This window comes from Paraburkholderia sp. BR13439 (assembly GCF_040948805.1).
Taxonomy (GTDB): domain Bacteria; phylum Pseudomonadota; class Gammaproteobacteria; order Burkholderiales; family Burkholderiaceae; genus Paraburkholderia; species Paraburkholderia youngii.
The window spans coordinates 1-56,799 of the sequence record NZ_JBFPKN010000031.1 but is presented as its reverse complement, the minus strand read 5'-3'; the positions used below and the strand labels follow the sequence as shown (position 1 = coordinate 56,799).

Genomic DNA, 56,799 nt, shown 5'->3' with positions numbered 1-56,799 from the left:
GCAACCGCTGGTATCGTGCGATGTCGCTGTCGTTCAAGGCACACAATGAAAGCCGCCTATCGTTGCACCATCGCCCAAATGCAAGCGCCTGTCGGGCAACCAGAAATGCATAACTCTCCGAATATTGTTGCTCGACCAGCCACTCGACGAATGCGACAAGGTGCTCAGATATCAGGCCTCCAACGGTGCAGACCATCGTCTTGGCGCTCACATAGGAATGCTCCACGGTCTTCTCCTTTCAGGCGGAAAGTGCCCGAAAAGAAGCATGCCAATGTTGAGCGCCCACGCCGCATCTTCATGAACAACGAGGACCTTCAATCCAAGCGGGACATAGTTCGGCGCGGGAGATAGTCGAGCTTCGCATGGCCGAGCAGCACCTGGATCACGCGGATGTCCACCTTCTGTTCGAGCAGGTGCGTCGCGAAACTGTGGCGCAGCGTGTGCATGGACACACGCTTGTCGATGTGCGCGGCCTCGGCGGCGGCATGAATGGCGCGGTTCAGTTGCCGCGTGCTCAGCTGATCGAGTGGATCGAGCCCAGGAAACAGCCACCCACCCTCGGGCATCCTGCCCTGCGCACGGGCCACACGCCACCACACACGCAGACGCTCGAGCAGCACCGGCGAGAGCATGGCGTAGCGGTCACGGCGGCCCTTGCCCTGCTCGATACGCAATGTCATGCGTTCGCTGTCGACGTCAGAGACCTTCAGCGCGACCACTTCGCTGGCGCGTAGCCCCGCGCCATACGCGACCGACAGCGCGGTCTGGTGCTTCAGGTTGCCGGCGGCCTCGATGAGCCGCCGCACTTCATCGGGGCTGAGCACGACGGGCAATACGCGGGGCACGCGTACCGGTTGCATCCTGACCATCAGCTCGGGCCGGTCGAGCGTGACGGTGAAGAAGAACTTCAGGCCGGTGATCGCGTGGTTCAGCGACACGGCCGATGTGCCGTGGTCGACCAGATGGAGCTGGTAGCGCCGCAGGTCCTCGACGGTGGCCGTGTCAGGTGAGCGCCCGAGAAACCGGGCGAACTCACGCACGATGTGCAGATAGATGTCCTGCGTCTTGGGGGCAAGCTGGCGCATGCGGATGTCGTCGATCATGCGCTGGCGCAGCGGACTGACGTTTGACTGCGAGGAGGTCATGATGGGGCTCCTGCTGGAGAACGAGGCGGATTGCCTCATTCGCCAACATACGGAACCGCGATGCCGGCCTCTCCATGACCACCGGCGTCTGACCGTAGCCCCTACCGCGCGAGCGGTTTAGTCCAACGGCCAGTTTCAGTCATTCAAGTTTGATTTGCGAACGTCGGCTTGCTGGCTAGCATGAGACACTGCTCGTGCATGACAGTCGGCAACTGTATTCAATGGAATAGCTTCGATAATGATCGGGTCGGCGCCGCGCACTGCAACCGTACGCGAGGCCATCAGCTTGTGCTCAACCAGCATCGCCTCGCTTTGAAAGAAGCGAGTCTCGAGATTTTTAGTCGCATCGGACATCATCCCAGCCCGGTCCCTGTACAAGTTGCGCCAGTTCGCTGCGCAGTAAAACTCCACTCCCGCATTCATATAGTTGGCACGAACCAGCCCATCGTCGCGAGAGTCGCTTCAAGCGTCAGTCCTCGTGCTTCGCGACGTCGGGCAGGACCGCGTTGCCGCGCGGATCTCTAACGGCGAGACCGCGATTTCTTGCGCTCAATGAGAGATGTCGTCGAGCGTGCGATTATTCGTGCGCGGACCGAAGAAGCCGATCGCGCCCATGATCACCACCATCGCACCGCCTATCAACCCGAATACGCCCTCAACACCAAAGTGCCGCAACGCGAAGGCGATCATGAACCCAGAAAACATTGCGGAGAGGCGCGACATCGAATAGACGAAGCCGACCGCCGTGGCACGGATGCGTGTTGGGAAAAGCTCGGTCTGGTAAGCGTGATAGCCGACCGAGAGCAGTGTGCCGCACAGGGTGATGAGCACCCCTAGCATCATCAGAATCGCGGGCGACGATTGTGTTGCGAACAGGCTGCCGAAGACGGCTATGCCGAGCGCGGAAAGCACGATCAGCGTCTTTCGTTCAATACGATCGGCGAATGTCATGGCGATCAAAGGCCCGAACGGATTCGACGCCGCGATGACGAACGAATACATCAGGCTATGCGTGACGGTCACGCCTTTGGAGACGAGCAGCGTGGGTACCCACGACGCGAAGCCGTAGAAGCCGATCGCCTGGAAAAGGTTGAAGACAAGCATTGTGATGGCGCGGCGGCGATACGGGGGCTGCCAGATCTCCCCGAAACGCGCCTTGCCGACGGTGACCGCGCGCTCGACGCGTTCCACTGGCGTGGGCAGCGCTTTCCCGTATTGCTCCATCACCTTTGCCTCGAGCGCGTGCGTCACGCTTTCCGCTTCTTCGAGACGGCCTTGCTGCGCGAGCCAGCGCGGGCTCTCCGGCACGCGGCGGCGGATCGCCCACACGACAAACGCGCCCAGCGAGCCGATGACTACCACCCAGCGCCATCCGTCGATGCCCCACGGTGTGCGCGGCACGAGCCACCATGCGAACAGTGCGACGGCAGGCACGGCGGCGTACTGCACAAGATGCACGAACGCGAAAGCGCGGCCGCGCAGATGCATCGGCACGAGTTCGCTGACGTATGTATCAATCGTCACCAACTCAACGCCCACGCCGATGCCCGCGATCAGACGCCACAGATTGATTGCGGACGCGCTGTCTTGCCAAGCCATCACAAAGGTCGCTACCGAATACCAAAGCAGCGAGACGGTGAAGGTCGTCTTGCGTCCGAAGCGGTCGGCAAGGCGTGACAAACAGAACGTGCCGATGAAAAGACCCGCGAACGATGCCGCGACGAACGCGCCAAGCCCCGAGAAGCCGAAGAACGACGCCGTCGTCGTCGAATACAGGCCGCTTTTGACGAGGCCCGGTCCGACATACGCGGTCAAGAATAGATCGTAGAACTCAAACCAGCCGCCGACAGCCAGCACGAAGACCAGCATCCATATCGAGCGCGTCGCGGGCAAGCGGTCGATACGCGCGTTGATTCGCTCTGCCTCCCCAACGATAGGTGAACCGGACGAGAGCTTTGTCCCATTAACGGGAAGACTGGCCATCTGCATATCTCCTGGCTGTTTTACTGAAGTTCTGTTAGATAGAACGTAGTTCTGTGTAACAGTATTCCTATGGTAGCCGTGCAGGTAGTGAAGGAGCGACTAGGGATAACCAGCGCCGACCCGTGCCTTGCATGCCGGGCAAGCGCATCTTTCAGCACGTACGGAGTGGGATCGGCTCAACAATGAATAACGACGCCTTTCAGCCAGCCGGGAAAGCTGGGCGCTGCGCGCTTTGGTCGCTGTAAGCGAGGATGTGATCGTTGCCGCAGCAAGGCGATTCGCGCTTTGCGCGGCATTCAGATGGCATGCCGGGGTTCACATGCCTAATGCAAAGGGCGCATGCTCAAAGGCCGCGTGCCTGGGTCAGGCATTTCCGTATCGACATCCGCTTTTTCCGATTTGGCAGCGTCTTCGTCGACGAATCTGGCGATGCTTGCATCGTATCTCGCACCAATGCCCCCCAAGTCGACCGTTGCTCGCTTCGCGCTGAGAAGCAATGCTTTGAGAGCAACGTTGATGGTGGCTGGGGCGTCGAATCTGCCTTTCGGCCCGGAGAGGGTCAGAGCGCCCAACAGCTGACCGGTTGAATCGAACACCGGCACTGATGCTGACGTTGTTTCGGGATCTCGTTCACCGTATGAGACCGCGCAGAATCGTTCCCGCACCTCATTCCAGCGCGGATCCGATGATTCACTGAATGCGAGCAGCACTTTGCCGGAGGCGCCTTTGTCGATCTCGAATTCCTCGCCAATCCGGATCGCTACTCTCACGCTTCTCGAGGGCTCCACGCGATACAGGACCAGGCGCTTGTCACCTTGCCGGACGTAAAAAGAGGCCGTCTCGCCCAGGTCGCGACTCAACTGCTGAAGGATGGGTTCCACAACGGGGCCGACTTGAAAAGACCGCTGGTAAAGCGTTGCGAGGCGAAGCGGTTGATGTCCGACAGCGTACTGACCGTCATTCAGCTTCCGTATAAATCCGCCGTGCTCCAAAGCACCGAGCAACCGCAAGACCGTGCTTTTATACAAGCCGGTGCGGCGCGATAGCTCGGTGAGCGTCAACCGGTCGTCGGTCTGGCCGAAAGCGTTGAGAATCGCGAAAGCCCGATCCAGAACGGCGACTCCACTGCTTGTGTCCGATGCGTCGAGCGACCGCTCTGCATTCCCGGGCCCACTGATAGTCATCTCTTCTCCTCCCTGGTTATGCCGTCACTCTAATGTTTCGCGTGACAGAACTCAAGTTCTGTTTTTCGCGATTTCGGGGTTTACCCGTCTTCACCAAGTCGCAAAGCGCACCTATAGTTCTATCCCATAGAACGCAGGTCTGCGTGTTAGAACCAAGGAGTCAGTCGTGAATACGCCCAATCCCAAGGTGTTGATCAGCGAGGTCGGTCCGCGTGACGGATTGCAGAGCATCAAAACTGTCATGCCCACGGCAGCGAAGCTGCGATGGATCTCGGCGCTCGCCGCTGCAGGCCTGAAGGAAATTGAAGTAGGCTCATTCGTGCCGGCGAAACTGCTGCCTCAGATGGCTGACATCCGCGAGGTCGTCGCGCATGCGCTCTCCCTTCCCGGTTTGCACGTCGCGGTTCTAGCGCCGAATCTTCGTGGCAGCCAGAGCGCTTTCGAAGCAGGCGTGCACAAGGTGACGCTGCCCGTTTCGGTGACCAACGAACATTCGCTGGCCAATATCCGCAAGACCAATGCGCAGATGATTGAAGAAGTGCGCAATATCGTCGCGCTTCGTGACGAGCGGTTTCCCGGCGTGCAGATCGAGGCCGGTGTTTCGGTCGCCTTCGGCTGCACGATCGCGGGCACTGTGACCGACGATCAGACCATGCGCATGTGCGTGGCAATGGCCGAATGCGGCGTCGATGAAATCGGCCTGTCCGATACGAGCGGCTACGCGAATCCGACCCAGGTTCGCCGGCTGTTCCGCCGTCTGCAAACGGAACTCGGCGCAAAGGCCGGCGGGGCCCACTTCCATAACACGCGCGGACAGGGGCTGGCCAACGTCGTTGCAGCGCTCGAAGTCGGCGTGACGACGATCGATTCCAGCCAGGCGGGTCTCGGCGGCTGCCCGTATGCACCGGGCGCGACCGGCAACATCGTGACAGAAGACCTCGCCTTCCTGCTCGAAGCCATGGGCTATGACACCGGTGTGGACATCGACAGGCTGATCGCCGCCCGTGCAATTCTCGCCGAGGCGCTGCCCGGCGAAGCGTTATACGGACACGTGCAGGACGCGGGGCTCCCAAAGGGATTCGCGTATGCAGACGGCCGCGCACCCAGCGCGCCGCAACCCCAAGGCTGCCTCACTGGAATAGCGCAATGAGCGAAGTACAAGCAAACCAGAATCTGCCGTATAGCGGCGTACGCGTCGTCGAGATGACGCACATGGTGATGGGGCCGACATGCGGCATGGTGCTGGCGGACCTGGGCGCGGAGGTGATCAAGGTCGAGCCTATTTCCGGCGACAGCACGCGCGCTTTGCGCGGCTCCGGTGCGGGCTTCTTCAGCACGTTCAACCGGAACAAGAAGAGCATCGCCGTGGACGTAAAAGATCCGCGTGGCGTGGAAATCGTTCACAAGCTCCTCGCTGGAGCGGACGTCTTCAGCGAGAACTTCAAGAGCGGCACGATGGACAAGCTCGGCCTCGGTTATGCCGCGCTGTCCAGGCTCAATCCGCGTCTCGTCTACGTGTCGCATAAAGGCTTTCTGCCTGGCCCATACGATCATCGCACCGCGCTCGACGAGGTCGTGCAGATGATGGGCGGCCTCGCTTACATGACGGGACCGGAAGGCAGGCCGCTGCGCGCCGGAACGAGTGTCAACGACATCATGGGTGGAATGTTCGGCGCGATAGGCGCGATGGCGGCGCTGGCTCAACGCGAACGCACGGGCCGGGGTCAGGAAGTGCAGAGCGCGCTGTTCGAGAACAATGTGTTCCTGGTGGCTCAACACATGATGCAGTACGCCGTGACCGGCAAAGCGGCGGCGCCGATGCCAAGCCGCATTTCAGCGTGGGCCGTCTACGACGTGTTCTCGGTCAAAAACGGCGAGCAGATCTTCCTGGCCGTTGTCTCCGATACGCAATGGGCGCTGTTCTGCGACGCTTTCGGGCTGGCGGAGCTCAAGGCGGACGAGCGTATCGCTTCCAACAATCAGCGCGTGCAGGCCCGCGATTGGTTGCTGCCGCTGCTTCGAAAGCAGATGGAAGCGTTCACCGCGGCCGAGATCAGCACGATTTTCGAGCGCTGCGGACTGCCCTATGCGCCGATTACCAAGCCGCAGGATCTGTTCGACGATCCGCACCTGCTCGCCACCGGCGGACTCGCCGAAGTGACGTTGCCGCCCGATGCAAGCGGCGCGGGACAGCCCATAGCGACGAGGACTGCGCTGCTGCCCTTGACCTTGGATGGTGAGCGCCTGCACCTGCGCGCGGCGCCCCCTTCGCTGGGTCAGGACACTCAAGCGCTTCTGTCGGGTCTCGGATACACACCGGAAGACCTCAGACAGTTGACCGAGGCTGGGGTAGTCAAGTGTCAGGACGCCCAGCCTGGCGATGCATCGAACCCGTCGGCGAACGAACTCGCCAGCGCCTGAAGCAGCGAAGCAGCGAAGCAAATAAAGAATCACTAAGCCGCGGAGGCCGGCAGGGCCTTTTGCGCGCCGTGATTCGACTGGAGACGAGACATGACATCCATTTCATCGGACATCACGACAGGCAGCGCGGTGGGTTCCACCCTCGAGCAGTCCGCAGTCAGGAAAGCAGCGTGGCGCTTCATTCCGCTCCTCGCGTTGGCGTACTTTTTCAACTATCTGGATCGCACGAGCGTCGGTTTCGCGGCGTTGACGATGAATCACGATCTGGGTTTGACCGCCACACAGTTCGGCTGGGGGGCGGGCATCATGTTCGCCGGGTACTGTCTGTTCGAGGTCCCGAGCAACCTCGCGCTGTACCGCTTCGGCGCGCGGCGCTGGCTCGCCCGCATCATGATCACCTGGGGCTTCTTCGCAGCGGCAACGGCATTGGCTGTCGGCCCCAAAAGCTTCTACGCGGTCCGGCTGCTGCTCGGCATCGGTGAGGCGGGCTTCTTTCCCGGTGTGATCTTTTTCCTCGCCGTCTGGTTTCCGGCTGGCTATCGCACTCGGGTGCTCGCGTGGTTCACCGTCTCCACGCCGTTGTCGTCGCTCGTCGGTGGTCCGCTCTCGGCGGCGCTGCTCCATATGGACGGCGTCCTGGGACTGGCGGGCTGGAGGTGGATGTTCATCGTTCAAGGATTGCCCGCATGCGTGCTCGGCTTTCTCGTACTGAAAATGTTGGCGGATAAGCCCGCCGATGCGAAGTGGTTGTCCAACGAGGAACGGCAAGCTCTGCAAGGCGCGTTTGATCGGGAAGGCTCGTCCCGTCAGAAGAAGAAAAATTTCGTGGCAGCGTTGAAGGACGCGCGGACCTACATTCTGGCGATGATTTCCTTTGGCTTTACGATGGGCTCTTACGGCATCGGCATCTGGCTGCCTCAGATGCTGCGGGCTCACGGGATGAGCGTAATGCAGACCGGCTGGATGTCGGCCGTGCCTTACTTCTTTGCCACCGTCGCGTTGCTCTGGTGGGCAAAGCGGGTCGATCGTCGCGGCGGCCCGATCGCAAATCTCGCCGCAGGCCTTTTGATTGGTGCGATTGCGCTGGGTGTCTCGACGTATTTCCATCAGCTGGTTCCGGCGATGACTGGCATCACGCTCGCGTTGATCGGCACGATTGCGGGCCGGACGATCTTTTACACGCTTCCTGCCCGGTTCCTTTCCGGACAGGCGGCTGCCGGTGGCCTGGCCTTTATCAACTCGATCGGTGCACTCGGCGGCTTTGCGGGACCGTACCTCGTGGGTTATCTGAAGGACAGTTTCGGTACGTTCGAGGCCGGCATGATTGGTCTGTCGATTGTGCTAGGCATCACGACATTGCTGACTTTGTCACTTTATGCATTCGATCGCGCAGAGCGCTGATAGCAATACCATCATCACCCGACGCCGCCGCTTGCTGAGCGCAATGGCAGTACCAATGATGCTGCCTGCTATCGCTCTACGTCAGGCGTTTGCAAACAGGAAAACATGCCGTGAGTACGACTAGCAACTACCTTCCCGTTCGGTCGGACTGGCTCGCCTCTGGCACCGAGGCTGCGCTTGAGCCCGACATGCCGATCATCGACGCCCATCACCACTTTTATGAACGTCCGGGATGGACCTATCTTGTCGACGAGTATCTCGAGGACGCGCGATCCGGTCACAACATCACCGCGTCGGTGTTCATGCAGGCGTTGACCCGGTATCGCCCGTCGGGTCCGGAGCCGATGCGACCGGTCGGAGAGATCGAGTATGTCGCGGGTGTCACGGCTCCTTTGCAGAGTGGCGAGCCGCAGGTTGCGAAAGGTATGGTCGGCTATGCGGATCTTCGCCGGGGGCCGGCGGTGCGCGATGTTCTCGAAGCGGAACTGGATGCTGGCGATGGTCGTTTCCGTGGCGTTCGGCATCTGGTTACCTGGGATGCTGACCAGACGCTGGTGAATCCGATTTCGGCAGCGCCGCGGGGACTGCTGCTCGATCGCGACTACCGGGCCGGGGTCGCGGAGCTCCGATCGCTGGGGCTGTCGTACGACGCATGGCTGTTCTTCCCGCAATTGCCGGAGTTGTTCGATCTGGCAAAGGTCCATCCTGATACGCCTTTCATCATCAACCATTGCGGCGGGGTAGTCCGCATCGCCAGTTACGCAAGCCACCGCGCTGAAGCGTTCGACGCCTGGTCGAGCTCAATGCGCGCACTCGCTCAGTTGCCGAATGTCTATGTGAAGGTGGGCGGACTCGGCATGCGTATCAATGGCTTCGAGTTTGAAAAGGGCGAGCGACCGCCGTCATCGGATGAATTGGCGCAAGCGTGGAAGCCATGGATGCATACGTGTATCGAAGCGTTCGGTGCGGACCGCTGCATGTACGAGAGCAATTTCCCGGTGGACAAGGGCTCCTATCCATTCAGTAATGGTTGGAACGCCTTCAAGAAGCTGACTGCACAAGCTAGCGCTGACGAGCGCGAGGCCTTGTTCCGGGGGACGGTGAGCAAGGTCTATCGCCTCACGGAAGTGCGTCGGAACGATCAGCGGGCCGGCTGTAAGCCTGTAATGACCGCTGTCGATCAGAAAGCTGCGTTTGGACAGGCTTGAACGTATGACAGAAACGGGTCGGCTGCTGTCCTCGGGAAACGCTCGCCCAAAAATAAAGCCCGGCGATGATCTGCCGGGCTGATTAAATGACTTGGTTCCCGGAAATCTCCGGGAAACTCAAACAGCCGTCACGACGGCGGTTGGGATCGCACGTGAGAGCAACGTGGTCACGGCGCCTGAGACGTTCCAACCGACGAACGTCCTTTCATGGGCTTCGTGTACCAGACGATCTAGACACAGCAGCTCCACGCCGTCGCGCTCGATGCGACCAAGCACACCGGCTACAACTGCTCGCCTCGTTCCTTCGCGCTTGAGCGTCACGACGCCGTCGCCGACCAGCACGCTTACCTGTGACTCCTTCATGCAGCCTCCTTCAGAATTGCTCGCATATCGCGTGCGGTATGGTCATGTACGCTTGCCAGATCCTCGACGAAGCGATCCAGAAGCGAGTCCATGTGCAGAAACGTCTCATCCTCGAGCTCGGGCGTCGCCCAGTCCAGTCCCGCCTGCATCGAATCGCGCTTGTGCGCAACCATCTGCGCCTGATACTCATCGATGCTGCCGGGCAGATGGAAATACTCCACCTTCAGCACGCCCTTGCGGTTCCAGCGCAGCGCGCGCCGCATCGCCTGATACTCGATGCGCCACGTCCACGACCGGTCGTAAAAGAGCACGTAGTCCGCGTTCGGCAGGTTGTAACCCGCACGACCGGAGGCCTTCGTCGACAGCAGCCCCGTTGCCCGACCGGTGATGAACCGCCGGTCCTTGTCGGCCACCCGCTTGCTGATCGGGATCTCGCCATGAAACAGAACCGTATCCACGCCATCGGATGACAGTTCCCTGGCGATCGCATTGAGTACGCCCGGATTTTCAGCAAACACGATCGCCTGCTGCCCCTTTGCGGCGATTTCCCGCATACGGGCAATGATCGCGCGCTGCTTGCTCGTCAGACCCGCGAGTCGTGCGACGCCCTCCATCCCGTACTGCGGATAGTTGGCGGCGAAATGCACGGCACGGATGCGCGCGAGAATCGTCACGAGGTTGCACGCTTTCTTGTCATCGCGCGAGCGTCGATACCAGTCCGCAAACTCGTCGGCCGCATCCAGATAGGTCGCGAGATGCTGCGCGTCCCAATCCATCGTGTGCGTGGTGACCACGGGCGGATCGATCCGGATGCAACGTGACACGTCGGGTTCGCAGACCAGCCTGCGCTTGACGTGCGGTGCAAGCATCGCGCGATACGCATGCAGGTTGCCGATCTTCGGCACTTCGCGCTTTGCCCCTTCCTGCAGGCTTTCCGCGAATTGCCACGTGACCCACTCCAGCACCACAAAGTCATCACGGAACCGGTCGACGCCGCGCATCGCGAACTCAACCGAGCTGATCCAGTTCGGCTCGATATAGCCTCGCCGATACCCATACGGCTGCGCTGCCGTCCCATCGCCACCCGAAAACGCCATCAGCCCGAAGGCATCACGCGGGTAGTTAGGAATCGGACTGCCCGTCAGCACGTAACGTCGCCGGGCAGACAACTGCCAGAGCGCACGGCTCTGGTCACTCGTCGGATTGGCCAGCCGCTCGCCTTCATCAGCCACCAACAGGCCGATACGGCGGCGCAGCCTGTGCGCATACGTTACCCGCGCAGACTTCGCCCGATCCACCGGCATGCGCAGACGCTCATACGAGATCAGGTTCACCTGGCGAAGATCCTTCAGATCCTCCTCGCTGTCGATGACCTTCACGACGGACGGGTCAATCGGCAGTTGCGCCAGTTCGTTCAGCATCTCGCCGATAAGACGGGCCTCAACCACGATCAGACCGTGCGTGACGCCCGACAGCAGGATCAGCGCGATAGACAGACGCGACTTGCCGCACGCCTGCTCCCATGCAATGACGCAACCCTGCGGCTTCATCAGCGTTTCAATCAGATCGTCCTGCTGGAACTCCCAATCGAGCCACTGATCGATGCAGAGCGCTTCCATGCGACGACGAAGCAGCGCCGCATGCTGTGGAAACGCCGTCGCCAGGCCCTCGTGCACGACTTCCCAGCCCTCCGCGACGTTCTCAACGCTGAACCTCGCGTTGAGCTCGTCGACGGCGAGCATGCTCGCCACTCCGTTTACGGTGTATCCGTAGCGCCCGTCGGCCTCCCGGGCGAAAACGACCGTGTCACCGGCCCGTACAAGCGGACTCGCCCATTTCGTTGGATCGATCTTGTGGGTCGCGCGAGCGACACCGGTAACCGATTCCGCGGAGCGGGCGCCCGTCGTCCAGACTTCGTGACGAAGCGGTACCGCCTGCCGCGCCGACCTGCGCGCGCGCCTTGCAAAATGCTCAACGAAGCCGGGGGCGAACTCCGCCTTGCCGCCCGCGGACTCGATATGCTCGACCAGCCGGTTCAATGCATCGGAAGGATCATCCTGCACCAGATACGCCTCCATATCCAGCAGGCCCTGCCCCGCGTACCGCATCCCACGCGGCAGTCTATGACCATCGCGCGAATAGATCCGCCGATCCAGCACGTGATTGAGCACCATCGCCTCAACGAATCCACAACGGAACCGTAGCGAAATCCGGCGGCCGTCGTGACAGATCGTGACCCGCTGATCGCCCGTCACGGGCCGCGTAATCGCGGGCTGTGACTCATCGAGCGATTGGAGTCCGAGCTTCGGCTTCGAATGTGCGCTCTCCTCGAAATGCAGCTTAAGATCAGCGACGGTCATGGACGGATCGGACACCTGCTCGCGCACGAACTGACCTATCTTGAGGCGGTAGCGATCGAAGACGAGAACCGCCGTGCGGACATTCGCGCCCTCTTCCTTGAACGCCTGTACCGGCATCTCGAAGAAACCCGCGAGACGGTGCGCCGCGCGCTGCAACGGCGAATCGCTGTCGCAGGTAGCCGATGCGATCGCATCGGCGAACGTCAGTGGCAGCAACGCCACAACGACCTGCGCAGCGTCGAGCGCCTGCTGAAGCGCGTACTCGTGGCTCAGCGCCGAGGTGCCTTGCCCATATCGACCCCACGTTGTACCGGGTAGCGGCTTGAGATGCGGTGACTCGAGGTGTAGCGAGAACGGCGGATTGATCAGCGCGATATCGAACGACCTGGGGTGGATATCCTCCATCCCGGCTCGCCGGAAATCGCAGTCGAACCCGGCCGCCTCCATCGCACCCTGCACCGCGATGATTGCGTCGCCATGCACGTCGACGCCATACAGCGCGTGACGATCAGGGCTCGCATACTGCAACAGGCGGGCGGACCCAACCGAGTTGTCCAGGATCGACACCTTGCGTTTGGGCAGGAAGTTGCACACGAACTGCCACATGAACAGCGCGATCGCATCGGGGGTGAAAAACTGCCCCAGATGACGCTGGCGGGCCATATGCAGCTCGCCTTGATGCGCGACACCTTCATCCTGTGAGCCGAGACTCACGATGCTGCGAAGCGGCGCGTACCAGTCCGCATCCACCAATTCCATTAAGTCAAGTTGCTCCATTGCAGCTCCAGAAAAAGAAAGGCCCGCATCAGCGGGCCAGTGAAAGACAGGCGGATTCGTGACGACCGCTCAGAAGCGGTGACGATTCGCCAGATGCTCGGTACCGTACTCGCTGATAAACAGCGAGAGTGCGTCGCCGACCTGATGCGCAAACTTGAACTGCCACTTCTCGTTGAACATCACGATGTCGAGGCCGTCGAGTGACACCTTTTCCCGCGTTGTGAAGTGGTAGTCGACCAGTCGCCCGCGCGTAAGCTGTGCGGACAGTGAATCGAATCCGGCGTCCGACGCAAACGCTGCAAGACCACGGATCAGGCCAGTGGCTGTCGTCGACGAGTGATAGGTCGCCTGGCGCTCGTTCGATCGGTAGACCTGCTCGCTCCAGATTCGAGCGTCCAGGATGATCGCGCTGCTGGTGCGCTTTATCTCCGACTCCGGACGAAGCCCGAAGCCGTCGATCACCAGCTTTGCAGCCTGAACGAGTCCGATGCGCTTTCCAGCGTCGCCACTGAACGTGCGTTCCAGGTGAGCCCAGAAAGCGTCGAAGTCGGGACACTTCCCGGCCTTCAGTGCGCCGCGAATATCGATCGACGCGTTGGCCAGTTCCTGCTCGTCGTTGATTTCCAGCCGACCGCCCGGAGGCGAGAAGCGACGGATCGCTTCCCCGACCAGCACATGAGCCAGACGCGAGCAGAACTCCGAGAGCTCGCGCTCGGTTGAGTACTCCGACCGGACGCTCGCTGCGCGATACGGATATTCCGAATCCTTCGGAAAGGCGGCAACCTCTGCCGCGCAAACTTCCAGATATGCGGCAGCTGCTTTGGTCTGCGCGTCCTTGAACTGTTGAACGAGTGCTGTGTACATGGTGCTTCCCTTGTGGATGAGACGGGAGAGCACGCCCAGTCGGGAGTGATCCCGTCTGGGTAAGTGGATTGCCCGCAGCTGCGAGCCAGGTTGTTGCGCCGAAGCGCGTGGATTACTGCAATTCAGATGCCGTAGTGGTTGCGTACCCGACGACGACGCTCGGCGAATGCAAGTCCGCCAGTCACCGATTCGGGTGCTGCCACCACCAGAAGGCGCAGGGCCGCTGCGCGGTAATGGTTCGAATACCGCTTCGTCGACTTCACGATCCGCAGCAGGCGATCGTGTGTCTCGTACGAGGGGCAATGCATCTGCATACCGATGCGAAGCAGCCGATTGATGTTCATGATGCTCCCGTGTCGATAAACGGGAACACGCCCGCAACGGGTGTGAAACCCCTCGGGGTGAACAAAAAGCGCCCACCTGCTGCGGGCGTTTAGTCGATGCGTCACTGACGCGTTGGATGCATACATGCTACCGCTCGCGTTCCGGTGGCTTTCCCGAAATGGGCGCGAATTTTGTATGGCTTTTAGGCTTTTCCGCGCTCAGACGTCGGCGCATGCTTATCCAAAGATTTTCTGGATAACCCTGTGGATTGTTCCTTGCCGGCCACTCGCCGCAAGGCGATTATCAGGTTTGCATCAAAACGCGGCACCAGCAGAAAGCGTGAGCCGGCTCAGCCACTTAACCGGGAAAGCTCCCGAAAGCCGTATAGCTTTCGCCGCATCAAAGCGCACCCTTAAAGCTCCCGCAAGCGTGCAGCTTTCGCATGTCACCGTGCTCGCCGCGCGGCTCAAAATGGCTTACGCGCCTTGTCCGCGCGGATTCAATGAGCCAGTTTTGATGCCCGATGCCGCCGAGGTCCTTCGAACGCCTCTACGGCCAAATTCAAGGTGCGTGCAACATGTTCAACGTAAGCTTCGACGGCGGCACATTCCCCTTAAGCGACGTTCAGGAAAATCCCGCGCGGTACGTGAGGCGGCTTGAACGCGCAAAGGTAACGCCCGGGTACGCCACATGCGAGTGCGGCGGTGCTGCTTCGCTCCAGCTTGTGATCCGCCGTTTTACGGGTCGCTGTTCCATCTGGCCGGATGGCCAGACGATGGACATCGTCACGATCGCGCCTGCTCGTTCTTCAAAGATCCGAATGTTGCACCTTCCGTCCGCGGCGGCGACTCCAAAGCAGCCGTCCTGTCGACATCCACAGGCCTGAACATAAAATTGGACGCCGCGCTAACCACGCGAGAAACCACCTTCGGCTCTCGCGGCTCGGCAACGGAAACCCGATCCCACCAGAGCCGGCGCTCGGCCAGCCTGCTCGCCTTCCTCCAGACCTTGTGGGTCGAAGCTGCTGGCTGAGGCAGGGACGGCCCTGATCAACGGTGCCGATGCCCAGAACGTCCTGCACATCATGCGTCGCTTCGATGAAGCCGATCGCGTCGCAATCAATGCCGAATTCGATGCTTTTATCGCGCGGCTCACGACAGAAAAAGGAACGACACGGCGCGGACTCATCATTGGCGAGGTAAGCGAGGTGGCTCCGACCCAATATGGTCACGCAGTAAGTCTGCGTCAGAGCGCGCGCAGGTACTACGCCAGCACCAGCCTGATCGAGCACGCCGCGCGGACTTATGGCATGCGTGGCGCGCCCTCGGCGAGCGCAGCGCGCGCGTCGTTGCCCTCCTTCTCGTTGAGCGCACTTCAAAGGGCCACCTGAAAGTTATTGATCTGGCTGCAATGCTCTGCTCTCACGCGTACCTGCCCTGCGATTCGATTCACGAAGTCGCGATGGCCAACCGGCTTGTCACTGAGCGGCGCGACTTCGCAAAGCCCGTTCGTATGTCAGCAGAGGACGACATGTTGCCCGACTTCGTCTTACGGGACGCCGGCGTGCGGACGCACATCGAGGTCTATGGAATGAACGGTGTTCCAGCCTACGAGGCACGCAAGGAGGAAAAGCGGGCGCTTCGGCTCGCGCGTGGCATACCGGCCGTCGAATGGGATGTCGATCGGGAGCCGCTCACGCAGGTGCAGATTCCGCCGCCTTCGATGCGTGAGACTTGACTTCGCAAGAGTCCCGCTACCCTACCCTGGAAGTACGTGTCGCTGGCGCGCGGCGCGCCCCAGCGCGCGAATCAACACAGGGAATCTCACCATGCAGTTCACGAAGGCAATCACAAGCGCGGCAGTGGCCGCAGTAATGGCAACCGCCGCCCACGCTTCAGCAGGCGGTGGCGCGTGCCAGCCGGAAGTCGGCTTCTCGCCCGAAGGCAGCGCGGCCGCATTGGTCGACCGTGCGATCGACAGCGCCCAGCGCTCGATCCGGGTTTCGGCTTATTCGTTCACCTCGCCCGATGTCGTGCGTCACCTGCTCCAGGCGAAGCGCCGTGGCGTCGAAGTCGCCGTCGTTGTCGACGGCAAGAACAACCTCAGCGAGGACTGGTCCGGCAAGGCCCATGCGGCTATGAACCTGCTCGTGAACGCGAACATTCCCGTGCGCACCGTTAGCGTCTACCCGATCCACCACGACAAGGTGGTGATCGTTGACGGCGCGACGGTACAAACCGGTTCCTTCAACTACAGCCAGGCCGCGGCGTCTCGCAATAGCGAAAACGCGCTCGTGCTCTGGGACTGCCCGGGCGTCGCCCGGGGCTATCTCGAGCATTGGCAAAGCCGCTGGGACCAGGGCGTCGAATTCCGTTCCTCCTATTGAAAGCGCTGGACTTCCAGACGCTCCGACCCACTGAACAGGAGTACCCGTGCAACAGATATCCCAGGTAGTTCAGGACATCCTCAATCTGACGCGCTATGCGGCGTCGCCATTCGTGCTCACCGGTCGCCCCGATTCTGTGCGCCAGTGGCTTTCAGTGTTGCAGGAGCGCCTGAACGCGATCCGGCAGCGGGTCGACAACGCGCTCGCGTCATTCGAGGAGACGCGAGAGGATGAGAACGACTGGACAGACGAAGAGCGCGTTCTGAGCAGTGAATGGGTACAGCGCAATTTTCCCAACGAGGCAGACAACGTCAGGGCGGCACTGCGCAAGGCGTGGGTCGACGGTCAACGACTGCGCACGCGGTAGCGGATGGCGGAGCAACGGCGAAACTTGACTTCCGGGCCGGACAGGCAAGATCAAATGCACCCGGTTCTCATCGGGCTATCCAACTACAGGAGTCCGCGATGCTGGGCAAAACCTTTTTCCTTGAACGCGCAATCTCGCGCTCGCTCGACTGGCTGGGTCGCCACCCGGCTTTGGGCTGCGCCGGCCACGATCCTGAATCACTTTCTTCGGGCCGCCAGATAGTCGTCGCCGCGACCACGCCCCATGGCGTGCGCTGCGTGTTTTTCAGTGCAGTCGGGTCAGTCCTCGATTTCAGCGCGACGTGGGCCGAGCTCGAGCGCGCGAAAACCTGGTGGTACTTCGTGCAGCGCTGGTATTTCTGGGTCGTGCCGGACGCGAAGACGCTCGACGCGATCAACCCGGCGGGCGATCACATCGAACATCTGATCGTCCCGACCTGCGCGCCGTCCGATCTCGGCGACGCGGCGTTTCTTCCATGGCTGGACGCGATCGAAAAGCGCGCCCGCCAGTGCGGCACGCTGGCGGTACATTCTCACGATGTCGAAACTGTCTGAGCGGGAGTCGGGATGAGCGAGAACAGCAAGATCGAATGGACCGACCACACCTTCAATTCGTGGGAAGGCTGCCAGAAGGTCGGCCCCGGTTGCGATCACTGTTATGCGGAAACGCGCAACGCGCGCTTCGCCGGCGGAACGCCGATCAACTGGGGCCCGGGCGCGCCCCGTCGCCGCACCTCCGCTGCAAACTGGCGCAAGCCGCTGCAGTGGAATGCGCAGCATGATGAGTTCTTCGCGAAGCATGGTCGCCGGCAGCGGGTGTTCTGCGCATCGCTCGCCGACGTGTTCGACAACGAGGTCGATCCGCTATGGCGCCGCGATCTGTTCGAATTGATCGAGCGCACGCCAGATCTCGACTGGCTGTTGCTCACGAAGCGCATCGGCAATGTGTCCGACATGGTCGCTCATGCGCGATCGCGCGACTGGCTCGCGGGTCGCGACAACGTCTGGCTCGGCGCGACAGTCGTCAATCAGGCCGAGGCCGATCGCGACATCCCGAAGCTGCTTGCGGTGCCAGCGCGGGTGCGCTTCGTTTCCATGGAGCCGCTGCTGGGCCCGGTGAGCTTCGAAGGCATGTTCGCGGGCAGTGACTGGCGCGACCACACCAACGCCCTCGAGGCGCTGGACTGGGTGATTGTCGGCGGCGAAAGCGGACACGGCGCCCGGCCAATGCATCCCGATTGGGCGCGCTCGCTGCGCGACCAGTGCACTGCCGTGGAGGTCCCGTTCTTCTTCAAGCAATGGGGCGAATGGGCGCCCGGCTCTAACCCCTCCAGACAGCCGATGGACCGCGTCGGCAAGAAATCCGCCGGTCGGGGGCTGGACGGCAGCGTTCATGACGATGTTCCTGAAAGTATTCGTCATACGTAAAACGGAACATTACCGGTTGTATTTCGGCTTTTCGCGCGTCGAATGTCCAACGATAATGCGTGCAAACATCTCCCAATAAATGCACGGCGAAGACCCGGACAATGTACGAACAGCTCTATCCATGCGATCACTGCGGCGGACGCGGAACGGTCGGCCTGTCTCAACGGATCGTTGCCGAAGTCGGCCAGTCCGGCTTTGACTATGGCCAGTTTGGACGCCGCGCGGGACCGCCCAAGATCGGGGATACTGTGCCCCGCCCGCCCTTCGCCCCTCAAACCGAGAGGCTTGCCTGCATCTATTGCGCCGACTGCGGGATGTCGACGCCGTGGTTCCCATACGCCAACAATGAGGCCGACGCTTTGAAAGAAGCAGCGGTGATCTGGAACAGGCGTTTGAGCAGACCCAAAATCACCGAGGGTGACCTGCGCGATCTCGTCGAGAAGGAGCTTGGCGCCTGCGACACCCAGATGGTTATTGACATGCTGGCCCGCAATGACGAGGACTGGGAGACGCGAGGACCGCTGTTCGCCGTGCTCGCCCAAAGGCTGGTCGACGCTTCGGTTTCGACGATCGACAGCTGGCCAATCGAGCCGGTGCTTCGCGACGCCGCGCGATACCGCAAGCTGGTCCAACTCGTAAAGTGGTTGGACGTCGACGGCAATCGCTACATCCAGTTTCCGACGATACCTACACCGCGCGAGCACTCCGACCTGATGTTCGAAGACAGGATTGCACTGGCGATCGACGGAATGCCGGATAGGGATCGTTGGTGATGGCAGGTTGGCCGCGGCGTGCGATACGAACATATTCGCCGCCTTTTGGCCGCGATCGCCTTTCCCAACTGAGTCCAACGCGACTGGTTGAAGCAGGGTCAGCTGCCAGTTGACGCGCCGTCACGAACCCGGGAAAAAAAGAGCCGGCTACGCGAGCCGGCTGTGAACTGGTTCCAACATGTTCCTACGGCCAATGCCGGAACCCGAGAGACGATTCATATTGTGGGGGAGCAGTTGCGCGAGAAGCGGTGTGTATGACACACAATTTTGGGGCCCATTTCCACGGGCCTCGGCAATGCTATTTGTCCGCGGCACCCAGTATCCGGTACAGTGCCTGCCGCGAAATTCCCAACGCCTTCGCGGCATGACTCTTGTTGCCGGCGGCCGCGGTCACGGCGTTGCGCGCGTCGTCTATAGTCGGCAGCTTCTTCTGCCGCCGATCCTGCATGGCAAAGGTTGACAGGTACGCGCCCGCCTTGCTCAGCCGGGAGTGACCCGCGGCCTCGACGACGCGGCGCATCGCCTGTTCATGTAGCTGTGGATCTGGCCGTTCACCAGCTCGCTTAATTGGCGCCGGTACACCAGTGGTATCTTGATAGAGCGTTTGCAGATATTCGTGCCGAAGACCGTGACTGGTAATGCCCATGCCTTTTTTGGTGATCCCGTGTTTTTCGAGGACGTAGTAGTACCAGTCACGCCATTGACCTAAGGTCCTATCTGCGGGGACTGTCGAGCCCGTGAGACCGTTGCTGAGCATCGCAGCCTCTTCCAGTATCCTGATCTTGGTCTCGATCGGCACCTCGCGCGGCCTACCCCCTTTCGTGCCACGCGTCACTGCCAGCAGTGTCCAATTTCGCACTGCTTCCACAGGGCGGAGCATAAAACTCTCTTCGATGCGCAAGCCAAACGCGGCCTGCATTTTCAGCTGAACCGCTGTGTGCGGACACGTTTGCGCGATCTCTTCGATCTTCGCGACGGCATCGACGCCATGCGCCTGCCACGATTTATCCTCCTTTGCCACGTAACTCCGTTTCAGACCGAGCGCCTCTCGGTCCGCGTAGTCGTCAAGCGAGCCAATCAGATTTGTCTTGCCCATCCAATGCGCCATCGCCCGAAAATACGTCAGCTTGTTTTCTATCGTCCCGCCGCTCTGACCAGCCGCCACCCACGAGTCGACCAGAAATTTCACGTGCTTGCGTTTAAGCGACCAGGGCGTCTGAAGAACGTAACCGCCCTCGCGCAGTTCCTTGAACGCCTTACACAGTTTGGCAGCGCGATATTCCTGCGTCTTGATCGACAACGCGCGCTTGCTGATTCGCGTGGTGCTATGAACGCGCGCAACGTTCTCGTCGAACAGTTTGAGGAGCGCATCCCGGAATTCGGGACCAAAACCATAGCCGTTGACGATCGCTCTCACATTGAGAATTGCGCTCATGCGGTAATCCCTTGCGGCGCCGCCGCGCTGCCTCTGCGTGCCATTATCCAGCCCGATGTTCGCGACATCCCTACCCGATGCCGTCACCCGACCACCCGGTTTGCGCTTTGTTGCCCGCCACTGTGGCGGCTGCGCCGTAGCCCCGTCGCTTGGGTCCTGCCTTCCTGTCCTTTAGCGATTCCATCCGATCAACCAGATGCATGAGAAGATCATGCATTCCGACTGTCCAACCTGCCGCCCATCAGCACGAATCGCGCTTCGCGCAATCCGCCACCGATGCATTTCGCGCGGGGCATCGCTGCCTTCGCGCTGCGTGGAAACACTTCCCGCTTAATGCAGCTTCGTGGCTACCCTGCCAGCATCACGCTTTCGCGCCTGTGAACCGTGTTCCGCTTCGCGGAGCTCCGGGCCAGTGCTAATTGCCGGGCAATACCTGTACGCGTTTTGTGTACGGCCGCGCGCGCCGTGTCCTCTTCCGTCAGGGAATCGCGGTTATCCGGTCTTGCCGGTCCGCAAGGCTTCCCCCGCCCCCAAAGTCACTCATCTCCGCCGCGGTGTATCGGGTTTCGTGAGCGCACCCAGCCGTCGCTGTAAGGGCGTGTGCAGACGCCGCCGAGATGTAGAAAGTGTCCGGTGTCCGGTCTCTCCACATGTCCTCAACGCGTCACAACGCGGCAAACCGCCGCCAATCGTATGGATATCGCAGTGTCCGGGTGTCCTCAACGTGGACCACCATGGACTTGATTTGCTTCAGAAAAAGGCCGCATCACTGTGCGGCCCGGTCAGTGGGGTACTTCTCGGCCTGTTGCGGGCCAGGGATAGGGACGAGCGAGTGCCTTGCACTCGCATTCGATGCGTCTGGGACGCGGTAGGTATGCCAAGGATAGGGCCAGTCGCGCAAGCAGTGCATGCCGAAAGATGGTCAGAACCGGTCGGCTTTCGTCGACTTGACTTCGCTACGCGCTCGCTAGACTGAAACCAGGTAGAACTGACAGAAAAGTGTCAGTTTGCTCAGAAAGCCCGGCGCAACACTCGAACTGACACTTAAGTGTCAGTTATCTGATAGTTCGCCGGTGCCGCGCGACCGGGGCGATTCAAACTGACACTTATCTGTCAGTTTTCTATCACTTCGGAGCGTGGTTCAACTCAACGCATGGAGTCACCTTGAAAACTTCGGTCTTTGCAATCGACGTCGGTTACGGCAACACCAAACACGCTCACCGGGCAGCGAGCGGCACCATCGCCACGGGCATGTTCCCTTCCCTTGCGCCGCTCGCCGCAAGCCGTGCACTGTCCGGCTATGGCGACAGCGTGCTCGCCTCGCGCAAGGTCGCGACCATCGTTATCGAGCAGATCGAATACGAGGTTGGGCCCGACGTTTCGCTCACGGCAGCGTACGGCAACACCGGCCGCGCGCTGTCGAACGATTTTGTGCTGTCCGATAACTACGCAGCCCTTCTATTCGGCGCGATTCATTTCGCGGACGTCACCCATATCGAGCGCCTGGTCCTTGGTTTGCCCGTTCATAACATGAAGAAGTACTCCGGCGCACTGCGTGATCGCTTCACCGGCACGTTCGACTACGGCCCGGGTCGCATTACGATCGATAAGGTGGTAGTCATCCCGCAACCGCTCGGCTCGCTTGTCGCAGCATCTTCTAACCGTCAGGGTGAGTTCGGTCGCGAGAGCGCCCACCTCGTGATCGACGTGGGCTACTTCACGACTGACTGGGTTTATGCCAACGGATTCACGATGGACGATAAGCGCAGCGACGGTATCCCAGGCGGCGCATCCCAGATCTATCAGCGCATCGCGGCACTCATCTCGCGCGACCAGGACGAACAGGTCGAGGACATCGAACGCATCGACAAGGCGTTGCGCGAGCGCAAGCCGTTCTTTTTCTATGGCAACGATATCGACCTTGATCCATATCTCGACCAGTCGCAACCGGTCATCGCTGGTGTTGTCAAGGAAATGCAAAACAACGTCGGCCAGCTCACCAACGTGCGCTCGATCATTCTGTCCGGCGGCGGTGGTGCGCTGTATGCACCTGCAATCCGGAAGGCGTTCCCACGCGTGACGCTCGAGGTCATAGACTCACCCTGCACGGCGAACGCCAAGGGATTCCTGATCGTCGGCGAAGCCGGGCTTACCCGCGAGCGCGCCACTGCAAAAGCATGAGCGAAAAGTTCGACATGAAGCTGGTCATTGACGCGGTGACCACGCCTCTCCTTCATGCCAGACTCCGGCAGGCAAGCTCGTACAGGGAACGTGCGGCGCTGCTGCGCTCCTTGGCCGAAGCCGCGTTGCGGGAAAATTGCGTCACCTTAGACTTCGAGCGGCAAGTCGCGGTGCGTGCCGTCTATCCCGCCGCCGTGATCGCGCGCAATGTGATTGCGCCCGAGGCAGTCGATCAACGTGCGGCCGCCACGCGCGTTGCCACGGAAGCGGTCATCGAAGAAGACGAGCTGCGCTCAATCAACGGGACCGATGAGCCTGGGGGGCACGACGTCGATCAGATCGCCGACGCCTTTGGTGCGTTCTTCTGATAGAAACTTGACTTCGCCGTGGTAATGCGAAGATGGGTCATGGCTTCGATGTTCATCGCGCGACGTGCGGTGCATCGAAGCGGCTACCGATCTTAGGGGGCGAAAATGCTGGAATTAATCGAAATCGTGCGTAACGGCCTGCCACTGACTGAACCGCGCTCTTGGCTGTTCATTGCAACTCTGGTTGCTGCTGGTATTGCCGGCTGGTACAGCCTCGATGCCGTAGAACACGTGGCGAAAACCAAATCCAAGGAGTGAACGCAATGGATCGGCTGACGGTCTGCTATACGAAGTTCATGGCGCTTCCGTTCTTCACACGCCGCGCGATCATATTCGGCGCGTCGCTCGCGCTCTGGTGGTTTGCCGCGATGCTGGCGAGCATGCACGTCAACAATGATCTGTGCGTCGTGCTGCTGCTGACTGGTGCCGCTGGCGCGCTCTGGTCGAGCGAACTTTGGCGCATGTGGAAAGTCTTTGCCGTCGTTGTTGCAGTCTGCGTCGCGATCATGAAATGAACGGAGCGCGCAGGCAAAAAAAAACGGCTCCCCCAACATCTGGGGGGCCGTTTCGCTTTTCTGGATCAATGCGAGCGTGGAGCCGCAGTAACAAGAAGTCGGCGTGTACAAAAGTCCCACGCATCTGGAAAAGACTGATCGCGACACGCATAGGCGGTGTTGCCACAGGCGGTCCGGTCGATAACGTCGAAAGCGACGGCATCCGACTTTCCTACACGCTGACGGCCACCCGCAGCGCCGTTGGTTGCGACGATTGCAAAGCTCCCCACGAGAACCTGGAACGAAGCCATTTTCTACTCCATCGAAATTGGCCCGACAAGACATCCCCGATGGGGAACATCCCCATCGGGCAGGTTTGAAGATCGCCAGTACGCCGGCGCAATACTTAAGCGGCGACAGCTTGCCGCATATCCACATAACGATGCTGCCTGTGCAGCGACGAGTTGCGCCTGAGCTGCCACAACTCATTCCACTCATTGCAGTAGTCGTGCCCACGACGCTTCGGACGATGCAGCACAACGGAATATCCCTCGGCACGCAAGCGCGTTGCGAGCTCCATTCCCGCCGCGACGCCCGGCGACTTTCGAGTCTTCGGATCGATTTCGTCGAAGTCCATGAAGATATGGACGACCTTGATACCGAGCCCGCGAGGAACAACGAACTGCCGCAGAAGATCCTTGTTCAGGCAGTACCAGGCCGGCACACCGAATTCCATATGCGCGCCGTACGCCGATTCAAGCCCCTCCCCTACACCGATTTCGCCATCGACCGGGTCCATCAGTCGAACAGCGCCACCAGGCAAGGAATTCAGCGTCATGTGGTTCTTCTTGGAATCAAGAATCTCCCCATCTGCTGAGACGATCGTGGCCTTCTTGGGCACATGGTGGTCAAGATACGTCCGGTGCAATGTGCCGAGCCGTCCGTCAGGCAACACATAGCGCGCGACGATACCGGGCCAGGTGCCAAGCACCGTCTTGTCGTTGTCCCGGTATTCGAGCATGCCAAAGCGCAAAGCCTTCGACGGTTCAACCGACAACCCTGGCACACGCCCTTTGAGATACTGCATGGCGAATCCACCGGCCTCGAGCGGCGCACAATCCTTTTCCCATGTCATGTTGAGGATCTTCTCAACGAACGCGGGATCGACTTTGCGCTTGGGCTCAGGTGCCTTCTTGTTGCAGGTGGCGGGCGGCGGCGGCGGCAAGCCACCATCGAGTTGGCGCATCAGGCGATAGAGTCCGATGCCGCTTACTTTCGCGATGAGCTGCAAGCCGTCGCCAGCGCTTGGACGTCCGTCGTTGCACTGGCGACAAACCCAGTCACCACGGCCGTTCCTGTTGTCATATGTAAAACGGTCTTCACCACCACAGATCGGGCACGGAGCCCCGTTGCCAGTCAGAGAATCGCCAGAAATGCCATAGCTCATCAATGTCGAAATCCACGCCTCCGGAGAGAGACTGAATTCCTTCAGCTTGCGTTGCAGCCACTCGTACTTCTCGGGTGAAAGCCCGCGTCCAGATGTACTCATTGTCACTCTCCTAGGTGGAAGTGGGTTGGGGTCGATGCCTGAGACAGGCGTAAGAACGCGTGCTCAAAAAAGCAGTCCGCGCACTGGCGGGCAACTTTTTTCAGCAGACGTGCTGGCTGGACAGAGAAGGAGGCAGGCCCGAACGGCCAGTGCAGAAGGTCCGTCGCACGACACGCCCGAAGGCATGTCGTTGCGATGGTGAGGTGTTACGGGAGAAGGATCAGGAAAAGGTGAGCCTTTCCGGGATCAGATCGCAAGCCATGCAGCTCGGCGGTTACAAAACCTCAGAACGGGATCGGATCGTCCATTTCGTCGAAACCACCGCCGCTATGAGACGGCTGCGGAAGTTGCCCGCGGGCGCCTGCGTGCGACTGACCCGAATCATTAGAACGCGAGGCCGGACCGGGTCGCTGTGCGCGCGAGCCGCTACGCTGTTCGAAGTCGCCGCCGCTTTCGTCACTGCTACGGCCGCCCAGCATCTGCATCTGGTCGGCAACGATTTCCGTCGAGTAGCGGTCGGTACCGTCCTGCGCCTGCCACTTGCGGGTGCGAATACGCCCTTCGATATACACCGACGAGCCCTTCTTCAAATACTCTGACACGATTTCGGCGAGGCGCCCGAAGAATGAGACGCGGTGCCATTCTGTCGCCTCTTTCATCTCGCCCGACGCCTTGTCCTTGTAGCGATCGGTCGTCGCAAGACGAATGTTCGCCACTGCGTCACCGCTTGGAAGATATCGAACTTCAGGGTCCGCGCCGAGGTTTCCGACGAGAATCACTTTATTGACAGATGCCATTTGTTGTTCCTCTAATTAGATATTGACCATAGCCACTTGTCCCACATGAGCGGCTTGCCGTCCTTGACAATTGGTGAGCCATCCGTGCGGATCGCGGGAACCTTGACTTTCCCGGTGCGACGTACAGAGACGACATCACCAACAACACAGCGGCTTTCCGCGATCGCTTCCTTCAGGCCTTCGCCTTGCAGCGTTCGCTCACCAGCGCTGGTGTCGATATGCATCGCGAAGGATTTGTAAAAGCGCCCCGGCTTCTTGCGATCGGGAAAGCGCTCTTCGCCCCATGAAACGATGCGGCCAACGACGTTCGACGCGTCCGCGGTGTCGTTGCGGCGCGATCGCGTTGGCACGGCCGGTTCGGCCTCAAACGCTTCTTCGCTTCCGGCTGATGGATCAGGATGGCCGTTGCCGAGCCGCTTGCTCTGAGCCGGAGGACTGGTGGCAGGTGGATTGCCGTTGTGGCGGATCGCGGCAGCTACCGCCTCCTTGAGCGGACACCGGTGCACGGCACGCTGCGCCCAGTGCGGCGCGAGATCGGGGAGGATCTTCATACCGAACTCGGTTTCCTCTGAGTGGTCGTCGAAAGCAGGACTGAACTGGACGACGTGATCGCCTTCATCGACGAACAGATGGGGGATGTCGCCGATTGTTACAACGGTCTCGTTCGGCGCGCCCTGCCCAACCGTGCTGGCCGTGGTGTCATTCCCGTCCGTCGGTTGTGGATCTGGTGCGTCCGGCTGCGGGTTCGTCTGCGCGCAAAACCCGGAGGGCTCGCTTGCAGATTTGCCGTTGAAGAGGTCCGCCATGACGCGGGCAAAAAGCGTTACTGCGTTCGCCATGACTCGCTCCTATAGCAACGTGCCAAAGCAAACGCGCTGAACTTCGCGCAAATCGCGCAGAAGTAGCGGCGTGCTAAGAATTGCGTCCTGCAGGATCTCCGGATCAACGCCGTTGACCTTGCACACATAGAGATAGGGCAGCGCGCCATCCCAGTAACCCATGATCCAGCCCAGCGTCGCGCGGTAGTCATCGACATCGATCTTGCGGTTGCGTAGACGTTCGGACAGCAGGTCTGCGCAATCCATCAGCGACTCGAGCATGTTATCGCCGCGACGACTGTCGCTGGCGAGTGAGATGAGCGCATCAACCATCTTTGCGCGCACCGACTCGCTCCAAAGATGCGGATCGGGCAGCGGATCAGGCTTGGGAGGGGTTACGACAACAGGCGATGAATCGCCGAACATGTCCAGCTGCCAGGCAGCCACATGCATTTCCATGGGATTGCTCCGGTGGCGCCGGCAATCTCATGGCCCGTGTCCGGGAATGCGATTCCCGGCAGGGTGAAGGGTGCCGTCACCAGAGGCGCGAGGCCCAGGTGACGGTAGATAACAACGGTAGGCCGATTAACGGGTACCGTTCTTGAACGGAACAACGACAGCCGATTTTGCGTACTGCTTCATCGGCGTCGGCTTCATATTGCTGTCGTTGGCGGCTGCAGTTGCGGCAGATGCAACTGGCACTTTCGTTTCGCCCGCAGCTCGGGCAGCGAGTTTTTCAGTCTCGATGCGAGCCGCTTCCGCATCCGCTTCCGCCTGCAGAATGGCCTTCCCCTTCTTCTTCATTTTCTTGACTACCCAATGGGCAGCCAGAAGAACAAGAAAGCCGGAAACGACAAATGAAATGGTCGCGAAATACGCGATGAAACACAGAGCCAGCACCTTGCCTGGCGACTTGATTGAGTCTTTGAAATGGACCTTCAGCATTTTTCTCTCTAGAAAAATAATCAACAGGGAATGTCCGGACCAACGTCCGGTGGTTTCGATGCTCGAAGAGCAAGGAAACTCAGGCGCGAAGCGCTTTGGTCTGCGTCCACACGGACGCGCACCAAAGCTCTTGCGGCAGGAAAAAGACGGAGATGGGAAAAGCAGGTAGCGCGCGATCACTCGCGGCAGGTCGATGCGTCGCAGGACGCCAATGGATAGTGCAAGGTTAGCGCTCAGTCAGTTGCTGGAAGCCGCAAATGCTCGCCAATGTCGTACAGCTTTGAATGTCCTGGAGATGCGCACCCGTTGGGCAGACCTGTCTGAGCCGGCTCAACGTCTTCGCCAAGAAAGCTCGACTAAATCCTATAGCTTTCCGGGGGTGCATGAAGGCAAGAAGAAAGGATTGGCGGAAAGGCACATGTAAGTGCTGCACATGTATTTTCGAGGAGCGACGTCAAATCGGCCGAATGCGCGACGGATGCCCCGGCGCATCAAGGGATATGGCCAATGCAGACACCGTCGAGTCGACGGCGGCGTCAACACCACAGTCGTTCCGGCGACGACTTGACTTCTCAATTTTCGCGGCAGACTGGAATCATCTTCACTCCGCGAGGTTTCACGATGCTGACGTACATTTTTCTCGTAACCGGGTGCGTATTCGTCTATCGGGCACTCAGGCGCCGACCCCAGTCGAATTCCAGCCATCCCCCCGCAACGCGCAGCCAGCGTAGCGGCGACGAAGGTGAAGCTGCCGTTCAGACCGAGCTCCATGCCGCTTTGCAATGGCTCTGCGGCGACAACTTCTATCTGCATCCGGGCCCCCTTCTGCTCAATCATGCGCCGGGGGCCGAATTTCCGACTGCCGAGGTCGATCATCTTGTCGTGACGCCTTTCGGCATCTTCGTTGTGGAGACGAAAAACTGGGCGGGTCGCATTGAACCAGGGCAAGACCTACAGACGGTCGTGCGTACCGGGGTTGACGGACTGAGAGATGTACGGCGCTCACCGATGCAACAGAACCGCTCGAAGGTCGCTTTTCTGCGGTCAATTCTGCCGGGGACCTGGCCAGTGGAAGGGGTGGCGGCATTCCCTCACGCTCATTGCGACCTGTCCTCCGCCCTTCCTTTAAACATGATGCGGGCAGCCGATCTGCGTCACTGGCTTCGCGCCCGAAAGTCCGAGTACGCCTCCACAACCAACCGGCCTGTGAATGTGCTTCACGCGCGACGGGCTGTCCTGGCCGTCGCCGAAACAGCGCCCGCTGCCATAGAAAGGCACCGGATGAAACTGAGGGAAAACCCTAAAAAAATACCGATCGCTACCTAAAGTTTCAGAAATGTTTGCCGAATCAACTGTCTGGCCGTCGGATTCCCGTACTTCATTCCTGTGAAAGCTGCATGAAACTGAGCTTCTTAGCGGGATGGCAGCAACGAAACGGCGCGTATTCTGAGGCGGTGCATTTCGGGAAAACAGGTTGCACCCGCTTTCGAACGATCCGGCGAATGGCCTTGGCGCCTGCAAAAAAAGCAGGAAAAGATCAGTAACGAGCACGAAAAGAAGAGAGAACAACATGACCAAAAAGAATGTCCCGGTTACAGCAGGCGACGAGGACGATTTCGATCCTACCCGTCCTGAGGGCAATGACGGCAATGTTGAGCGGGAATTGCCCCTCGCCTTCGCCCATGTGCCGTCCGAACATGAAATTGGCCAGAAGGTCAATGAGTTCTTCGGTGGCGATGAGATATCGGCCGGACTGCGTGCTTCGATCGCAGAAGAAGCCGAGGAAGTCGCGCACTCGACGAAAAAGATTCTTCTCGAACACATGCGCATCGGAGGCTCGTTCTACCACATCCGAACGCGGATCGAGGGCCACTTCGTGAGCACGTACGGTGATACAAAGCAGGTCCGCAAAAAGGCAGCCGAGCTTGTCTACAGCTTCCTTGAAGGAACGTTCCGCAAGAAACGCGACTCGGTCTACCTCTACATTCGCTGCTACGAGCGTTTCAGCAAGAACAGCGGCGCGGTCGAAATGCTGTCGATCACTGACATGCAGCTGCTGGTAAACAAGAGTGACGAAGTCGTAGAGATGGTCATTGACGCCAAGCGCGACAATCCCGATCTGAGCAAGCGCGACATCAAGAAGATCATCGAGAGCTACGAGGATCGCCTCGTGGAGAAGGAGAGCGCCCTCGCTACCGTTACGAGCCAGCTGTCCGAAATCTATGGCCAGCTTGACGACGCGAAGAGCGATAACGAGCGGCTCGCAGCGGAAGCGAAGCGTCTGAATCATGAAGTCCAGCAGGACCGCGAGAAGCTGAGGAAGACCATGGTCGACCTTGCCTCAGCCGAACAGACCGCGAGCGGCCTGCAAAGCACCATTGCGACGCTTGAACGTGAAGTCCAGGCCAAGAGGCGTGAGCTTGCCGAAGCCCATGAAAAGGTCACGATCAGAGAAGTTGAGGTCGAAGTCACGCCCGAGCACCTTCGGAATCTTGAGAGCGCTGCGAAAACCCGGTTCGAGGAACTCAGCCGGCTCACCAGTGAATGTGAAGCAGCGCAAAAGCGCCTCGCGGAACTGACCGAGCTCAAGAAAAAACAGGAAGCGGAAATCGATCAGAAAGCGGCCGTTGAAAAGCGGGTTGCCGGGCTGGTAGAACGTTTCGGCTCGTTCATTCAGAAATTCCACAGCGTTCAACTGCTGGTCACGGCCGACGGTTCGCTCGGCCGCTTTAAGGGACTTCTGACGGGACTGGCCGATCTTACGGGCAAGTTTCACGGGGAATTGCTGGCAGCAGCTCGCGCGGCCTGACTCTGCAGGCAACTGATGTGTTTGAGAGACAAGGAAAAAACGCAGTGAACAACAAAGACGGTTACCGGGCGATTGACCGGTTCTATGTGCCGGAATGGCTCACCGGCCAAATTCAGGTTGCAAACTTCAATCTGGTCGACCACATGAAGTGGTTGCTCAAGCAGGACAGTCGGTTCAACGAGGTCTTCAATGTCGAGCGCAAAGAGATCGAGCAGCTTCAGCTCAACCAGTCCTCGCTTCGAAACCTGCTGCGCGCGCCGTTTTTGATGGTCGAGCCGACGCTGAAGACCGTCGAGGACTGGCGGTGCTTCGTCGACAACACTGCCACCACCGTGGCTGTCGATGTGCTTCGCCGCAAGACGCCTCAGCTTGACTCACTGATGGCTTACGCGGTGAACCAGCAGAATTCCGCATTTGTTTCGCTTGTCACGCAGGTGCTCAACGTCAGCGTGCTGAGTGCCCCGCTGCTAGGCATTTCGACCGAGGTCGCGAAGTATCTGATTTCTGTCCCGACGCACAAGCTACGGTTGGCGCTGGGCCGGATGAAGGAATTGCCGCTGTTCCGCTGGCGTTTCAACAGTCCAACGTTCTGGCGGGAGTTCGCCGGCAGCACCCTGACTGACGAGATGATTGCCCACCAGATCATGTTGACCTCGCCCTCTCGCGTTGGAATTCTTCCTTACGCTGCTCAATGGGGAGAACTTCGTCTCGGGCGCCTGAAAAACGAGGCCTACGCCAGCGCGATGATGGCCTACGGTCTGCGCGCCTCAACGGCCTCGAACCTTTTCGGTCTGAACCAGCATCAGATGCGAACGCGCTACAGCGAGATCCACGGCAAGAGTTCGCCATGCGGCAACACGGCAACGTCGCTCTCATGGTTTGTCGAAACTCCGGTCCATCGGCTGCACGCTACCGTCTACGCGTGGTTGTATCGATCGGCAACTGCCATGGGAGCGAATCCGGCCGAGGCGCTGCTCGCAACCAATGATGTCTACGACCGCCTATTCGGCGGCAATCGGGTCATCATGCCGGACCGCGGATGGAACCTGATCCGTTCGATGGCAGCCGATGCTCGCCTGACCGTCGCGCCTTGCCGCACATGCAGCACGCATTACGTCGTGTCAAACAACGACGCGAAGATTGAAATGCACAGTCGCTTCACATGCCCTGCCTGCAACCAGCAGCTCGGCGCGAAAAAGCGCGCTGCGCGGAGGGCAAACAGTGAGACCTGAAGCCAAACCCAGCGAAATTGACCTGCCCGCTGGACTCGTCATCTTTTGCATTGATGGTCGGCCCCAGTTCGGTTGGCAAAACCCTGAAACCGGCGCGTACTACGCCGAGGCAGACGGTAGCATCATCGCCGATGCTATCGGTGCGATCGGGTGGCACGCAGGACACGTTCACTAGGCGCAACGATGGATGACTACGCCTACCTGGCGCGGGAGAGCAACGCTGCATGGCTCGACGGGCGCGGTGACGGGCGCTTTGAGCGATACGAAAGGTTCTACCGGAGCGAGCGCGCAGTGAATGCCACGGAGTTCGACCTCGAAAAGGCCAACGAGGGATACGCCCACTATGTGAGCAGCCAGCCATCGCCTCTACTGTCCCTTTTGAGTGCGCCATGGGTTGGTCGAGTCTCAATCGCGCTATTTGCCCTGTATATGGCCACCCGGGTCGTCCCGCAACTCGCGAAAGCCGGGCCAACCATTACTGGTATCGGCTTGGTTGCCGCCTTCGTTGGTTTGCGAGTCTTTCACCGACGCGCCCGCAGACGCCGGTAGGAACAGGGATGTCCGTCTCGAGGTCGCTGTTTTCCTCCCTCAGACGACGTTTGGCCTCAAGCCTCACTCAAACTTTCCGTTACCACTAGAATGGCGCGCCAAATCTGGCGTGAGTCCGATCGCCTGGCGAAGGGCCAAACGCGGCGGGGCGGGAACTTGACTTTGCACGCCCGTCGGTAAGATGGAATCAAGGTCGCGCAAGGTGCACGGCCAACAACAAATCCAAGGATTCAATAATGAAGAAGAACATTTCCACTCTGACAGCCATTTCTTTCGCGGCTGTGCTCGCCCTGGCTGCATGCGGCGGCGGTGGGGGCGGTGGTGACAGCAGCGGTAGCAGCAACGGCGGCAGCAGCGCTTCAGCACCGACAGGCGCCAGTGCCCCGTCCGTGACGAATCTATCGACGCCGCAGTACGCGGCGGGCAGCGCACAGCTCGCGGCGTTTAATCTGCTGAACCAGCAACGGCAGCAGTGCGGCTTTTCGGCCCTTCAGGACAATGCGGCGCTGGATCAGGCGACACAGTCTCACGCTCAGTATCTGGCTGCGCTGAACAGTGGTGTCTCGGATACAGAAGTTTCGGGCAATGCAGGCTTCACCGGCGTGACGTATGGCGACCGTGCGGCGCACTTTGGCTATCCGCAGACTGTTTCGGTTGGGGGTGTGAGCGGTGGCTTCTATACCCCAGCGAAGCTAACGGAAGACCAATGCGGCCAACAGCTAGTCTATGGTTGGCTCTCTGGCGTCTATCACATCGGCGTCTTGGTGTCGCCGGCAACATCCATCGGCATCGGCGAATCTGAAACGACGTTCAATGGCTTTCCGGAGGTCTATGCGTCGATCAGTGTCGCGAACGCGCAAGCCAAATTGACGAGCGTGCCTTTGACCTTCCCTTGCCAAGGCACGACTGGCGTTGCCTATTCAGCAGGCGGTGAAACCCCAACCCCGCCGAATACTTCGGGTAATTGGGGCACCCCCGTCGCCGTTGCGGGCAATCTGACGGACACGATCCGTTTGCAATCGGCGACGATGACCGACACGTCGGGCAACGTCATCACGCTGCAGGTGTTGGATTCCTCCAGCGATCCCAACAACGATATCGCGGCTTACGAAGGCGTGGCATACCCCAAGTCGCCACTTGCGCCGAATTCGACGTACGCGGTGTCGATTACCGGGACCATCAACGGAACCCCGTTCAGCCGCAGTTTCACCTTCACGACCGGCAACATCGTCGGTTGACACTATGGATTTTTGATAGTCCCCAAGGCCTGGCAAGCTCCCTCCAGGCGAAAAAAGCCCCATCAGCAATTGATGGGGCTTTTTTTTGAGTCTACGTTTTATAGCGTTTGCGAACTCCGGTATCGCTTAGTGATTGGAACCAGAACATGCGTAATTGGGCTGCGGTGGAATCGAAGCACTCGGATCACCGGCAGCCGTCTCATATAGAGACGCAAGCGGGTAGCCATTACCCTGGTCCGTGTCCCAATTGTCGCCTAACTCGTTCACGTAGTATCGACCTTGACTGTCGACCGATACGGGGTATTGCTTACCGAAGAAGAACTGATAGTACGTGGTTGACCCATCGGACCAAATATCCTTATAGACCGCTAGCGGTATCGGACCCGTTTTGCTCCCACCGAGGTAGGAGCCACAATCCGCCCATACCCAGAATCCCGTGGCCGACACTATGGTGGGTTTTTGCGGCGTTACCGGCTGGCAGAGGGGTAGCGTCCAGTTAGACCCGGTCCAAACCGGTGGCGAGGTCTGCGTAAATCCGGACGGACATCCCTGGGGCGCCTGATAGTTGCACTGCGGAGCGGTGTATTGCGATCCGATCCACTGCGCCGCAGCTACGGTCGTCCATCCTGGGTCTGTGGGACACGTCGGTGCTGTCTGCCAGACCGTTGTTATGTGACCGACGCACGTCGAGTCCTGATTGTTGACCGAGCACCTCACCGGCCCTGCCACTGCAGCATGGCTTAAAAGCACCGCACAGACGGCCAGCGCCATCCTGATTATCAGTTTTGTCATTTTCTCTATTCTCAATAGGAACAGTACGTCGTCGCAACGGCGGTACCGGGGATAACGGTGTTGTCGCCTGGGCTTCCATCCACGATATAGACCGTCCATGGGCCCGTACCATCGACCCTGTAGTGGATCGAGGCGGTCGGGTCGGTGTAGGTGCTCTGTCCGGAAACCACAATCCCCGGCGTCCCGCCCGCCGGACACACTGGATTGGGCACGAACGTACCGTTCCCGTCGGGAATAGCGGTGTAGCCGTACCACAGCTTCGGCCCGCCAATGGGCATCCACTGCAGAACGCCCGACACCTTCTGGCACGACAGCACTAGGCCGGAACCGTCGCTTGCCCCGGCCATGGCATTCACCGCCGGGCAAGCGGTTCTTGGCCATCCCACGCTGCCCATCCCGATCGTCGTACCGGCGGTGACAGTCGTACCAGCCGTGACCGTCGTGCCCGCGGCTACCGCACCGCTTGCCGCCACCGCGCCCGTGGCTCCAACATTCGCCGCGCTCACCGTCCCCTCTGCATCCAGATCGTGAACGTTGTGCAGGCTCACGTGATTGACGTTCTGGTCTCCCGTCCACGTCAGCGCGCCGTCGCGCCGGATATAGACCGAGTTGCCGTCCGAGGTCGGTCCGTTGGTCGCAAGAATCGCGGCCGGGACATTGCCCAGCGGATTGTTAGCGGTCCATGCACCGTTCAGGCCAGTGATCGTTCCCGCGTTCTGCGTTTTCGAGTACCCGAAGGAATTGCCGCCAGCCTGCGCAATCTGCGACGCGCCGACGATATCCGGCACCCCGCCTCGCGTGAGCGGCTTCGACGGATACATGACGTAGGTGACGTGGCAGTCACCGGCGCTCGCCGTACACGTTGCAGGCCCGACACTCATGCTGATCACGTACGACCCGCCCCAGAACGGTCCCGCAGCGTGCGGCTGTTTCAGGTTTCCCTGCGTAAAGAGGTCATTGAGCGTCGGCGGGCTGGCGACCACCGCGACAGGGCCCCCTGCAATCAGCGTCGCGTAATTGTTGGTCACCCAGTCAGATAACGCCGAATTGATGACCGCCTCGTTCTGGCCTTCGGCCGTCATGACCTGCGCGCGCCGTTTCGCTGCGTCTTCCTTGATCGCGACCGTCGTCATCAGCGCAGCGGCCACCAGCACGACCACCATCTCAACGATGCTGAACATGGGCGACTATCCTTAGTTGTTGTGCGTCGCGTACATCGCAATGCTCGCCGTCGCACCACTCGAACTGCACGCCGTTCCCGCAGTCGTCTGGCTAAAGGTCGTATTGGGATCGGAGACGGTCGTCCCGTTGACGGTCACCTTGGTATAGGCGCCTGCCACCGCGCCCACCGCGAGCGAACAGACCGTCGCCGGAACCGGATAGGTCAGCACCATCGCATCGTCGGTCGTGGAAATGGTCGCGACCGCGGCGGTCACCGGGCCACCGAAGATGCCGGTCAGCGTGCCGGACGTCTTGTTCACCCGGCTACCGGCCGAATCAAACGCGTGATTCTGCGCAAGCGTGAGCAGCGATTCAGCCGAAAAATCGGTGTCGCTCGCCGTCGCGTCCTGAATACCGCTGCGGAAGAGTTGCGACTCGCTCTTGAACTGGTGGGCGTGGATACGATCCATCACGAAGCTGCGACCCTCATATACGATGAGTGCCAGCAGCGCGGCACCCGCCATCACGGCAGCGCCTTCGATGATCGACAGCTCGCCGGACTGTTTGCGCCGACGGCCCATGCGCAGGATCGCGGCCTTGCGTTGTTCCTGGGTCTGATTCTGGATCGGGTTTTTGTTCATTTTTCTCATTGCCTCGGTCAATTGGATACAGCGGATGTAGTCGGGGAAGAATCGAAGCTCGCAGCGCCGGTCGCAGCGTACGATCCGATGCCCAGCACAAAAAACAGCGTGACGGCGAAGCCGAGCAGCACGTAATGCGTGATACGTGCATTTCGGCGCACGGTGGCGACGACGCGGTCCAGCGATGTTCGGCCCAGATTCTTGATGGCCTGGACAAACTGGTCGCGCCCCGCCGCGTCGGCGATGGTGTCGATCACCACCTCGGAGAAGATGCCGGTGTCGAGCGCCCGCATCGGTTCATCGGGGCGTTGCGTGAGCCGCCGGCTCATGCGGTCGATGTGCCACCAGAGCCACGGGTCTGCGGTCTTCGCAAGCCGGTCGAGCGCAGCACGCAGGACGAGATTCGAATCGAAGAGACCTGCAAGCGACACGATGAGCAGCGCAGCACGCAGGTCGCGCCGGTTGCGCCACATCAGCGGCAATGCATCTACGCGGTTGCGGAAGTGTCCGGTCCAGCGTTTGAGCGTCCAGAAATACAACGACACCAGACCCGCGGCGATCGCAGCGCTCAGCCACCAGTACTCGTAGCAGAACGTGTCGATCGCATAGAGCGTCTGCCCTACCGGTAGCCATTGATCGACCGGCTTCGTGTCCGCGACGGCCGGGAAAATTTCTCCGCCGAACAGCATGCAGAACATGTAGAGATAGACGATGAGAAATGCCGGATAGGCCATCTCCAGCGACGTCGTCGACGCGAGCACACCCTCTGCGTGCGCGGCCATTTCTGCGAGCTCCAGCCCGCGCACCGCGGCGTCTTCGCGCGTCGACGTACCGGCGATATCGAGCAGTGCGTGTTCCTGGCTCGGAATGAACGGCTTGAGTGCGGTGGCAAAGTCGTCACCAGCGACCATGCGCTTCGCCACCGCATTGAACACGGGCCACGTCAGCCACCTGCGCGAGCGATGACGCTTTTCGAGGGTTGTCAGCCGCTCGAGCAGCGTCTCGCGATTGCGCAGCCCCTTGGCCGCCACGTCCAGACGTGTCTCGCGATAGAAGGTCTCGCGCACCTTCTGGAAGCGCCATCTGGCGATGCGCATGCGCTCCTTCTGCGGCAGCGCCATGAAGAGCGTATGAGTCAGTCCGCGGATCACGACGGCATCCTCCCGTCGCGGTCAGCGAAAATCCGGTATTCGTCAAACGGACGCATCGCCGTGTCGATGAAGCGCGGATCGATGATGCCTTGCGACGCCTTGTAGAGCGCGTGCTCGTAGATCGTCTTGCCCGTCATGTCATCGCTGTCAAACCCCGTCGTGCGCGCCGATCGCCATACCCGCTCAGCGCCGCGCCAGTCGCGTTCGGCAGCGCGCTCCAGAAACTCCAACGTCGGCCGAAAAATTTCCATTGCAAGCGTCTGCCCTTTCGTACCGGCCGCGACCTTGCCCGCCCGTGTGAACAGTCCCTTCAGGCGGCAGTGTTCGCAACCGGTTTCGTCGCGGCACGCCATCTTCGAGGTGTCCAGACCGAACTTGCGTTCGAGCGTTTCAATCTGCGCTGCGGGCATCACATCGCGCGCCGGCACTTTGCAGTGGGGGCACAGCAGGGGGATCAGTTTCTGGTTCGCGACCGCATTAATGAATTTCTCCGAGGACACTTCGTCCATCGGCAACTGCAGGCGCCCACCGGCCAGGCGCATGAATGCACCGATCGCACTATCCGCATGAAGCGTGGTACGCACCGGATGCCCTGTGAGTGCGAGCTCAGCCACGAGCCCGGCGACAACACGATCGCGGATCTCCCCGACCGTCACATCGTCCGGGTCCATCCGCATCAGCGTTCGGATCACCTCGGCGCACTTGCGGTTCGCTTCTTCGTCGGTCTCATCGGGACGACGCGGAATCGAAATGTCCGAGAGCCACGGCTGCGGATACTCGGACGGTTCATTGACTGCGAACTGCTTGCGCAGGTCACGAGACGCGAGCATGAAGGACATCGCGCGCAGCAACGTGGACTTGGCCGAGCCCGTCTCGCCGGTCAGGACCGTGACACCGCCGCTGACGTTGCCCAGCGCCTGAACGATGCGCAACTGGGACGTCTGCAGCCCCATCTGTTCCGGCATCAGCACCTTGAGGTTGCGGAAGTTGCCGTCGAGCAGGCGCAGGCCCACATCGAAACCGCCAACGAGCGGCGAGCTCTGCCAGCGGATATTGACGATGTCGGACTGCACAACGAGCGGGATCATCGCCGACTGCGACGCCGTGGGCTGGAACGTCTCGCCCGAGTTGGTGTTACGCGCGACGAGATCCTGATAGGCGGCCGAGAGCGCGCGACGCACCAGCGCCTTGGGCAGCTTGCGGTACGTGTAGAGGTCGCCGTTCACGCGGAACCGGACTTCGACATCGTCGTTGAAGTCGCGGTACTCGAAGTGAATATCGCCGGCGCCATAGGCGTGTGCGGCTTCGGCCACGTCGCGAAATGTGCCGATCGCACGCGAACTTTCGGGAAGGATGGCCGCCGAGCGGTTGCGCTCGCTCGCGTAGATCGCGGCAATCACCGCGTCGGTCGCGATCATCTCTTCATGCACCTTGATGTCGGCGCGCTCGAGATCCATCACATACGTCGGATACAGCGCGGACTCGTGGAACGTGCGAGTCGTGATGATGATCGCCATCCCCGCTTGCACTTCGACCGCCACAAACTCGCGGCGCGCCGCATCGGTAATGCGCAGGGTTGCATCCTGGCCGCGCTCACTGAGGATGCGCTTGAAACCCAGTGCGTCGGCGGCCACCAGTTGCGGCAGGCCTGACGGCAGGAACTCCGCCTGCTGCGACACCACGTCAGCTTGTGCATGGAGTTCGTGCACGTCATGTGCCTCGTCGGCGGACCCTGTGGGCGGCACTGCCCGCGGTGCAACGTCATGCGCTTCCATCCTTTGCACGGCGGGCTCAGCAAGGGGACGCTCCACCATGCTGGACGCCATCGCTGATTCGGGACCAGCATTGCGCATCGCTTCAGCGACGTCCTCCGCGACCCCTTGCCTTTCAGCCGGGTGATGAGCCGCCGGCTCAACGTGCGCCTGGTGCGCCGTCGCTTCGGGTTGTGACGGATCACCGCCGGCGCTCACGTACGAGTCGCCTTCATTGGCGTCGACGTCAGTGACGTCGCCCATTCTCAGCCGCATGCCCAACGTCATGGGCTGGCCCGGCTTCGTGTCTACAGGTTCTGCCTTGAGTGGCTTGTCCCTACGCATGAAGCGCGGCTCGCGATTCGTGTCCTCCTTGCGGCCTGCACCCGCGATAGGCATCGACGCGGGGGATTCGTCAGTGAACCCGGCGCGAAGTGCGCGGAACCGCCCAAGAATGCCGCGCGAGGACGGCTCGTCTTTTTCAATACCGTTGAAGAGGCTCATCGTTTATCGTGCGGCAGCGGAAAGGGGAAAGGAGGAAGGCAGCGGACCGCCGAGATCACTCAGCGTTCGCGTCGGACTGCCCGGCTGCTGCGCGTTGTCGGACGTATTGGCCGTGCCGCCGCTGATGGTTTCGGTCCAGGTACGCTTGCCATCGGTGACAGTGACGACGAATCCATCAACCCGCTTCACGGTCCAGCCATTGAGCAGCTTCACGCCGACATGCGCGGGATAGGAGGCGTTGCGGTAGTCGTACAGCACCGACGTTCCGCTCGTATCGCTGAAAGCGCCAACGAATCGCACCGGTTCCGTGTGGGAAGCCGGCGGTGTCGCCCTGATGACCTGCGCAGTGACGGGCACTGTCGAAGGCGCAGGCGCGTTGAGCGTGACAGCAGTACCCTGCGGCCCGCCATCGCCGGCAAGCTGCCGTGCAATTTTCGAACGGGTAATCTGGTCGATCTCGTCGATCGACAGGTGCGGCGCAGCGGGAGCCGGTAACGCCTGCGCTGCCGGTTGCGAGACGGGTTGCGAGACGGGTTGCGAGACGGGTTGCGAAACCGGTTGAGAAGCCGCGGAGGGCGAAGCAGCGCCTGGCGACCCGGGCGAACCCATGTCGAGACTGGCCGAGGGGACGCGCACGCTCGCCGTCTGCATGTGCGACGAAGCCGGCTTCGTCTGTTGCGCCTGCGCAGCACCGGTGATCAGCGTCAATGCACTGGCAATCGCCGTCAGCCGTTTATTCGAGAACATAGTATTTGCCCTTCGCTGTGAAATGGATTCCGCCCTGGTCGCCTGCACCGCCGTTCGCCTTCCCTGTTGCACCCTGTTCGTTCAGCTTCAACTCCACAGTCATGGAGTCGAGCGTCATGTTCGATGGCAGCTTCGCGAGCAACGGCGATTGCCAGCGAAAGCCATTGATCTCCCATGTGCCGACACGAATCATCTGCGCGGGCCGCGGGCCGGTTGCGCCCGGCGGGATCGCGAGTAACGGCTTCGCAGGTTCGATGTGAACCGTGTACCCGTAACTGATCAGCTCGAATGGTTTGGTCGAAAGCTTCTGCGGTGGTGTCTGCAGGGCGTCGATCAGTCCCTGCTCGGTCGGCCATGCCTTCTTGTCGCTGGCTGTCACGAACGCGACGCCCGGCACCAGCGGACCGCGCGCTCCGGCATGCAGACCATCCGCATCAAAGCGCAGCGGACGCATCGCCTCGGGCGCCGCCTGGCGGAGGTCCTCAAAACTCCCGCCGTATCGGCGAAGGGTCATGGCGCAATAGCCCTGCGTCGCGCACACTGCCTTCTCAAAGACCCAGCCCGCCACGACTGATTCGCTGTTGCCAAGCGTGGAAAGAAGCGCTGGCGCGAGCAGATTGGCGCGCGGCATCTTTGCCGCGAAGGTCTGACGCACAAGCGCCTCATATCGATCTTCCAGCGACGGCTCTTTTGGCGCAGGCGGTGCAGGAGGATTGAGCAGGTCCAGCAGCTGGATGCCACCGAATACAACGGCCGCGGCAATCACCAGCACCGGCACGAGTGTCGGCAGGTTGACCGGTACTTTCGCGATGCGGCCAGTCTTGCGATCGTCAAGCAGCGCTGCCGCGCCGAAGCTCTCGTCCACGTCTCCCACGGCCTGGCCGGAACCGAGCGTGGTCAGCGCCAGATTCAACCGCAGGCATTCCTGCTCGATCGTCAGACGCCTTTCGTGCGCCTTCGGTACCGTGAGAACCTCGTCGCTGCGTACGACACCGCGCACCACGAAGACGACATGCACGCGCTGGTCATCCTGCAGCATGACGAGTACGGCAGCCCTTCCCTTCACACGTTCGTGCTGGGCGATCCGCGCCGCTCCCGAATACAGGCGCGCGCCCTTGATCTCACCCGTCTCAGGTGCGCAGAAACCACCGATGGCGTCCTTGCCGACCTTGTATTCGATGTAGTGCGTCGCGCCGAAATCATCGGCGTATCGGCGGCGCTCGGCGCGCATCTGTTTTGCGGGATACGCGCGCCAGTCCAGTCCGAAGACCAGACGCGCGTTCTTCTCGCGCGGCAGCGGATCGGTAATGTGCATGCCCGTGCTCACATCGACGGGACGACCGTAGCCGTCAGCATGATCACCTGGAAGGTCTTCGACTTGTTCCACAGACCCGTGATACCCGCGATACCGCCATTCATCGTGCTGTTCGCAAGGTCCGTTATCTGACCGTAGAGCACCACCGTCTGACCATCAGACAGCGCGATCGTCTGGTCCTCCTTGCTGCCTGTCGTGTGCGCAAGCTGGATCTGTTGCAGCGTCTGGCCAGAGCCGACCGACGCCGACGTGAAGGGACCATTGAGCTTCGAACTGTCGGCCCAGTACGACAGGATGATCTGGTTATGGTCGTTGACCGCCGGCAGGATGTTGACGAAGTCACCTGTGGTCACAGTCCCCGGCGTGAGACCCGGCACCCCACCGGACGTGGCGTTGAGGCTCCCCGCAGACGGCGAGGTCGAGCGCAGATAGTCATCGCTCTGGAACGACGCGATCGAAACGGGCAGGCCGTTGAGCGTCATCTTCGTCTGCGTGTTGTCCTGCACCGTGCGGCCATACTGGTTCAGCGCATTGATGACGGCGTTCGTGCCGGAGAACGGCGCATTCGGTTGCAGCACTGACAGGCCGACCGTACCCCCGCCCGACGAGAGCGACGTGGGTGAGGTGAAGCTGACCGCATACTTGGCAAGACCGCCCTGGATATAGTTGAACACCACGTCGGCATTCACGCCCGCCTGACTGCCGTTGTTCAGCGCGATCTGCAGCGTACGCACGCGCAACATCACCTGGCGCGTCGAGACGGCGTTTTCCTGCGCAAGCAGCTTGCCCATGCGGTCAGCCGCCTCACGCGTGTCGTAGACCATCACGAGGCGGCTTTGCGGGTTCACGGTCACACGGCCCATTGGCGAGCGCAGCTTATCGAGTGCATCGCTGATCGCCTTGATCTGGTCGAAATCCCCTTCCCGCCCCGTCGACGTCTGTGCCGCAAAAGATCCCGTATTGCCGCCCGATCCACCGGTGCCGTTCGCCTGGTTGCCCGTCGAGGTGTCCATGCCCTTGGACATGGTCGACTTGATCGACACCTTGCCCGGGATCGCGGCGATCTGATACATGCGCGTGACAAAGCGCGTGATGTTGATGGTCGAGCCGTCGAACGACCAGTCGAGACCGAGGTCTTCGGTCATGCGTGTCAGATACGCGCCGGCATAGCCCGTGAAAACCTGGCCGTAGACAGGCTCTTCATAGGCGTTGCCGTTCAATCCTGTCGTTGTGCCCTTGCCGCCCGCTGACTCTCGCGGCACCAGCGAACTGCGCGGCACGAACACGTCGGGGCTCAGATGGACCGGATAACCGGTTGCGCCCGAGATCAGGGTCGAAATCTGCCTGATACCGATGTTCGCAGGCATCGTCACCTTCTTCTCGCGGAAGGTGGCGGGCAGCGTCGCTTCATACGCGACGGGCACAAGCCGGTCGCCGAGGAACGCTGTCGGCACATCTTCCACCAGCGCCATCGAACCGGGCAGATTGGCCATCGCATCGCTCCCGGTGCGATGAGCCGCGTCGTAGGCCGCGTTGATGTCGCTCTGATTGACCGCGCAACCTGCGATCATCAGCGAGCAGGCGACGGAAAGGCCAGTTTTGATAATGGATGCGTGACGCATGGAGTTAGTCCTGGCAGTTGGCCGCGCGCGCGATGACGCGGATGACGTTGTTCGTGTGACGGCAGACGCGCGTGGGCACGCGCATGTGATTGGTCGCCTGCATGACCTGCGTGAGGACAGACGTGAAGTCGCCTGAGAAAGTCGCATTGAATTCGAGCGGTAGATCGTCATCGATCTTCCACGCAAGTTGCCAGCCCTGAGTCTGCAACCAGCGGTCGAGCGCGTTGCGCAGATTGAGGTCCTGCGGCGAGACGGAAAGCGTCAGCGTGGCAGCCGGTGCTGTCGGTGTGCCCGGCAGAACCACCGAGGCAACACCTGTTGCGATCGGTGAGGACGAGGCATCCAATGCCGTCCGCGCAACGGGTGCAGCAACCACTGCTGGTGCTGGTGCTGGTGCTGGTGCAAGTGCGAGTGCGGGCGCGGGCGCGGGTGCTGGTGCAGAAATCGCAGTTGTCGCGCGAGACGACGGGACTGCCGCGAGGATCTGCCATCCGTCGCCGGCGGGGGCCGCAACGTGCGACTGGTCCGGGTCGATTGCGGCGTGGCTCCAGTCTGATGCGCCCACTAGCACCAGTGCAGCCAGGATACGCGCGATCACGCGCACCCGTTCATTGCGTTCGATGGTAACGTTCATTCGTTATTGCCCCTGCCGCTGCAGGCGGCGATAGATTGCGTTGGCATAGATCAGCTGCTTCTGGGTCGAAACCGCGTTATAGGCACCCACGGCTTTCCAGGTCGGCCCGAACTGTCTGATGTTCGAGGCCAGAATCCACGTACCGACGTAGGCGTTCACGCAGGCGTTGAAAAGGTGCTCCCGGCGAATGCCATACCGGGCAAGCCTGGGTAGCCACGATGAGTTGATCTGCATCAGGCCGATGTCTTCGGTCCCGTTGCTGTTCACGTTCACTGCGTTCGGCCGCATGCCGGATTCGTGCTGTGCGATCGCGCGGACCAGTTGTGCGCTGACGTGCCGGTAGGCAGCAGCGTCATCAAGGCAGTCAGCGCGCGCAACGAAGGCACAGCCAAGCAGCACCGCGCTGACCACGGAAACAATGGAAATGCGCGCACCGTGCATCACGATTTCGCCACCGCCGTTGCAGGTGCCGTCGGCTCAGGCCGGGAGCCCGGAGCGGCACGCTCGAAGTACTTCACATCGTGGCGACGGGTGACATTCACGGTATTGCCATCCGCGGTGACGATGAACTGTTCGGCCGTGCCGTTGAACATGTAGTACCGGCCCTTCTGCTCGCCCGAACCCAGGTGCTTCACGTCTGCTACATGGATCTGCACTACGGACTCGGCGAACTTGAAATACGTGTGGCCGTCGCGGTCGAACACAGCCTCGAGATGCGCGGGGCTTGTGGTGTCGAAGTCATAGACGGTCCCCGCGGAACGCGCGAGCTCGACCGTCTTCGTGCCGTCTGACACGACCATGCGCTCGGCGCGCTCGATGGTCATCACGTTCGTACCGGCATCCCACTTCGGATGCAGCGAACGGCCTTCGGGCGTTCTGAACGTCAGCTCCCCAGTGGGCTTCGACGCGAAGCGGATCTGTGTATGCGTGTCGTCGCCGTCGCGGATCGCCTGCGCGCCAAAGTATTCGGCCAGCAGGGATGCGGGCGCAGCGGTCGGTGCCGCTTCCTCTGGTCTCGCAGCCACGGTCTGCGCAACCGCATCGGCTTGCGGTTTCTCGCCAGCGGCATAATTGAGCGCGCCTGACTTCGGCGCATCGCGGTGCAGGCGGATGTGTCGCGACGTGAAGTCGACGTCCGCATACAGTCCGGTCTGCGTCATCAGGCGATCGAGCGCCTGCATCCAGTTCTCGCCCGCACGCGTGGCAAAGGCGCTTGCGTCGGTGATGTCCACATCCTTCTGTGCAGACCCGGTCCAGCCCTGCGGAGCCAACGCCTTCACGAAGCTGGCCACGGGCATGCTTGCCTTGAGCGCGCGGACCGGTTCAAGCGCACCATGTGTGCCGATGAGAACGAGGCGATTGGTGAAGCCATCGAAGCCAGCGGGCTGATCGTCGCGCAGCGCCGCGAGCGCGCCACGCGCTCCGCCGCCGATGAACGTGTTCGCCTTCGTCCAGCGCGCACTGGCAGGACGGCCAGCTACCGTGTACGTGATCGTTTCGGGCGTTCCATCGACCACGACATAGGGTCCTTCCGCATGGCCACCGACTGCGGAAATAACCTGACCCGCGCGAGGCTGGATGTAAGTCTTCGATCCGTCGTTGAAGATGAGCGCAGGACGTTCTGCGATACCACCTGCAATCTCGTAATCGAAATCGAATGGGTCAGTGTTCGCCGCATGGACCGTGATAGCGCCGAACAGCGCGAGACAGGCAAGAGCAGTTCGGGAAACGTTGAGTTTCATAGGCCGGCCTGGATCTGGTTGAGGTGCCGCGCGAAACGCGCGAGATACGCCTGCCCCGGAGCCGGATTGGCGCTGTGGTAATAGGCAATCGCCTTCGCGACGGAGTGCGTCTTGCTGTAGTTCTCGTTGAGAATGTCCTCAGCAACGCGGATGCTGGTGGCCGGAGACAACGCGTCCCACGGCGATGCGAAACGGCGCGCGTGGTACGCCCAGTTGATCTGCATTACGCCTACGTCGAAGTCGCTGCGGCCGCGTGCGATCAGCGACTGGACAATGCGATAAGCATCCGCACGGGTCTTGAAGAAGAAGCCCCGCCCCGCGATGTTCAGCGTCCAGGGCCAGGCCCGCCCGTTTAGACCGGACTCGTTCAAGGCGATGCCCGCGAGTATCTTCGGATCGACGCTTCTATGCATCAGCTCAAACGGAGCTGTCGCACTCGCGCACGCCCAGCCGCCGCGGCCCTCGGCAATCGCGGCCTGGGCGTCATCGTCCAGTACGGTTGGCTGCAGCCAGCCTTTCGCGACGAGCAACCGCTCGAGCGAGACGTCGCGCGAGTCGACCGACACGGTGATACCCGTATCCGGATCGCTCGCCACGGATTGACCCACCAGCGGCGTCGCCCATTTTTCGAACACCTGCAGCCCGCACCAGAACACGGGCTTACCATCAAACGAAGCGAGCGCGCGGGCGTTGCCATCGGCCAGAACAACGCTTGTCGGGCTGATCACTTCAGCGATCGTCGCAGCCTGGGCGCCGTGAAGGTACGCGACCAGCGCAACAACCATTCCGCCGATAGCAATACGTTTATCGAGCGGCTTACTCATCGCGATACGGCTCCAGCACAATGTCTCGATTGACCTTGAGCATGAAACGGCGCTCACCTGGGTCCGATGTAATGGTCGGCGGGATGTTCTTGTATCGTTCAAGCACTGACTGGGCCGTCGTGGCGGCAACCTGGCCCGCCGTACTGCCGACCTGGGTAACACCAAGCGGACCCGTGGTGGTGGAGGTTTCGCCACCGTCGTACTTGTGCAGAAGGATCGCGACGAGAAAGGACGTCCCGAAAATCTTGAAGAAGTGGTTGTTGACATCGCCCGAGAAGCCAGCCGAACCGTCGCCATCCGCACCCTGCGCGCCGAAGAGCGGGACATGCTTGCCATTCGGCAGGCGCAACTCCGTCGCAGCTACGAGAATGCTTTCCTGGCCCGGCTGAATGTCAGAGCTATACGGTGCCGTGATGAAGCTGCCCTTAGGGATCATCAGGCAGTCGCCACGGATGCTGTCGTACACATCCTTTTCGACGATCAGTGAGGCTGTGCCGGGACGATCGGAATTAAGTCGCTCTGTCGAGAGCACGCCGATGTGGTGGGGAGGCGAAAGCACGCAGCCATGCGCCTTGCCCACAAAACCGGCGTGCGGAAAATCCTGGTCGCTACCGGACTGCGCCGACACATTCCTGATGAAGGTGGCATCGTGGTCCTGGCCCGAATATGGACGCGGCGACTGCGGCTGTCCTGCTCCTGCGGCCGCGAAGGCCGACGCGAGTCGTTCGGCGACCGACCCTCCCGCCGCCTGTTGCGCGGCAGCCTGCTGGGCCGCGACCTGAGCGGGCGTGAGCACTCCCGGCAACGGGTTGGGCGTCGTAGACGCACGCGCCGTATCCTTGACCTTCAGGCCCGGTTTGAAGATCGGCGACGCGAAGATCGCGTCCGTGTCGGCGTCAGCCTTAATCTGCCTGGTCTGCTGATCGTTGATAAAACCATCGGCGGTTAGCGCAGGCGCGACATTCACCATATTCGACGTAGCCGCGGGCGAGGACGAGCGTGCGGCGGCCGCCGCGCGCGCTTCGGAGGCCGCCATCTTGCGCGCCTCGCTCAACTGGTCGTCGATCGTCTTGTTGAGGTCCTGCGTGTTGTTCGACTTGTCGACGACTTCAGCAGCCTTCGCCTTTTTCTGCAGCGCCGCCTGTTCGTCAACCTTGGCGCTCTCTTTCACCTGGTAGTAGAAGCCGAGTGCTCCGATCACGACTGCGGCGACGCCGCCCACCGCAAACAGTGCGTTGCGGGGCGACTTCCCCTTGAAAAGACTTGCGTGCGGATTGTTCTGCTGATCGGTCGGTGAGTTCATCTCGCCCCTCAGAAGCCAAACAGGCCTGCACGGCCGCGCTTGATCGTCACTTCCTCATTCGGGGCGCGCAGCACGATCTGGTTGGCTATCTCCTGCACGACGATGTACTGGCCGCGCCGAATGAAGTTCGGGCTCACGACATCCCCGTGATCCTTGACGAGGGGCACGGCAAACGGTGCATTGGCGGGCAGGCGCAGCCATACCGACTTGCCGTCATCGAACACGGTCTCGGGACGGAACGACGCCGAACCGGAGACTGTATAGTCGAAGTTGAGTTTGTCGGGCGAGACGCCAATTGGGCTCGAATCCGTCCGGCCCTCGGAATCGTCACCGTGGCCCTCGGGGCCAACGCCCGCTTGTTCGCGCGCGCGGACCTTCGCCATGACAGAGCCGGGGTAGCTGAAGCGCACAGTCTGATAAAACAGGCCGCCCATCGGCGACGACACGAGCGTCATGTCGTACTCGCGCAGGTTGGTGGTCAGGTGAAGGGTGTTGACGAGGCCGGGTTTGACTGGCTTCACGAAGAGGTGATTCTCGCCGTCCGTGTCGATGACCCACTGTATCGAGTCACCCATAGCTGGATCGGTCGTCACGCGCTCGCCCTTCGCCAGCTCAATCGTTGTGTTCTTCAGCGGCGCGGTCATGATCCGGTAGATCTGATCGCGGCTATAGGGAAACACGACCATCCGAGCATCGCCCGGCATGGTGATCGGGTCCGAACCGGCGTTATAGGGATTCACCGGGCTCATCGGGTCGCTCATTGCCGTGGCGAGGTCAAACGAAGCGGCCGGGGCCACGACGCCCTTCTTCGCTGCATTCACAGCCGGGCAAACGGCAGCCGCGCATGCGAAAGCGGCCGCCCACAAAGCGAGCGTGCGGGAGGCGATCATCATTGAGTTTTTTGGATCGAGAACAACGGATAGAACATTCCGAATGGATTCGAACCGAGTGCGTCTTCGGAAGTCGGTGGGACGATCTGATAGCGGATCGTCAGGGCGTATTTCTGGACGACAGGCCTGTCGGTAGGCGACTGCGTCGTGCTGGTTGTGAATTCCACGACGCCGGTCGAGTCTTCAAGCAGTGCAACGTTTGTGACGCGTACCTCCCGAACCAGCTTCGGATTCAGGGTGATTGCCTGGAATGGAGCGTCGCTTTTGACCCAGTCGCCGAACTGATTGCGCGCATTGCCAACCATCATGGCTTTGATGCCGTTGATGTTCTTTGCCATGCGGGACGTCTGGATATCGTCTGTGAGGACCGGTTCGATCGTGAACCAGCGCTCAACGGCTTCCCGAAGCGAAGTGCGGATTGCCTGGTCGTCGGGCTTGTATGCGGCCAGTTGGGCGACTACTGCGTGGCCGTTGACGTCGGACGAAACGCCATATGCCTTGACGACCGACGGGGGGGGATTCCGCGTATAGACCGCGCCCCCAGCGATAAAGGCCAGGATGAAACAGAACGTCTTCCAGTGATTGGCTTCGGTACGCAGACGGGCACCCATGTCGAAGATGATCTTCTCAGGGTCATCGTTTGAGTAACCGCCAGGCGCGGTGGAAAGGGCGATTTGCTTCTTGCTGCGGAACAGGGGCATGACGGTCGATCCATTTGGGCCGACTCAATTGAATCAGCCCAGGGTGGAAGCCGATCATGCGAAAGAGATGCGATTTATCGCCGCTTTTCGGCGCGGCCCCAGAGGTTCACGGACGGCCGAGCCGGCTCAGAGACCTAAGGTGAAATGACGCAGAAATTCGTGAGCTTTTGGGGAAATCGGTTGTCCTGTAAGGAGGTAGCATCTTCCCATCGACTGTTTCACGCGTTTCACAGTCGGCGGTCCGGTTTGCCCGACGAAGTCAGATTGGTTGTGTGCGCAGTTTTCCACTTATTTTCAATGCCTTATTCCCAAACGCATTTCAGTTTTTGCATGCGCGTGTTGAAGACAGGTGTCTGAGCCGGCTCAGACACCTCTTTCACTGGTGCAACGAAACGGGTAACTCACAACGCCTTCAGCATCCAATTGCTGCTGTCTCAGATAGATCGGTTCCTAACGAGCAGGCTAAGAACATGGAATACAACAACGACATGACACTTCGCCGCGAAGCCGCCATCGCGTTGCACGAGCAGTTGCGCGCAAGACGGGCTTCCGTAATCGCCATTGGTGAGTTCTATCTCTCAGTACTTGAACAGGGGCTGTGGCCGAGCTTGCGAGCCATTGCCATCGAACTGAACATCTCGTATCCGCAAGTGTCGAGGATGGTAGGTGCTGCACGACTTCCTGAAGCCGTGCTTGAAGTATTCAGGAATAGAAAGTTATCTTTTAGAAATATTCAGACGCTTCAAACGCTCACTCGCCAGCTTGGCGAACCCGAACTTACTCGTCGAACTGCGCACGTCACTGCGAATTGTTCGCTTGAAGAAGTGTTTGCTGTGCTTACCACTGGAAAGCCAGTCGTGCGCGAAGGCGTGCGGGTAAGGATCATTCCCGGTAAAAAATATTTACGCCTCGACGTGCCAAATTACGAGCAGATCGCCACGCGGATTGTAGAACTGGAAGCGATCCTCAACGCGTTGCTTGCGACCTACAACCGGAAGCACCGGGCAGGAGCTCTCTCTGCACCTAAGAAGGCTGCGACGCGCAGCTGAACTCACTTGAAATCTGTGCGGGCGCATTTGATTGACCGAGCGAAGCCGCATTCCTCCTATGCAACCCTGTCTGGAGAAACGAACATCGGTCGCGGGCCCTATACTTTGTCGGTAAGCGGGCACACAGCAGGTTCCTGCTGCAGGTTCACGCCTCGTCAACAACGACCGCTTTAGACACTCGCGCAGCCTTCGCCTTCCGCGATATCTTGCCGGCAACGAAGGAGCCGAATGCGCTGTACACCTTGGGATCTGTAAGTTGCGCGAGCAGGTCCTTCGGCTCCGCCTTAATCACTTTCGCAATGAGTATTGCGCCGGGGCTTGTCGCGAACTCTGCGGCCACATTTGCCTGTTCTTCCTGAGCGAGCGTGTTGTAGTGGTCCCAGCCAAGTGCCACTTCCTTCTGCTTTTTGTCGTTGGCCGCGGCGCTCAGTTGGGCTTCACGTGTGTCGGCGTCCTGCTGCGCTACCTGCTGAGTGGACTCAAGCGCCAGAGCCTGCTGATGGATGTCCTTGTCGATGGTGCCCAGCAGGTAGTCCTCGCGTAACGCCTTCATGAAATAACCGCCTGCGCGCACTTTAACCTTCCCCCGGGCAGCCATATGTCGCGTGTATTCGATGGCTTGGTTGATGCGGTCATCGGTGTACGTCGAACGATTGGCAATGATCTCGTTGAACTCCGCCCTGTTGAGCGCGAACTCCTTGCGCAGCGTGTCGTAAAGGGATTTAAGCACGACGAGCGCTGTTTTTTGCTCATCGCCTTGGCGCTGTCCCTGCAACCTGAAGCGTAGTTGGCCGATGCGCTTGGACCCCGGAACGTTTTGCGTAAGCATGTCGATACGAATGCCCGTAACTTCCAGGATCTCAGTCATCGCGATCTCGAGCACCTTGCTGCGGAAGTGCTTGAAGAGGTCGTAGGTCTTGGTCTCGCAACCCATCAAGGCGCGCATGGCGGTGACCTCGAACCATGGCGTCACGCCGTCTGCCATGTATGGCTGGAGCCGGTCGTAAAGAACCTTCGAGTGAATAGACTTGAAAACGTAGCGCAGACTCAGGAAGTGCGATGCACTGGGATTTTTTATGGCTCGTTGAAGCCGCTCCGCCAATTCAAAGGTGAACTCACCGTCGTCAACAAATGCCGAGCCCATCAAAGGGACAGAACCCCAGCGCTCTTTAGTGGGGTCCGCGACGTCGATTTCGGTCAACTCGATCGCGGCTTTCTGGGCTTCGCGAATTAGCTTGGTGAGGTGCCGCCGGTTTTCGCTCGTGGTGCACATCAACCATTTGAAGAGCCCAAAATCGACGCGATACTCCTTGCGGATTTCAGGGTCGTCTGCGACCAGGAAGTACGCAACATCGACAAGACGGCGGGCCGCGAGGCTAAGGTCGACGATCTTGACGAAAGCGTTGCTTCGCCGGAAGCCCAGATCATGGGGTGCCGCAACAATGCTTTCGCCTCTGGCCGTGTAGTCTTCAAACAAGGCCAGAGCCAGTTGATGCGCCGCGCTATCCATACCCTCTCCAGTTGGTCTGGGCCGGAGCGTGACCTGGTAAGGTCGAAATGTCAAAACAATTTCGGTGACTTTGCCTGATAGAAAGTTGTTCCCGCCGCAACATACGCGTTCTGCAGCAGTTGGAGGTGGCAGACAAACGGAGCCGAGCGCCGACAAATACCGTGGGTTGCCGGCGGGAGGAGCACAATTTTGGTGACCTTTCAGTCCCCCCGTTTTCAAGAGACCGGCGTTAGCAATCGCGATTGTGAGTATGTGTTTGGCCGAGCGAACTTCGCGGCGGTTTGGTTTGGTAGTTAGTGTCTTTAAGAAAACTAAACCAACATACTAGTGATAACGCACTGCAATAAAATCAAGAACTTAGCTTGGAAAGGTCACATCAGCGGCTCGGTTGGTCACCGGGATTGTGCGGCAAAGTCATCGTTCGGTGCAGATAGGTCACTCAATTTGTCTCAAGAGCCGGGCGCGGATATCGAAAGGTCACCGGATTTGTGGCGAAGGTCACCAAAATTGTTGGGGGGGACGTGGCAGGCCTGCCGGAGGCTGGTCTCGGGCAGTTTGGGCCCCGGCAAGGTCACCAAAATTGTTTGCGCCAGCGCACACTCCGTACGCCAAGACCCCTGTTGCGGCAAGGCTTCGCGACAGTGCCGCTCATGTCTGGCGTGGCAAGGTCACGAAGATTGCAGATCCGTCCGTGCGCTTGAGTGCCCTTAACTTGGCAAAGTCACCGAAATTGTAGGATCGCGACGTGAGACATGGTCTTGGAAAAGGTCACCGAAACTGTGGAGATCTGCCGCTTCGAGGTCCGCTCGGCGCCGCTCGGCAGCCCCGGCGATCGGAGTGGAGTCGGGGAATAGAGATTGCCGTGGCGAATGCACGCTAAGCTATTGACGCGGTTGGGAATTGCAATGGGTCAGGGGCCTCTTGCGAGCGGTTGCTGGCGCCCATTGAGCTCCGGCGGCAAAGTCACCAGAATTGTAGGAGCGCCTATGATGCGCCAGGAAAAGTCACCGAAATTGTTGGCAGGGCACCCTATGTTTGCAGAAAAGCCGCGAGCATGGACGTTTGCGCGTTCTCTGGGCCGAGAAAGGTCACAAAAATTGTAGGCCTTAGCGGGTTACCGCCATTTAAGATAGCCTGCAAAATGGCTGAAGCCAACAATTTCGGTGACTTTGCCTTCCCCGTGTTCGGAAGATCGCACAATCCTGGTGACTTTGAGTCAGGCGAACGTTTTGGAGCCACAATCTTAGTGTCTTTGCCCTTCTATCGAAGCGTAGATCGGGGGAACCGCGGGTCCGTTGGAAGCTCACCGAACGAAGACTTGCTCTTTTGAATACGCCATTTCTGCGACTACAACCGCCTTACACAACCGTTTGATTTTCGGTCCCCTCCAGCGAGGGGGGTTATGGGCTGCTGGCGGGGATCACCATTCCGTCGTTGCTGAGCTCGGCGGGATCTTCCCAAGCCTTTACAGCGCGTTCTGACGCGTCGATTTTTTCGAAAAACTTAAAGTAAAGGATGAAGTTTTCCCCTCGATCGCTTATTCTACGCAACATCAAGAATTTCGATGGGAGCGTCGAATATGCTAGTGAAGAGTGAATTTCCAGAACTCAATAGAACCGTCACTCTTGACGGCGTGGAAGAACTTTCGAAGAAACTCGATCAGCTAACCCGCGACCTGAGGAAGGACATTCTGACGCCCAATCCGCGGAAGCATGCCCCGACATTCACGTCTACTCAGGTGGCGGAGATGTGCGCCATCGACCGCGCGAGGCTTCACTACCTAGCGACCCGGGAGGGCAGCACGCTCCCGCAAGGAGAGGTCCAGGGCAATGGCCGGATCCGCAATTTCAGCCTTGCCGAGACGCGGGCATGGGTCCAGCAAGTCTCTCCGATCAAGAAGTCACCGCTGCTGGAGAAAGGCGAAGCAGCGGGACGAATTGTTGTCACCTCGAACTTCAAGGGGGGCAGTTGCAAGACCACCACCACCATGTGCATTGCGCAAGGGCTCAGCCTGCGCGGGCGCAAGGTATTGCTGGTTGACCTGGATCCGCAGGCGTCGCTCACTGAGCTGTGCGGCCTGTATGCAGAGAAGATGTTGGGCGAGGACGATACAGTACTTCCTTTCATTTACCAACCGAACGAGGCCGAGCTCGAAGACGTTGTGCAGCCGACGTACTGGGACGGGATTGATGTCATTCCAGCCCACCCAACGCTTTTCGCGGCTGAGTTCTGGATTCCCTCGCAAGTAAAAACAGTTAAGGGATACAAGTTCTGGTCCATTCTTCGTGACGGCTTGGCGCCGCTGCGCAGGAAGTACGACTACATCATTCTCGATACGGCGCCGTCGCTCTCGTATCTCACTATCAATGGGCTAATGGCGGCGGACAGCATGGTGATGCCTCTGGTTCCGGAAAGTCTGGACTTCATTAGTTCGGTCTCGTTCTGGAGCCTCTTCAACGACATGACGCCGGCGTTCAGAGAAGGCGGCGACAGCGAAAAGAAGTTCGACTTCGTCAGTATTCTGCTTTCGCGCGTTGACAACAGTTCGACCTCCTCGGCCCCGATCGTTCGCAGCTGGGTGCAGGCGGCATATGGCCACTGGATGAGCCAGACCGAAGTGCCGGCAAGCTCGGTGATGAGCACAGGCGCGGTGGGGTTATCGACGGTGTTCGATGTATCGAAATGGGAGGGCGGCAACAAGACGCTTGCCCGTATTCGCGAACCTCTTGAAGAGTATTGTCGCTGGATGGACGATTTTTACGCCAACAAGTGGGGGACAACAGAATGAACATGCGCGAGCGCCTTAAGGCAAACACGCAGAATTTGGTGCCGGCCGCGGAAAGACACATTGAAGAGCCGACAGGGGACAACAACCGGCCCAAAACAGGCATTGGCTTGATGACCAAGCTGAATCAGGCTGAGCAGCGCATTGCAGAACTCGAAGCGCAAGGGGCGCAGAGCGTTGTCCCTGTCGCCAAGGTTCGACCAAATCCCTGGCAGCCTCGAACCCGATTCGTCGAAGCCAAACTTCGGGAGCTTGCGGAGAGCATCAGGGAAGTAGGATTGATGCAGCCGGTACTGGTCCGTCGCATTACGTTGCAGGACGGCGAAGAGTACTTTGAGCTGATTGCTGGTGAGCGTCGTTGGCGCGCACATCAGTTGCTTGAACTCGAAGACATCAAGGTCATTATTGTCGATGTCACGGACGCCGATATGGCCGTCATGGCGCTGACCGAGAATATTAGCCGGGAAGACCTAACCGACTACGAGATCGGGAAGGCGATGCGTCGGGCCGAAAAGGAGTTTCCGGACCGGAAGAAAATGGCGGAAGCGATGGGCCTTAGCCGCAGCTCGCTCTACCGCTACATGGCGTTCGAGAACCTTCCGACGTTCATGCTCGAAGACCTGGAGCGGAGCCCTGGACTCTTTAGCGGTAACGCCGCGAGCGACACGAACACAGTGCTCAAGAAATTCGGTCAGTCGGCGTCCGAAGTCGCGGCGGATCTTTGGAAGCAGCTGGTGAGCGGTAGCCTTGAGCAGAGCAAATTTGCGAAGCTTCTCGAGGGGTCCATGCTCCGACGCGGAGCCGCGCCGCCGACCACGAATCGAGACATTCATAAGGTCTATGCAGGTAAGGCTCACGCGGGCAGCATAACGAAGGATTCGGTGAGTTTCACCGTCAAGCTGAAGAGCGCCATCTTGACCGAGGCACAGGAGGAACGCATCCGGTCGGTGATAAATGAGCTGTTCGCTGATATCCCGTAATCGTAGCGAGCGAACGCGAAGTCCCCTCTTCGGAGGGTTTTTTTTGTGTGTTCACGTAGTAATACTGTTGTGACAGGCTCCGCCCTATCGAATCGAGCAATCAGCGGGGCGTGTGGTAACGCCAGGTACGGCGCCGGACACCACCGACGCCGAAACGAGGTGACGCAATCTGTTCCTACTAGGAACACGGGTTCTGGTCTCTAGGCGCAGCAGGTCTGGGATCGCGTTGGTTTTCGGATGTGCGCGTTGCGGGTAGGAACACATTGCACGGGCGTAAAGGGGCGAGCTGCCCGTCCGGTCGACCAGCGCTGCGACGCCATCAGGCGCACCGAAAATTAATGAGCGGCCGCACGCTTCCGACGTCGCTCGCAACGGTGGGGTTTTACTGCGAAGGTGCCCAATAGGGTGAGATAGAGATGGGCCAAGGTCGCATCTTTTGTCGACGGCATGGCATGGCACCGAGCTTACCCTTGACCGTGTCCTACTAGGACACGCTGCTCGGAGTCCGGCAATGAAAGGGGTACGTCTGTCCGCCTACGTTCACAGGTCGCCCTGCTCGGTCGGCGAGTCATTTCACTAGGGGGTCGCGGTTTCACCTACCCCGACGAGCGCGCGAAATGAGACCCCGTCAGCTCTTCCCGTGTGTTCGTCTAGTAACACATCATAGATTACACAGGGAAAGCGCACTGTGGTGTCGCGCGAAGGCTGGGAAAAAGCGGCGGCTGAGACTCACGCGGACCGCGGTTCTACGGACCGCGGGATTGGTCACGAGCTGCGTGTTCCTATTAGGAACACGGTGCCCCAACGCAAGGAGCAAGAGCACGAGCAGCTGTCTGGCCTATTCGGGTCGAAGACTTCGGCCTTGAGTCGGGGGTGCGAAGCGACGAAGATCGCAAGGAGCGGGGTATCAATGCGACTGTGCCTGCGTGATGGTGCTCAACGCTTGCGCCGCCAGCGCGCGGCCTGAGCCGATGTCGCCGGCTTGATTCAAGTGACTCGGAGACTCGTGCGGTGGCGCGAGCGATTGGGCGGTAAGTCCCGTCACCCTGCATAGTTGACGCGGCTGGCAGGGACAGGAAGGGGGCCGGTCGCAAGCGGACCGTAGCATCGCCTCGGCGTGTTCCTAGTAGGATCACGGTGGTCGTAGAATCCAGCCTGCCCGACAGCATTTCTAGAGGGTGTTAGGCACTTTATGTCGGACCTGGTATCCTGGCGGAATGAAAAATCGCAGGCCTTACCCAACGGATGTATCGGATGAAGAGTGGTACTTCGCCGCTCCGTACCTGACCCTGATGAACA

At 60.2% G+C, this 56,799-nt stretch carries 52 protein-coding genes and 2 pseudogenes (1 of these 54 only partly in view); 24 read left to right on the top strand and 30 right to left on the bottom strand.

What is annotated here, in order from left to right:
* From AB3X96_RS37380 to AB3X96_RS37360, 5 genes are all read right to left on the bottom strand, one after another.
* Window positions 1-226 carry the start of a tyrosine-type recombinase/integrase gene (locus AB3X96_RS37380; protein ID WP_368593688.1) on the bottom strand. 1,022 nt of this gene lie to the left of the window's left edge, so the window shows 226 of its 1,248 coding nt (coding positions 1-226); its start codon is at window positions 224-226; the stop codon falls past the left edge of the window.
* Between the two features lie 88 nt (window positions 227-314).
* Complete coding sequence (locus AB3X96_RS37375) at window positions 315-1,145, bottom strand: site-specific integrase (protein ID WP_368593687.1); 831 nt, start codon at window positions 1,143-1,145, stop codon at window positions 315-317.
* 135 nt (window positions 1,146-1,280) lie between these two features.
* Window positions 1,281-1,502, bottom strand: a complete 222-nt coding sequence (locus AB3X96_RS37370) for a hypothetical protein (RefSeq protein ID WP_176112165.1) — start codon at window positions 1,500-1,502, stop codon at window positions 1,281-1,283.
* A gap of 192 nt (window positions 1,503-1,694) precedes the next feature.
* Window positions 1,695-3,128: an MFS transporter gene (locus tag AB3X96_RS37365; RefSeq protein WP_368593686.1), complete on the bottom strand. Its 1,434-nt coding sequence runs from the start codon at window positions 3,126-3,128 to the stop codon at window positions 1,695-1,697.
* 323 nt (window positions 3,129-3,451) lie between these two features.
* A complete protein-coding gene (locus tag AB3X96_RS37360) occupies window positions 3,452-4,312 on the bottom strand; it encodes an IclR family transcriptional regulator (protein WP_368593685.1) in 861 nt (286 codons plus the stop codon).
* Window positions 4,313-4,478: 166 nt separating this feature from the next.
* Here AB3X96_RS37360 and AB3X96_RS37355 point away from each other — a divergent pair, with 166 nt between their 5' ends.
* The 4 genes and pseudogenes from AB3X96_RS37355 to AB3X96_RS37340 form a co-directional block, all read left to right on the top strand.
* Entirely contained in the window at window positions 4,479-5,462 is a 984-nt protein-coding gene (locus AB3X96_RS37355; protein WP_368593684.1) for a hydroxymethylglutaryl-CoA lyase, read from the top strand.
* Window positions 5,459-6,733 carry a CaiB/BaiF CoA transferase family protein gene (locus AB3X96_RS37350; protein WP_368593683.1) on the top strand — a complete coding sequence of 425 codons (1,275 nt, stop codon included), beginning with the start codon at window positions 5,459-5,461 and terminating at the stop codon, window positions 6,731-6,733. Before AB3X96_RS37355 ends, AB3X96_RS37350 begins: the two co-directional genes overlap by 4 nt.
* A gap of 90 nt (window positions 6,734-6,823) precedes the next feature.
* On the top strand, window positions 6,824-8,134 hold the full coding sequence (locus AB3X96_RS37345; RefSeq protein ID WP_368593682.1) for an MFS transporter: 1,311 nt from the start codon (window positions 6,824-6,826) through the stop codon (window positions 8,132-8,134).
* Window positions 8,109-9,255: pseudogene (locus tag AB3X96_RS37340) on the top strand (amidohydrolase); the annotation flags it as partial. The gene AB3X96_RS37345 and the pseudogene AB3X96_RS37340, both read left to right, overlap by 26 nt.
* Window positions 9,256-9,459: 204 nt before the next feature.
* Here the strand turns inward: AB3X96_RS37340 and AB3X96_RS37335 are convergent.
* From AB3X96_RS37335 to AB3X96_RS37320, 4 genes are all read right to left on the bottom strand, one after another.
* A complete protein-coding gene (locus tag AB3X96_RS37335; RefSeq protein WP_368593681.1) occupies window positions 9,460-9,705 on the bottom strand; it encodes a hypothetical protein in 246 nt (81 codons plus the stop codon).
* Entirely contained in the window at window positions 9,702-12,842 is a 3,141-nt protein-coding gene (locus AB3X96_RS37330) for an SNF2-related protein (protein ID WP_368593680.1), read from the bottom strand. Before AB3X96_RS37330 ends, AB3X96_RS37335 begins: the two co-directional genes overlap by 4 nt.
* Window positions 12,843-12,911: 69 nt before the next feature.
* The gene (locus AB3X96_RS37325; RefSeq protein ID WP_368593679.1) at window positions 12,912-13,706 is read right to left on the bottom strand and encodes a hypothetical protein; all 795 of its coding nucleotides are present in this window, start codon (window positions 13,704-13,706) and stop codon (window positions 12,912-12,914) included.
* 122 nt (window positions 13,707-13,828) lie between these two features.
* On the bottom strand, window positions 13,829-14,050 hold the full coding sequence (locus tag AB3X96_RS37320) for a hypothetical protein (protein WP_368593678.1): 222 nt from the start codon (window positions 14,048-14,050) through the stop codon (window positions 13,829-13,831).
* Window positions 14,051-14,720: 670 nt separating this feature from the next.
* Between AB3X96_RS37320 and AB3X96_RS37315 the strand changes: the two genes are divergently transcribed.
* The 7 genes from AB3X96_RS37315 to AB3X96_RS37285 all read left to right on the top strand — a co-directional run bounded on the left by AB3X96_RS37315 (window position 14,721) and on the right by AB3X96_RS37285 (window position 18,983).
* Window positions 14,721-15,062 carry a DUF1173 family protein gene (locus AB3X96_RS37315; RefSeq protein ID WP_368593677.1) on the top strand — a complete coding sequence of 114 codons (342 nt, stop codon included), beginning with the start codon at window positions 14,721-14,723 and terminating at the stop codon, window positions 15,060-15,062.
* A gap of 96 nt (window positions 15,063-15,158) precedes the next feature.
* Window positions 15,159-15,767, top strand: coding sequence for a DUF1173 family protein (locus AB3X96_RS37310; protein WP_368593695.1), 609 nt, complete (start codon window positions 15,159-15,161; stop codon window positions 15,765-15,767).
* 136 nt (window positions 15,768-15,903) lie between these two features.
* Entirely contained in the window at window positions 15,904-16,416 is a 513-nt protein-coding gene (locus AB3X96_RS37305; RefSeq protein WP_368593694.1) for a phospholipase D family protein, read from the top strand.
* 46 nt (window positions 16,417-16,462) lie between these two features.
* Complete coding sequence (locus tag AB3X96_RS37300) at window positions 16,463-16,783, top strand: hypothetical protein (RefSeq protein WP_368593676.1); 321 nt, start codon at window positions 16,463-16,465, stop codon at window positions 16,781-16,783.
* A 98-nt stretch (window positions 16,784-16,881) separates the two neighbouring features.
* A complete protein-coding gene (locus AB3X96_RS37295; RefSeq protein WP_368593675.1) occupies window positions 16,882-17,337 on the top strand; it encodes a hypothetical protein in 456 nt (151 codons plus the stop codon).
* Between the two features lie 12 nt (window positions 17,338-17,349).
* Complete coding sequence (locus AB3X96_RS37290) at window positions 17,350-18,210, top strand: phage Gp37/Gp68 family protein (protein ID WP_368593674.1); 861 nt, start codon at window positions 17,350-17,352, stop codon at window positions 18,208-18,210.
* Between the two features lie 101 nt (window positions 18,211-18,311).
* Window positions 18,312-18,983, top strand: coding sequence for a Lar family restriction alleviation protein (locus AB3X96_RS37285; protein ID WP_368593673.1), 672 nt, complete (start codon window positions 18,312-18,314; stop codon window positions 18,981-18,983).
* Between the two features lie 298 nt (window positions 18,984-19,281).
* Here the strand turns inward: AB3X96_RS37285 and AB3X96_RS37280 are convergent, their stop codons facing one another.
* Window positions 19,282-20,418 (bottom strand): integrase domain-containing protein, encoded by a 1,137-nt coding sequence (locus AB3X96_RS37280; RefSeq protein WP_368593672.1) that lies wholly within the window; start codon window positions 20,416-20,418, stop codon window positions 19,282-19,284.
* A 1,164-nt stretch (window positions 20,419-21,582) separates the two neighbouring features.
* On the opposite strand from AB3X96_RS37280, the gene AB3X96_RS37275 reads away from it, so the two are divergent.
* From AB3X96_RS37275 to AB3X96_RS37260, 4 genes are all read left to right on the top strand, one after another.
* Window positions 21,583-22,599 carry a PRTRC system protein D gene (locus AB3X96_RS37275; protein WP_368593671.1) on the top strand — a complete coding sequence of 339 codons (1,017 nt, stop codon included), beginning with the start codon at window positions 21,583-21,585 and terminating at the stop codon, window positions 22,597-22,599.
* Window positions 22,596-22,967, top strand: coding sequence for a hypothetical protein (locus AB3X96_RS37270; RefSeq protein WP_368593670.1), 372 nt, complete (start codon window positions 22,596-22,598; stop codon window positions 22,965-22,967). Before AB3X96_RS37275 ends, AB3X96_RS37270 begins: the two co-directional genes overlap by 4 nt.
* Before the next feature lie 105 nt (window positions 22,968-23,072).
* Entirely contained in the window at window positions 23,073-23,225 is a 153-nt protein-coding gene (locus AB3X96_RS37265) for a hypothetical protein (RefSeq protein WP_193727505.1), read from the top strand.
* 5 nt (window positions 23,226-23,230) lie between these two features.
* Window positions 23,231-23,482 (top strand): hypothetical protein, encoded by a 252-nt coding sequence (locus tag AB3X96_RS37260; RefSeq protein ID WP_368593669.1) that lies wholly within the window; start codon window positions 23,231-23,233, stop codon window positions 23,480-23,482.
* 385 nt (window positions 23,483-23,867) lie between these two features.
* Here AB3X96_RS37260 and AB3X96_RS37255 read toward each other — a convergent pair whose 3' ends face one another.
* The 5 genes from AB3X96_RS37255 to AB3X96_RS37235 all read right to left on the bottom strand — a co-directional run bounded on the left by AB3X96_RS37255 (window position 23,868) and on the right by AB3X96_RS37235 (window position 27,750).
* Window positions 23,868-25,010 carry a primase-helicase zinc-binding domain-containing protein gene (locus AB3X96_RS37255; RefSeq protein ID WP_368593668.1) on the bottom strand — a complete coding sequence of 381 codons (1,143 nt, stop codon included), beginning with the start codon at window positions 25,008-25,010 and terminating at the stop codon, window positions 23,868-23,870.
* Window positions 25,011-25,294: 284 nt separating this feature from the next.
* Entirely contained in the window at window positions 25,295-25,807 is a 513-nt protein-coding gene (locus AB3X96_RS37250) for a single-stranded DNA-binding protein (RefSeq protein ID WP_368593667.1), read from the bottom strand.
* A gap of 11 nt (window positions 25,808-25,818) precedes the next feature.
* Entirely contained in the window at window positions 25,819-26,646 is an 828-nt protein-coding gene (locus AB3X96_RS37245; protein ID WP_368593666.1) for a hypothetical protein, read from the bottom strand.
* A 9-nt stretch (window positions 26,647-26,655) separates the two neighbouring features.
* A complete protein-coding gene (locus AB3X96_RS37240; RefSeq protein ID WP_368593665.1) occupies window positions 26,656-27,084 on the bottom strand; it encodes a hypothetical protein in 429 nt (142 codons plus the stop codon).
* 126 nt (window positions 27,085-27,210) lie between these two features.
* Window positions 27,211-27,750: a hypothetical protein gene (locus AB3X96_RS37235; protein ID WP_368593664.1), complete on the bottom strand. Its 540-nt coding sequence runs from the start codon at window positions 27,748-27,750 to the stop codon at window positions 27,211-27,213.
* A gap of 441 nt (window positions 27,751-28,191) precedes the next feature.
* On the opposite strand from AB3X96_RS37235, the gene AB3X96_RS37230 reads away from it, so the two are divergent.
* The 5 genes from AB3X96_RS37230 to AB3X96_RS37210 all read left to right on the top strand — a co-directional run bounded on the left by AB3X96_RS37230 (window position 28,192) and on the right by AB3X96_RS37210 (window position 33,398).
* Window positions 28,192-28,896: a nuclease-related domain-containing protein gene (locus AB3X96_RS37230; protein ID WP_368593663.1), complete on the top strand. Its 705-nt coding sequence runs from the start codon at window positions 28,192-28,194 to the stop codon at window positions 28,894-28,896.
* 244 nt (window positions 28,897-29,140) lie between these two features.
* On the top strand, window positions 29,141-30,379 hold the full coding sequence (locus AB3X96_RS37225; RefSeq protein ID WP_368593662.1) for a hypothetical protein: 1,239 nt from the start codon (window positions 29,141-29,143) through the stop codon (window positions 30,377-30,379).
* Window positions 30,380-30,423: 44 nt separating this feature from the next.
* Window positions 30,424-31,611 carry a FlhC family transcriptional regulator gene (locus AB3X96_RS37220; protein ID WP_368593661.1) on the top strand — a complete coding sequence of 396 codons (1,188 nt, stop codon included), beginning with the start codon at window positions 30,424-30,426 and terminating at the stop codon, window positions 31,609-31,611.
* A gap of 183 nt (window positions 31,612-31,794) precedes the next feature.
* Window positions 31,795-32,160 carry a hypothetical protein gene (locus AB3X96_RS37215; protein ID WP_368593660.1) on the top strand — a complete coding sequence of 122 codons (366 nt, stop codon included), beginning with the start codon at window positions 31,795-31,797 and terminating at the stop codon, window positions 32,158-32,160.
* A gap of 236 nt (window positions 32,161-32,396) precedes the next feature.
* On the top strand, window positions 32,397-33,398 hold the full coding sequence (locus tag AB3X96_RS37210) for a CAP domain-containing protein (protein WP_368593659.1): 1,002 nt from the start codon (window positions 32,397-32,399) through the stop codon (window positions 33,396-33,398).
* 803 nt (window positions 33,399-34,201) lie between these two features.
* On the opposite strand, the gene AB3X96_RS37205 is transcribed toward AB3X96_RS37210, so the two are convergent.
* Genes AB3X96_RS37205 through AB3X96_RS37140 form a run of 14 tightly spaced genes read right to left on the bottom strand, consistent with a single transcriptional unit; the run spans window position 34,202 to window position 49,176 of the window.
* Window positions 34,202-35,371: a hypothetical protein gene (locus AB3X96_RS37205; RefSeq protein ID WP_368593658.1), complete on the bottom strand. Its 1,170-nt coding sequence runs from the start codon at window positions 35,369-35,371 to the stop codon at window positions 34,202-34,204.
* Between the two features lie 12 nt (window positions 35,372-35,383).
* A complete protein-coding gene (locus AB3X96_RS37200; protein WP_368593657.1) occupies window positions 35,384-35,992 on the bottom strand; it encodes a type 4 pilus major pilin in 609 nt (202 codons plus the stop codon).
* A 17-nt stretch (window positions 35,993-36,009) separates the two neighbouring features.
* On the bottom strand, window positions 36,010-37,143 hold the full coding sequence (locus AB3X96_RS37195) for a type II secretion system protein (protein WP_368593656.1): 1,134 nt from the start codon (window positions 37,141-37,143) through the stop codon (window positions 36,010-36,012).
* On the bottom strand, window positions 37,140-39,398 hold the full coding sequence (locus tag AB3X96_RS37190; protein WP_368593655.1) for an ATPase, T2SS/T4P/T4SS family: 2,259 nt from the start codon (window positions 39,396-39,398) through the stop codon (window positions 37,140-37,142). The genes AB3X96_RS37195 and AB3X96_RS37190 overlap by 4 nt, the downstream gene beginning before the upstream one ends.
* A gap of 3 nt (window positions 39,399-39,401) precedes the next feature.
* Window positions 39,402-40,145, bottom strand: a complete 744-nt coding sequence (locus AB3X96_RS37185; RefSeq protein WP_368593654.1) for a hypothetical protein — start codon at window positions 40,143-40,145, stop codon at window positions 39,402-39,404.
* A complete protein-coding gene (locus tag AB3X96_RS37180) occupies window positions 40,132-41,460 on the bottom strand; it encodes a hypothetical protein (RefSeq protein ID WP_368593693.1) in 1,329 nt (442 codons plus the stop codon). Before AB3X96_RS37180 ends, AB3X96_RS37185 begins: the two co-directional genes overlap by 14 nt.
* Before the next feature lie 8 nt (window positions 41,461-41,468).
* Complete coding sequence (locus AB3X96_RS37175) at window positions 41,469-43,082, bottom strand: type II secretory pathway protein (RefSeq protein WP_368593653.1); 1,614 nt, start codon at window positions 43,080-43,082, stop codon at window positions 41,469-41,471.
* A gap of 4 nt (window positions 43,083-43,086) precedes the next feature.
* Window positions 43,087-43,716 carry a toxin co-regulated pilus biosynthesis Q family protein gene (locus tag AB3X96_RS37170; RefSeq protein WP_368593652.1) on the bottom strand — a complete coding sequence of 210 codons (630 nt, stop codon included), beginning with the start codon at window positions 43,714-43,716 and terminating at the stop codon, window positions 43,087-43,089.
* A gap of 3 nt (window positions 43,717-43,719) precedes the next feature.
* On the bottom strand, window positions 43,720-44,157 hold the full coding sequence (locus AB3X96_RS37165) for a lytic transglycosylase domain-containing protein (protein ID WP_368593692.1): 438 nt from the start codon (window positions 44,155-44,157) through the stop codon (window positions 43,720-43,722).
* On the bottom strand, window positions 44,157-45,458 hold the full coding sequence (locus AB3X96_RS37160; protein WP_368593651.1) for a TrbG/VirB9 family P-type conjugative transfer protein: 1,302 nt from the start codon (window positions 45,456-45,458) through the stop codon (window positions 44,157-44,159). The genes AB3X96_RS37165 and AB3X96_RS37160 overlap by 1 nt, the downstream gene beginning before the upstream one ends.
* Window positions 45,455-46,243 (bottom strand): transglycosylase SLT domain-containing protein, encoded by a 789-nt coding sequence (locus tag AB3X96_RS37155; protein WP_368593691.1) that lies wholly within the window; start codon window positions 46,241-46,243, stop codon window positions 45,455-45,457. Before AB3X96_RS37155 ends, AB3X96_RS37160 begins: the two co-directional genes overlap by 4 nt.
* A 31-nt stretch (window positions 46,244-46,274) precedes the next feature.
* A complete protein-coding gene (locus tag AB3X96_RS37150) occupies window positions 46,275-47,585 on the bottom strand; it encodes a TrbI/VirB10 family protein (protein WP_368593650.1) in 1,311 nt (436 codons plus the stop codon).
* An 8-nt stretch (window positions 47,586-47,593) separates the two neighbouring features.
* Window positions 47,594-48,478, bottom strand: a complete 885-nt coding sequence (locus tag AB3X96_RS37145; RefSeq protein WP_368593649.1) for a TrbG/VirB9 family P-type conjugative transfer protein — start codon at window positions 48,476-48,478, stop codon at window positions 47,594-47,596.
* On the bottom strand, window positions 48,475-49,176 hold the full coding sequence (locus tag AB3X96_RS37140) for a type IV secretion system protein (protein WP_368593648.1): 702 nt from the start codon (window positions 49,174-49,176) through the stop codon (window positions 48,475-48,477). The genes AB3X96_RS37145 and AB3X96_RS37140 overlap by 4 nt, the downstream gene beginning before the upstream one ends.
* 470 nt (window positions 49,177-49,646) lie before the next feature.
* Between AB3X96_RS37140 and AB3X96_RS37135 the strand changes: the two genes are divergently transcribed.
* Window positions 49,647-50,225, top strand: a complete 579-nt coding sequence (locus AB3X96_RS37135; RefSeq protein ID WP_368593647.1) for a hypothetical protein — start codon at window positions 49,647-49,649, stop codon at window positions 50,223-50,225.
* Window positions 50,226-50,370: 145 nt separating this feature from the next.
* Here AB3X96_RS37135 and AB3X96_RS37130 read toward each other — a convergent pair whose 3' ends face one another.
* Window positions 50,371-51,735, bottom strand: a complete 1,365-nt coding sequence (locus AB3X96_RS37130; protein ID WP_152854522.1) for a replication initiation protein — start codon at window positions 51,733-51,735, stop codon at window positions 50,371-50,373.
* A gap of 1,579 nt (window positions 51,736-53,314) precedes the next feature.
* Here AB3X96_RS37130 and AB3X96_RS37125 point away from each other — a divergent pair.
* From AB3X96_RS37125 to AB3X96_RS37115, 3 genes and pseudogenes are all read left to right on the top strand, one after another.
* On the top strand, window positions 53,315-54,523 hold the full coding sequence (locus AB3X96_RS37125; protein ID WP_368593646.1) for a ParA family protein: 1,209 nt from the start codon (window positions 53,315-53,317) through the stop codon (window positions 54,521-54,523).
* Window positions 54,520-55,500 (top strand): ParB/RepB/Spo0J family partition protein, encoded by a 981-nt coding sequence (locus tag AB3X96_RS37120; protein ID WP_152854520.1) that lies wholly within the window; start codon window positions 54,520-54,522, stop codon window positions 55,498-55,500. The genes AB3X96_RS37125 and AB3X96_RS37120 overlap by 4 nt, the downstream gene beginning before the upstream one ends.
* Before the next feature lie 1,217 nt (window positions 55,501-56,717).
* Window positions 56,718-56,799, top strand: a pseudogene (locus tag AB3X96_RS37115) (IS5/IS1182 family transposase); the annotation flags it as partial.

What these genes read in the sequence shown, in the direction of transcription:
- AB3X96_RS37375 (WP_368593687.1), bottom strand. Translation starts at nt 1,145, where the DNA reads ATGACCTCCTCGCAGTCAAACGTCAGTCCGCTGCGCCAGCGCATGATC.
- AB3X96_RS37370 (WP_176112165.1), bottom strand. Translation starts at nt 1,502, where the DNA reads ATGATGTCCGATGCGACTAAAAATCTCGAGACTCGCTTCTTTCAAAGC.
- AB3X96_RS37365 (WP_368593686.1), bottom strand. Translation starts at nt 3,128, where the DNA reads ATGGCCAGTCTTCCCGTTAATGGGACAAAGCTCTCGTCCGGTTCACCT.
- AB3X96_RS37360 (WP_368593685.1), bottom strand. Translation starts at nt 4,312, where the DNA reads ATGACTATCAGTGGGCCCGGGAATGCAGAGCGGTCGCTCGACGCATCG.
- AB3X96_RS37350 (WP_368593683.1), top strand. Translation starts at nt 5,459, where the DNA reads ATGAGCGAAGTACAAGCAAACCAGAATCTGCCGTATAGCGGCGTACGC.
- AB3X96_RS37345 (WP_368593682.1), top strand. Translation starts at nt 6,824, where the DNA reads ATGACATCCATTTCATCGGACATCACGACAGGCAGCGCGGTGGGTTCC.
- AB3X96_RS37335 (WP_368593681.1), bottom strand. Translation starts at nt 9,705, where the DNA reads ATGAAGGAGTCACAGGTAAGCGTGCTGGTCGGCGACGGCGTCGTGACG.
- AB3X96_RS37330 (WP_368593680.1), bottom strand. Translation starts at nt 12,842, where the DNA reads ATGGAGCAACTTGACTTAATGGAATTGGTGGATGCGGACTGGTACGCG.
- AB3X96_RS37325 (WP_368593679.1), bottom strand. Translation starts at nt 13,706, where the DNA reads ATGTACACAGCACTCGTTCAACAGTTCAAGGACGCGCAGACCAAAGCA.
- AB3X96_RS37320 (WP_368593678.1), bottom strand. Translation starts at nt 14,050, where the DNA reads ATGAACATCAATCGGCTGCTTCGCATCGGTATGCAGATGCATTGCCCC.
- AB3X96_RS37315 (WP_368593677.1), top strand. Translation starts at nt 14,721, where the DNA reads ATGCGAGTGCGGCGGTGCTGCTTCGCTCCAGCTTGTGATCCGCCGTTT.
- AB3X96_RS37305 (WP_368593694.1), top strand. Translation starts at nt 15,904, where the DNA reads ATGGCAACCGCCGCCCACGCTTCAGCAGGCGGTGGCGCGTGCCAGCCG.
- AB3X96_RS37295 (WP_368593675.1), top strand. Translation starts at nt 16,882, where the DNA reads ATGCTGGGCAAAACCTTTTTCCTTGAACGCGCAATCTCGCGCTCGCTC.
- AB3X96_RS37290 (WP_368593674.1), top strand. Translation starts at nt 17,350, where the DNA reads ATGAGCGAGAACAGCAAGATCGAATGGACCGACCACACCTTCAATTCG.
- AB3X96_RS37285 (WP_368593673.1), top strand. Translation starts at nt 18,312, where the DNA reads ATGTACGAACAGCTCTATCCATGCGATCACTGCGGCGGACGCGGAACG.
- AB3X96_RS37280 (WP_368593672.1), bottom strand. Translation starts at nt 20,418, where the DNA reads ATGAGCGCAATTCTCAATGTGAGAGCGATCGTCAACGGCTATGGTTTT.
- AB3X96_RS37270 (WP_368593670.1), top strand. Translation starts at nt 22,596, where the DNA reads ATGAGCGAAAAGTTCGACATGAAGCTGGTCATTGACGCGGTGACCACG.
- AB3X96_RS37265 (WP_193727505.1), top strand. Translation starts at nt 23,073, where the DNA reads ATGCTGGAATTAATCGAAATCGTGCGTAACGGCCTGCCACTGACTGAA.
- AB3X96_RS37260 (WP_368593669.1), top strand. Translation starts at nt 23,231, where the DNA reads ATGGATCGGCTGACGGTCTGCTATACGAAGTTCATGGCGCTTCCGTTC.
- AB3X96_RS37255 (WP_368593668.1), bottom strand. Translation starts at nt 25,010, where the DNA reads ATGAGTACATCTGGACGCGGGCTTTCACCCGAGAAGTACGAGTGGCTG.
- AB3X96_RS37250 (WP_368593667.1), bottom strand. Translation starts at nt 25,807, where the DNA reads ATGGCATCTGTCAATAAAGTGATTCTCGTCGGAAACCTCGGCGCGGAC.
- AB3X96_RS37245 (WP_368593666.1), bottom strand. Translation starts at nt 26,646, where the DNA reads ATGGCGAACGCAGTAACGCTTTTTGCCCGCGTCATGGCGGACCTCTTC.
- AB3X96_RS37240 (WP_368593665.1), bottom strand. Translation starts at nt 27,084, where the DNA reads ATGGAAATGCATGTGGCTGCCTGGCAGCTGGACATGTTCGGCGATTCA.
- AB3X96_RS37230 (WP_368593663.1), top strand. Translation starts at nt 28,192, where the DNA reads ATGCTGACGTACATTTTTCTCGTAACCGGGTGCGTATTCGTCTATCGG.
- AB3X96_RS37225 (WP_368593662.1), top strand. Translation starts at nt 29,141, where the DNA reads ATGACCAAAAAGAATGTCCCGGTTACAGCAGGCGACGAGGACGATTTC.
- AB3X96_RS37215 (WP_368593660.1), top strand. Translation starts at nt 31,795, where the DNA reads ATGGATGACTACGCCTACCTGGCGCGGGAGAGCAACGCTGCATGGCTC.
- AB3X96_RS37210 (WP_368593659.1), top strand. Translation starts at nt 32,397, where the DNA reads ATGAAGAAGAACATTTCCACTCTGACAGCCATTTCTTTCGCGGCTGTG.
- AB3X96_RS37205 (WP_368593658.1), bottom strand. Translation starts at nt 35,371, where the DNA reads ATGTTCAGCATCGTTGAGATGGTGGTCGTGCTGGTGGCCGCTGCGCTG.
- AB3X96_RS37200 (WP_368593657.1), bottom strand. Translation starts at nt 35,992, where the DNA reads ATGAACAAAAACCCGATCCAGAATCAGACCCAGGAACAACGCAAGGCC.
- AB3X96_RS37190 (WP_368593655.1), bottom strand. Translation starts at nt 39,398, where the DNA reads ATGAGCCTCTTCAACGGTATTGAAAAAGACGAGCCGTCCTCGCGCGGC.
- AB3X96_RS37185 (WP_368593654.1), bottom strand. Translation starts at nt 40,145, where the DNA reads ATGTTCTCGAATAAACGGCTGACGGCGATTGCCAGTGCATTGACGCTG.
- AB3X96_RS37180 (WP_368593693.1), bottom strand. Translation starts at nt 41,460, where the DNA reads ATGCACATTACCGATCCGCTGCCGCGCGAGAAGAACGCGCGTCTGGTC.
- AB3X96_RS37175 (WP_368593653.1), bottom strand. Translation starts at nt 43,082, where the DNA reads ATGCGTCACGCATCCATTATCAAAACTGGCCTTTCCGTCGCCTGCTCG.
- AB3X96_RS37170 (WP_368593652.1), bottom strand. Translation starts at nt 43,716, where the DNA reads ATGAACGTTACCATCGAACGCAATGAACGGGTGCGCGTGATCGCGCGT.
- AB3X96_RS37165 (WP_368593692.1), bottom strand. Translation starts at nt 44,157, where the DNA reads ATGCACGGTGCGCGCATTTCCATTGTTTCCGTGGTCAGCGCGGTGCTG.
- AB3X96_RS37160 (WP_368593651.1), bottom strand. Translation starts at nt 45,458, where the DNA reads ATGAAACTCAACGTTTCCCGAACTGCTCTTGCCTGTCTCGCGCTGTTC.
- AB3X96_RS37155 (WP_368593691.1), bottom strand. Translation starts at nt 46,243, where the DNA reads ATGGTTGTTGCGCTGGTCGCGTACCTTCACGGCGCCCAGGCTGCGACG.
- AB3X96_RS37150 (WP_368593650.1), bottom strand. Translation starts at nt 47,585, where the DNA reads ATGAACTCACCGACCGATCAGCAGAACAATCCGCACGCAAGTCTTTTC.
- AB3X96_RS37145 (WP_368593649.1), bottom strand. Translation starts at nt 48,478, where the DNA reads ATGATGATCGCCTCCCGCACGCTCGCTTTGTGGGCGGCCGCTTTCGCA.
- AB3X96_RS37140 (WP_368593648.1), bottom strand. Translation starts at nt 49,176, where the DNA reads ATGCCCCTGTTCCGCAGCAAGAAGCAAATCGCCCTTTCCACCGCGCCT.
- AB3X96_RS37135 (WP_368593647.1), top strand. Translation starts at nt 49,647, where the DNA reads ATGGAATACAACAACGACATGACACTTCGCCGCGAAGCCGCCATCGCG.
- AB3X96_RS37130 (WP_152854522.1), bottom strand. Translation starts at nt 51,735, where the DNA reads ATGGATAGCGCGGCGCATCAACTGGCTCTGGCCTTGTTTGAAGACTAC.
- AB3X96_RS37125 (WP_368593646.1), top strand. Translation starts at nt 53,315, where the DNA reads ATGCTAGTGAAGAGTGAATTTCCAGAACTCAATAGAACCGTCACTCTT.
- AB3X96_RS37120 (WP_152854520.1), top strand. Translation starts at nt 54,520, where the DNA reads ATGAACATGCGCGAGCGCCTTAAGGCAAACACGCAGAATTTGGTGCCG.